Source organism: Pseudomonas sp. ITEM 17296, assembly GCF_028895205.1.
GTDB lineage: Bacteria > Pseudomonadota > Gammaproteobacteria > Pseudomonadales > Pseudomonadaceae > Aquipseudomonas > Aquipseudomonas kermanshahensis.
On the sequence record NZ_WJRS01000006.1, the window covers coordinates 1 to 56484 of the forward strand.

Annotated in this window: 48 protein-coding genes, 2 pseudogenes and 1 riboswitch (1 of these 51 only partly in view); of the genes and pseudogenes, 13 read left to right on the top strand and 37 right to left on the bottom strand. The window is 63.1% G+C overall.

The window, feature by feature from the left end; all coding sequences use genetic code 11:
• Window positions 1-188 precede the first annotated feature (188 nt).
• Window positions 189-1541, bottom strand: a complete 1353-nt coding sequence (locus GIB19_RS08940; RefSeq protein WP_027593400.1) for a GntP family permease — start codon at window positions 1539-1541, stop codon at window positions 189-191.
• A 112-nt stretch (window positions 1542-1653) separates the two neighbouring features.
• Window positions 1654-2193, bottom strand: a complete 540-nt coding sequence (locus GIB19_RS08945; RefSeq protein WP_265969333.1) for a gluconokinase — start codon at window positions 2191-2193, stop codon at window positions 1654-1656.
• Between the two features lie 207 nt (window positions 2194-2400).
• Here GIB19_RS08945 and GIB19_RS08950 point away from each other — a divergent pair, with 207 nt between their 5' ends.
• The 3 genes and pseudogenes from GIB19_RS08950 to GIB19_RS28370 form a co-directional block, all read left to right on the top strand.
• Window positions 2401-3420 (top strand): LacI family DNA-binding transcriptional regulator, encoded by a 1020-nt coding sequence (locus GIB19_RS08950; protein ID WP_027593398.1) that lies wholly within the window; start codon window positions 2401-2403, stop codon window positions 3418-3420.
• A 116-nt stretch (window positions 3421-3536) separates the two neighbouring features.
• Window positions 3537-4319 (top strand): annotated as a pseudogene (locus tag GIB19_RS28365) (PAS domain-containing protein); the annotation flags it as partial.
• A 111-nt stretch (window positions 4320-4430) separates the two neighbouring features.
• A pseudogene (locus GIB19_RS28370) lies at window positions 4431-4856 on the top strand (methyl-accepting chemotaxis protein); the annotation flags it as partial.
• On the opposite strand, the gene GIB19_RS08960 reads toward GIB19_RS28370, so the two are convergent.
• The 18 genes from GIB19_RS08960 to GIB19_RS09045 form a co-directional block, all read right to left on the bottom strand.
• Window positions 4831-8103, bottom strand: coding sequence for a transporter substrate-binding domain-containing protein (locus GIB19_RS08960; protein ID WP_274885243.1), 3273 nt, complete (start codon window positions 8101-8103; stop codon window positions 4831-4833). The pseudogene GIB19_RS28370 and the gene GIB19_RS08960 sit on opposite strands and share 26 nt — an antisense overlap.
• Before the next feature lie 11 nt (window positions 8104-8114).
• On the bottom strand, window positions 8115-8729 hold the full coding sequence (locus GIB19_RS08965) for a response regulator transcription factor (RefSeq protein ID WP_027593395.1): 615 nt from the start codon (window positions 8727-8729) through the stop codon (window positions 8115-8117).
• A 221-nt stretch (window positions 8730-8950) separates the two neighbouring features.
• On the bottom strand, window positions 8951-9193 hold the full coding sequence (locus GIB19_RS08970; protein ID WP_027593394.1) for a DUF1272 domain-containing protein: 243 nt from the start codon (window positions 9191-9193) through the stop codon (window positions 8951-8953).
• Window positions 9194-9258: 65 nt separating this feature from the next.
• On the bottom strand, window positions 9259-10011 hold the full coding sequence (gene cobM / locus GIB19_RS08975; RefSeq protein WP_099429225.1) for a precorrin-4 C(11)-methyltransferase: 753 nt from the start codon (window positions 10009-10011) through the stop codon (window positions 9259-9261).
• A 33-nt stretch (window positions 10012-10044) separates the two neighbouring features.
• Complete coding sequence (locus GIB19_RS08980) at window positions 10045-10437, bottom strand: cobalamin biosynthesis protein (RefSeq protein ID WP_186678550.1); 393 nt, start codon at window positions 10435-10437, stop codon at window positions 10045-10047.
• Window positions 10438-10454: 17 nt separating this feature from the next.
• Window positions 10455-11147, bottom strand: a complete 693-nt coding sequence (locus tag GIB19_RS08985; protein WP_027593391.1) for a CbtA family protein — start codon at window positions 11145-11147, stop codon at window positions 10455-10457.
• Window positions 11148-11156: 9 nt separating this feature from the next.
• Complete coding sequence (locus GIB19_RS08990) at window positions 11157-11342, bottom strand: CbtB domain-containing protein (protein WP_027593390.1); 186 nt, start codon at window positions 11340-11342, stop codon at window positions 11157-11159.
• A 94-nt stretch (window positions 11343-11436) separates the two neighbouring features.
• Window positions 11437-11658: riboswitch (cobalamin riboswitch) on the bottom strand.
• Window positions 11659-11820: 162 nt separating this feature from the next.
• Window positions 11821-12921, bottom strand: a complete 1101-nt coding sequence (locus GIB19_RS08995; RefSeq protein ID WP_274885244.1) for an LLM class flavin-dependent oxidoreductase — start codon at window positions 12919-12921, stop codon at window positions 11821-11823.
• Between the two features lie 27 nt (window positions 12922-12948).
• A complete protein-coding gene (locus GIB19_RS09000; RefSeq protein WP_099429227.1) occupies window positions 12949-14283 on the bottom strand; it encodes an LLM class flavin-dependent oxidoreductase in 1335 nt (444 codons plus the stop codon).
• 281 nt (window positions 14284-14564) lie between these two features.
• On the bottom strand, window positions 14565-16181 hold the full coding sequence (locus GIB19_RS09005; RefSeq protein WP_274885245.1) for a dipeptide ABC transporter ATP-binding protein: 1617 nt from the start codon (window positions 16179-16181) through the stop codon (window positions 14565-14567).
• Entirely contained in the window at window positions 16178-17068 is an 891-nt protein-coding gene (locus GIB19_RS09010; protein WP_274885246.1) for an ABC transporter permease, read from the bottom strand. Before GIB19_RS09010 ends, GIB19_RS09005 begins: the two co-directional genes overlap by 4 nt.
• A 2-nt stretch (window positions 17069-17070) precedes the next feature.
• On the bottom strand, window positions 17071-18021 hold the full coding sequence (locus GIB19_RS09015) for an ABC transporter permease (RefSeq protein ID WP_274885247.1): 951 nt from the start codon (window positions 18019-18021) through the stop codon (window positions 17071-17073).
• Entirely contained in the window at window positions 18018-19643 is a 1626-nt protein-coding gene (locus GIB19_RS09020) for an ABC transporter substrate-binding protein (protein WP_099429231.1), read from the bottom strand. The genes GIB19_RS09015 and GIB19_RS09020 overlap by 4 nt, the downstream gene beginning before the upstream one ends.
• A gap of 145 nt (window positions 19644-19788) precedes the next feature.
• Entirely contained in the window at window positions 19789-20583 is a 795-nt protein-coding gene (locus GIB19_RS09025; protein ID WP_027593380.1) for a class II aldolase/adducin family protein, read from the bottom strand.
• Between the two features lie 21 nt (window positions 20584-20604).
• Window positions 20605-21549, bottom strand: a complete 945-nt coding sequence (locus tag GIB19_RS09030; RefSeq protein WP_274885248.1) for a D-isomer specific 2-hydroxyacid dehydrogenase family protein — start codon at window positions 21547-21549, stop codon at window positions 20605-20607.
• Window positions 21546-22682, bottom strand: a complete 1137-nt coding sequence (locus GIB19_RS09035; RefSeq protein WP_085272920.1) for an acyl-CoA dehydrogenase family protein — start codon at window positions 22680-22682, stop codon at window positions 21546-21548. Before GIB19_RS09035 ends, GIB19_RS09030 begins: the two co-directional genes overlap by 4 nt.
• Window positions 22683-22816: 134 nt before the next feature.
• Entirely contained in the window at window positions 22817-23731 is a 915-nt protein-coding gene (locus tag GIB19_RS09040; protein ID WP_027593377.1) for a LysR family transcriptional regulator, read from the bottom strand.
• A 97-nt stretch (window positions 23732-23828) separates the two neighbouring features.
• Complete coding sequence (locus GIB19_RS09045) at window positions 23829-24875, bottom strand: LacI family DNA-binding transcriptional regulator (RefSeq protein ID WP_274885251.1); 1047 nt, start codon at window positions 24873-24875, stop codon at window positions 23829-23831.
• 260 nt (window positions 24876-25135) lie between these two features.
• On the opposite strand from GIB19_RS09045, the gene GIB19_RS09050 reads away from it, so the two are divergent.
• The 4 genes from GIB19_RS09050 (at window position 25136) to GIB19_RS09065 (ending at window position 30805) form a co-directional block, all read left to right on the top strand.
• Entirely contained in the window at window positions 25136-27343 is a 2208-nt protein-coding gene (locus GIB19_RS09050; RefSeq protein WP_274885252.1) for a TonB-dependent receptor, read from the top strand.
• A 154-nt stretch (window positions 27344-27497) separates the two neighbouring features.
• Window positions 27498-28832, top strand: a complete 1335-nt coding sequence (locus GIB19_RS09055) for an LLM class flavin-dependent oxidoreductase (protein ID WP_274885253.1) — start codon at window positions 27498-27500, stop codon at window positions 28830-28832.
• Window positions 28829-29872, top strand: coding sequence for an L-glyceraldehyde 3-phosphate reductase (mgrA, locus tag GIB19_RS09060; RefSeq protein ID WP_274885254.1), 1044 nt, complete (start codon window positions 28829-28831; stop codon window positions 29870-29872). The genes GIB19_RS09055 and mgrA overlap by 4 nt, the downstream gene beginning before the upstream one ends.
• Before the next feature lie 3 nt (window positions 29873-29875).
• Window positions 29876-30805 carry an aliphatic sulfonate ABC transporter substrate-binding protein gene (locus GIB19_RS09065; protein ID WP_274885255.1) on the top strand — a complete coding sequence of 310 codons (930 nt, stop codon included), beginning with the start codon at window positions 29876-29878 and terminating at the stop codon, window positions 30803-30805.
• Window positions 30806-30953: 148 nt separating this feature from the next.
• On the opposite strand, the gene GIB19_RS09070 is transcribed toward GIB19_RS09065, so the two are convergent.
• Window positions 30954-31433, bottom strand: coding sequence for a GNAT family N-acetyltransferase (locus GIB19_RS09070; RefSeq protein ID WP_099429240.1), 480 nt, complete (start codon window positions 31431-31433; stop codon window positions 30954-30956).
• Window positions 31434-31558: 125 nt separating this feature from the next.
• On the opposite strand from GIB19_RS09070, the gene GIB19_RS09075 reads away from it, so the two are divergent.
• The 4 genes from GIB19_RS09075 to GIB19_RS09090 all read left to right on the top strand — a co-directional run bounded on the left by GIB19_RS09075 (window position 31559) and on the right by GIB19_RS09090 (window position 34522).
• Window positions 31559-32188: a LysE family translocator gene (locus tag GIB19_RS09075; protein ID WP_172960357.1), complete on the top strand. Its 630-nt coding sequence runs from the start codon at window positions 31559-31561 to the stop codon at window positions 32186-32188.
• A 21-nt stretch (window positions 32189-32209) separates the two neighbouring features.
• Window positions 32210-33082 (top strand): alpha/beta fold hydrolase, encoded by an 873-nt coding sequence (locus GIB19_RS09080; RefSeq protein ID WP_274885256.1) that lies wholly within the window; start codon window positions 32210-32212, stop codon window positions 33080-33082.
• 101 nt (window positions 33083-33183) lie between these two features.
• Window positions 33184-34059, top strand: a complete 876-nt coding sequence (locus GIB19_RS09085) for a pirin family protein (protein WP_099429242.1) — start codon at window positions 33184-33186, stop codon at window positions 34057-34059.
• Between the two features lie 202 nt (window positions 34060-34261).
• On the top strand, window positions 34262-34522 hold the full coding sequence (locus GIB19_RS09090) for a DUF1652 domain-containing protein (RefSeq protein WP_027593367.1): 261 nt from the start codon (window positions 34262-34264) through the stop codon (window positions 34520-34522).
• An 18-nt stretch (window positions 34523-34540) separates the two neighbouring features.
• On the opposite strand, the gene GIB19_RS09095 is transcribed toward GIB19_RS09090, so the two are convergent.
• From GIB19_RS09095 to pmrG, 16 genes are all read right to left on the bottom strand, one after another.
• Window positions 34541-35155 carry a Yip1 family protein gene (locus tag GIB19_RS09095; protein WP_027593366.1) on the bottom strand — a complete coding sequence of 205 codons (615 nt, stop codon included), beginning with the start codon at window positions 35153-35155 and terminating at the stop codon, window positions 34541-34543.
• Window positions 35156-35240: 85 nt separating this feature from the next.
• Entirely contained in the window at window positions 35241-35528 is a 288-nt protein-coding gene (locus tag GIB19_RS09100; RefSeq protein WP_027593365.1) for a hypothetical protein, read from the bottom strand.
• Window positions 35529-35607: 79 nt separating this feature from the next.
• Entirely contained in the window at window positions 35608-36252 is a 645-nt protein-coding gene (gene alkB / locus GIB19_RS09105) for a DNA oxidative demethylase AlkB (protein WP_238213876.1), read from the bottom strand.
• 236 nt (window positions 36253-36488) lie between these two features.
• Entirely contained in the window at window positions 36489-37934 is a 1446-nt protein-coding gene (locus GIB19_RS09110) for a curlin (protein WP_238213878.1), read from the bottom strand.
• A gap of 16 nt (window positions 37935-37950) precedes the next feature.
• Window positions 37951-38424 (bottom strand): curlin, encoded by a 474-nt coding sequence (locus GIB19_RS09115; protein ID WP_027593362.1) that lies wholly within the window; start codon window positions 38422-38424, stop codon window positions 37951-37953.
• A 16-nt stretch (window positions 38425-38440) separates the two neighbouring features.
• On the bottom strand, window positions 38441-40672 hold the full coding sequence (locus GIB19_RS09120) for an Ig-like domain-containing protein (RefSeq protein WP_274885257.1): 2232 nt from the start codon (window positions 40670-40672) through the stop codon (window positions 38441-38443).
• Window positions 40673-40704: 32 nt separating this feature from the next.
• Window positions 40705-42033 carry a hypothetical protein gene (locus GIB19_RS09125; RefSeq protein ID WP_027593360.1) on the bottom strand — a complete coding sequence of 443 codons (1329 nt, stop codon included), beginning with the start codon at window positions 42031-42033 and terminating at the stop codon, window positions 40705-40707.
• A gap of 224 nt (window positions 42034-42257) precedes the next feature.
• The gene (locus GIB19_RS09130; protein ID WP_274885258.1) at window positions 42258-43394 is read right to left on the bottom strand and encodes a DUF6708 domain-containing protein; all 1137 of its coding nucleotides are present in this window, start codon (window positions 43392-43394) and stop codon (window positions 42258-42260) included.
• Between the two features lie 145 nt (window positions 43395-43539).
• Window positions 43540-44676, bottom strand: a complete 1137-nt coding sequence (locus tag GIB19_RS09135) for a DUF6708 domain-containing protein (protein ID WP_274885259.1) — start codon at window positions 44674-44676, stop codon at window positions 43540-43542.
• A 124-nt stretch (window positions 44677-44800) separates the two neighbouring features.
• Entirely contained in the window at window positions 44801-45937 is a 1137-nt protein-coding gene (locus tag GIB19_RS09140; protein ID WP_274885260.1) for a DUF6708 domain-containing protein, read from the bottom strand.
• A complete protein-coding gene (locus GIB19_RS09145) occupies window positions 45937-48603 on the bottom strand; it encodes a T6SS effector BTH_I2691 family protein (RefSeq protein ID WP_274885261.1) in 2667 nt (888 codons plus the stop codon). Before GIB19_RS09145 ends, GIB19_RS09140 begins: the two co-directional genes overlap by 1 nt.
• Window positions 48604-48614: 11 nt before the next feature.
• Window positions 48615-49493: a DUF4123 domain-containing protein gene (locus GIB19_RS09150; protein ID WP_274885262.1), complete on the bottom strand. Its 879-nt coding sequence runs from the start codon at window positions 49491-49493 to the stop codon at window positions 48615-48617.
• Window positions 49493-51652: a type VI secretion system Vgr family protein gene (locus GIB19_RS09155; RefSeq protein ID WP_274885263.1), complete on the bottom strand. Its 2160-nt coding sequence runs from the start codon at window positions 51650-51652 to the stop codon at window positions 49493-49495. Before GIB19_RS09155 ends, GIB19_RS09150 begins: the two co-directional genes overlap by 1 nt.
• A 50-nt stretch (window positions 51653-51702) precedes the next feature.
• Window positions 51703-51915: a hypothetical protein gene (locus GIB19_RS09160; protein ID WP_274885264.1), complete on the bottom strand. Its 213-nt coding sequence runs from the start codon at window positions 51913-51915 to the stop codon at window positions 51703-51705.
• Between the two features lie 207 nt (window positions 51916-52122).
• Window positions 52123-53001, bottom strand: a complete 879-nt coding sequence (locus GIB19_RS09165; RefSeq protein ID WP_258704086.1) for a phosphatase PAP2 family protein — start codon at window positions 52999-53001, stop codon at window positions 52123-52125.
• A gap of 2 nt (window positions 53002-53003) precedes the next feature.
• The gene (gene pmrG / locus GIB19_RS09170) at window positions 53004-53693 is read right to left on the bottom strand and encodes a lipopolysaccharide core heptose(II)-phosphate phosphatase PmrG (RefSeq protein ID WP_274885265.1); all 690 of its coding nucleotides are present in this window, start codon (window positions 53691-53693) and stop codon (window positions 53004-53006) included.
• Window positions 53694-54007: 314 nt separating this feature from the next.
• Between pmrG and GIB19_RS09175 the strand changes: the two genes are divergently transcribed.
• Window positions 54008-54748, top strand: coding sequence for a gluconate 2-dehydrogenase subunit 3 family protein (locus tag GIB19_RS09175; RefSeq protein ID WP_027593354.1), 741 nt, complete (start codon window positions 54008-54010; stop codon window positions 54746-54748).
• A 3-nt stretch (window positions 54749-54751) separates the two neighbouring features.
• On the top strand, window positions 54752-56484 hold the 5' portion of the coding sequence (locus tag GIB19_RS09180) for a GMC family oxidoreductase (RefSeq protein ID WP_238213912.1). 52 nt of this gene lie beyond the right edge of the window; 1733 of the gene's 1785 nt are visible here — the first part of the coding sequence; it begins with the start codon at window positions 54752-54754; the stop codon falls past the right edge of the window.

Below are 56484 nucleotides of genomic sequence, written 5' to 3' on the forward strand. Positions count from 1 at the left end.
TGGGTTGTGCGGGTCGTCGGGGTAGGTGGGCCCAGTGCCGACCGCCAGGGCCAGCGGTGAAACCAGTACGGCTGCAAGCAGGAAGGGGCGGATCATGGGGCAGGCTCCTTTGCATCGGGATGGGGGCAAGGCTTCTATTTCGATTGGGCCATCAAGCCCGCACCTGGTGCCCCCACCCCGATCAACGGTCACACCACCATCGACAGCAACATGATGAAGATGATGCCGACCACCGAAAGGATGGTCTCCATCATGCTCCAGGTCTTGAAGGTCTCGGCCACGGTCATGTTGAAGTACTGTTTCACCAGCCAGAACCCGGCATCGTTGACGTGTGACAGGATCAGCGAGCCGGCGCCAGTGGCCAGCACCAGCAGCTCACGGTTGACCCCAGGCACGAGGTCGATCACCGGTGCCACGATGCCCGCGCCCGTGATGGTCGCGACCGTCGCCGAACCCGTAGCGATGCGGATCACTGCCGCCACCAGCCAGGCCAGCATGATCGGCGAGATTTCGGCCTGCACGGCCATCTGCCCGATCACGTTGCCGACACCGGTATCCACCAGCATCTGCTTGAAGCCGCCGCCGGCACCGACGATCAGCACGATGGCGGCGGTGGGCGCCAGGCTCTGGTCGAGCATCTTCATGATCTGCTGGCGGTTGAAGCCACGCGCCGCGCCGAAGGTGTAGAAGGCCAGCAGCAGTGCAGCGAGCAGGGCGGTGATGGGGTGGCCGATCAGGTCCATCCATTGGCGCACGATGTGCTCCGCCGGCAGGACCACGTCGGCGAAGGTCTTGAGCAGCATCAACGCCACTGGCAGCAGTACCGTGACCAACGTGATGGTGAAGCTCGGCAGGTTGCCCTGGTCGGACTCCTTGGCGATCTGGTCCATCAGCTCTTGGGACGGGTTGCCCGGGATATAGCGTGAAATGAAGTTACCGAACAGCGGGCCGGCAATGATCGCGGTGGGCAGCGCGACGATCAGGCCGTAGAAGATGGTCTTGCCGATGTCGGCATGGAAGATGCCGATCGCCAGCAACGGCCCCGGGTGCGGCGGCACCAGGCCGTGAACCACGGACAGGCCGGCCAGCAGCGGTATGCCGATTTTTACCAGCGAAACGCCGGAGCGCCGAGCGACGATGAACACCAACGGGATCAGCAACACGAAGCCGATCTCGAAGAACAGCGGAATACCAACCAGGAAGGCGGCGAACATCATGGCCCAGTGCACGTTCTTCTTGCCGAAGGCGCGGATCAGGGTCTGGGCGATCTGGTCGGCGCCGCCGGAGTCGGCCATCAGCTTGCCGAGCATGGTGCCCAGCGCGAGGACGATACCGACGAAGCCCAGCACGCCGCCAAAACCGTCCTGGAACGATTTCATTACCTTGGCCACCGGCATGCCGGAGGTGAGGCCGAGGAAGCCGGCCGCGAGGGTGAGGGCGACGAAGGGGTGCACTTTGAAATGGGTGATCAGCAGGATCAGCCCGACGATGGTGACCAGTGCGTCGAGCAGCAGGAAGGTATCAGTAGCCAGTCCGAACATGGTTTTAATGCCTCGGTCTTATCGTTGTTTTGGGCGTAACGTTATGGAACTTTCAGGCGCTTTCATTGGTCGAGACAGCGCTGTCTTGGGTGAGCCGGATAAACCGCCAGGTTCAGGCGGTTTGCGCCAGGTCCCGCTCACCGCAAGGCTTTAGCCAGGTGTCTACCGTATTAGCCAAGGCATCGATGGCCTGGGTGGCGTCCAGTGACAAGGTCCGTGGCTCGCCATTCGGCGATTCGAGGGCCGCAAACTGGCTGTCGATGAGGCTCGCCGGCATGAAGTGCCCAGGGCGCGCCAAGACCCGCTTTTCGGCTTCGGCAGGGGTCAGTTCAAGGAACACGAACGCCAGGCCTGGCATGGACGCGCGCAACGTTTCGCGGTAACGGCGCTTGAGTGCCGAGCAGGTCAGGATCGGGCGTTCGCCCGACTGCACCGTGGCTTGCAATTCCTGGCCCAGGCGCACCAGCCAGCCGGCTCGGTCGTTATCGTCCAGGGGGATGCCAGCGCTCATCTTGCGGATGTTTTCGGCAGGGTGGAAAGCGTCGCCTTCGATCAGGCGGCCGCCGCTTCTGGCGGCAATGGCAGCGCCGACGCAGCTTTTGCCGCAGCCAGCTACGCCCATCACCACAATGGCGGACAGGGGAGAATTCATCAGTACCTCCTGCGGGGTGAGATAGCGCTGTCTCGTCGCTGACGAACAGCCACCTCCCCGGTGTTATTGGTCTTGTCCTTACGCAGTATGGACGCTTGGCACAGTGCACGTGGAACCGCTACCAAAGATTACATTGCCTGCGTCCTGAGACAGCGCTACCTTAGTGGCCGTTCCCCTCCCTTGGCAAGTAGTAAAATTACAACATCCATGTCCCGCACAGGCTCTCGCACCACCGGTCGTCCTACCCTGGCAGAAGTCGCCAGGCTTTCCGGGGTTTCCCCGATCACCGCATCCCGCGCCTTGCGCGGCGTCAGCACGGTTGCCCCGGCGCTGGTTGAAAAGGTTGCCGCTGCTGCGGCCAGCCTGGGCTATGTCGCCAACCCGGCAGCCCGCGCACTGGCTTCGGCGCGCAGCCAGTCGGTGGTGGTGCTGATCCCGTCGTTGTCCAACCAGTTGTTCATCGACACCCTCGAAGCCATTCACGAGGTGATGCGCCCGCGAGGGCTTGAGGTGTTGATCGGTAACTATCACTACGACATTGCCGAAGAAGAAAACCTGATCCGCAACTACTTGGCCTACCAGCCTTGCGGCATGCTGCTGACCGGTTTCGAGCGCAGTGACGCCGCGCGGCAGATGCTGGCGGCCAGTGGCGTGCCCTGCGTGCACATGATGGAGCTGGGCGGCGAGGCGGGTGCGTTGTCGGTGGGCTTCTCGCAGCAACAGGCAGGGCGCGCTGCGGCCAGGCACTTGATCGAGCGTGGGCGGCGCCGGCTGGCGTTCATTGCCGCGCAGCTCGACCCACGGGTGATGCAGCGTGCCGAAGGCTTCCGCCAAGCCCTCGCCGAGGCAGGGCTGCAGTCGACGGAGCTGGAAATCCTTGCACCGGAGCCTTCCTCGATCGCGCTGGGCAGTGCGTTGTTCAGCCAGCTGATGCAACAGGCGCCGGATGTCGACGGTATCTTCTTCTGCAACGACGACCTGGCCCAGGGTGCGGTCCTGCAGGCACTGCGCCAGGGCGTGGAAGTACCCCGCGAGGTGGCGATGGTCGGCTTCAACGACTTGCCCGCTTCTGCGCACATGGTCCCGCGGCTGACCTCTATTCGCACGCCGCGGGCTGCCGTTGGTCGGGGCGCCGCGCAGGCTCTGCTGGCGTTGCTTGACGGCAAGCGGGTGGCCACTGAGCAGCAAGACCTTGGTTTCGAGTTGATGGTGCGCGAAAGCTCGTGACACGCGGTGCCTGAGTAGCGCTTGGGGTGTTAATTACAAAGTGATATCAATGTGCTTGCACGGCGCAGTTGCCCATCTATGCTCAGGACACCCCGCGCATAAAGGAGCCCGGCGTCATGTTCGATTTCCATCGCAAGTCCGACTTGGTCGAGATTCAGCGTAGTCACCAGGCACTGGCCAGCGCGCAAGCGAAACTGGCGGCAATCAGCCGTTCGATGGCGATGATCGAGTTCGCGCCCGACGGCACCATTCTCGACGCCAACGAGCGTTTCTGCCAGGCCATGGGTTACAGCGTCGAAGAGCTACGCGGCAAGCACCATCGGTTGTTTTGCGACCCGGCCTACGTCAAGACGGCCGAGTATCAGCAGCTTTGGCGTGAATTGGGGCAGGGCAAGGCCATCAGCGGGACCTTCGAGCGCGTCGACAAGGCAGGGCGGGAGGTTTGGCTCGAAGCCAGCTACATGCCGGTGCTGGATGAGCAGCGCCAGGTCACCAGCGTGATCAAGGTGGCGTCGGACATCAGCCAGCGCGTTATGCAGGAGCACGAGAGCGAGAGCCTGCTCAAGGCCATCGGCCGCTCCATGGCGGTGATCGAGTTCACCCCTGCCGGGCGGGTGATCAAGGCCAACCAGAACTTTCTCACCACCATGGGCTACCGCCTGGAAGAGGTGGTCGGGCGCCACCACGGGCTGTTCTGCCTGCCCCAGGAGCGGGAGTCGTCGGCGTACCGTGAATTCTGGGCCTCGCTCAACCGCGGGGAATACCATTCGCACCGCTTCGAGCGCATCAACAAGCAAGGCCAGACGGTCTTTCTCGAAGCCTCCTACAACCCGATCTTCGACAGCAAGGGCCGGCTGTACAAGGTGGTGAAGTTCGCCAGCGACATCACCAGCCAGGTCTGCACCCAGCAAAGTGCCGCCGATGCCGCCCACGCCAGCTCCATGCAAACCGATGCCTGCGCCCGCAAGGGCACCGAGGTGGTACAGCAGGCGGTGCAGGTGATCGAACAGATTTCCCAGGAGCTCAATGACGCCGCACGCAGTATCGATGCAGTCAGCAAGCAGTCGGACGTGATCGGGCAGATCGTGTTGACCATTCGCGGCATCGCCGACCAGACCAACCTGCTGGCATTGAACGCGGCCATCGAGGCGGCGCGCGCTGGCGAACATGGGCGCGGTTTTGCCGTGGTCGCCGATGAAGTGCGCAACCTGGCGGCGCGTACCAGCAAAGCCACCTTGGAGATCGTCGATGTGGTGCGGCAAAACCATGACCTGTCGCTGTTGGCGGTGGCGAGCATGCAGTCGAGCCTGACGCGTACCGGCCATGGCGTGGCCCTGGCCAACGAGGCCGGCACGGTGATCATGGAAATCCAGCAAGGGTCACGCCACGTGGTCGATGCGATCAGCCAGATCAACTCGACGTTGCAATTGCACTGAGGGCGGCACTGAGTTCGTGCAACAGGGCCTGCATGCTGGCTTGCAGTTGCTGGCGCAGTTCAGCCGTTGGCAGCCCTTGGGCCTGCGCCTGTTCGATGGCTTCGCAGTGCTTGACCAGCGTGCGCATCTTGAGCATTTTTGCCCCACCCTTGATGCGGTGGGCCAAGGCGCGCACGGCGTCGCTATCCGCCTCTGGCCCGAGTGCACACAGAGCGGCCAAGTCTTCACTGGCGCTTTGTGACAGCTGCTCGAGCAGGTGCCGGGTGAGCTGTTCGTCGTCCTGAGTCAGGTGGCGCAACTCGCTCAGGTTGAAACCGCTGCCTTGGGCCTGCACAAGCGGTGTGTGCGTGCTGGCCTGGGGCAGGTGGTTTTTCAGGGTTTGCAGGCCAATCGGCTTGAACAGGCATTCGTCCATGCCACTGGCCAGGCAGCGCGCACGTTCCTCGGCCTGCGCGTTGGCGGTGACGCCGAGGATCTTACAGGCTATCAACTCGCCCTCGTGTTCCAGCTTGCGTATGCGGCGGGTCAGTTCGTGGCCGTCCATGATTGGCATGCTGCAGTCGGTAATCACCAGGTCGAAGCGCGCAGCCTGCCACCGGGCCAGCGCGGCTTCGCCGTTTTCAGCGAGGGTGACGCGATGCCCCAATGTGTGCAGTTGCCGCTCCAGTAACAGCAGGTTGGCGGGGTAGTCGTCGACCACCAGAATGTTCAGCGGCCCGCTGCTGGCTTCCAGCACTGGGGCGCGCTGTTCGGCAGGCGCGGGGGCTTGGCTGGCGGGCAACTGCAGGCAGACTTGCACCTTGCTGCCCACGCCTTCGACGCTGTGCAGGCTCAGCGTGCCGCCCATCAATTCGGCCAGGGTGCGGCTGATCACCAGACCCAGCCCGGCGCCCTGGCGTGCCCGCGGGCCATCGGCCTGGGCGAAGGCATTGAACAACCGGGCCTGGTCTTTCGGGCTGATCCCAATGCCGGTGTCGCGTACACAGAGTTCGACCTGCAGGTCGCTCTTTGCGTCGGCAGGCGACAGGGTAAGGCTGACGTGCACTTCGCCGCGCTCGGTGAACTTGATGGCGTTGCTGATCAGGTTGGACAGTACCTGCTTGAGCCGCAAAGGGTCTGCCATGACCCAGCCAGGTGAGTTAGGCAGCGCGCTGTGCAGGTGCAGGCCTTTGATCCGCGCATTGCCTTCGAATACCCGCAGCGTGTTGCGCACCAGTTCGACCAGGTTGGTCGGCACCGGTTGCAGGGTCATGTGCCCGGACTCGATGCGCGAGATGTCGAGGATGTCGCCGATCAACTCCAGCAGGCCAATGGCCGAGTCGTGGGCTGTCTGCAGGGTCTGGGTATCACAGCGGCCGGCGCGGCTGTCTTCCAGGGCCAGCTCGAGCAGGCCGATCACGGCATTCATCGGTGTGCGGATTTCATGGCTCATGGTGGCCAGGAAGGTGCTTTTGGTCTGGCTGGCCTGTTCGGCATCGTCCTTGGCCTGGCGCAACTGTTCGAGCAGGCCGCGGCTCAAGGCTAGCTGGGCTTGCAGGGCGTGCTGGGCGTCGGTGCGCTGGTGGATCAATTTGCGCAGGTAGGTGTTCCAGAACACCACCCCGGCCAACAGCAGGGCGGACAGCACCAGCACTTGCAGCGCCAGCGTGCGGTAGTCGCGCCATGGGCTGTCACTGACCAGCGTGCTGGTTCGCCAGCGGTTGATCAGTTGGTCCAGTTCTTCGGGGGGGATGCTCAGCAGCGCCTTGTCGAGTATGGCCTGCAGCTGAGGTTGGTCCGGGGCTACGGCAAATGCCGCGATGGCTGGGCTGTCGTCCAGCACGCTGGCAATGCGCAATTGGTCCTTGAACACATGGTTGATGTAGTAGGTGGCGTTGATGTAGTTGCTCAGGGCCACGTCGGCGGCGCCACTGGCCACCGCCTCCATCAGGCCGAGGGGGTTGTCCACTTCGACCACCTTGGCGCGTGGGAAGCGGCGCTGCAGTTCTGCGCGCTGTGGCGAGCCACGTACCAGGGCGACACGCTGGCCATCGAGGGCTTTGGCCTGCGCTGATGAGGTGGCGTCGTTGCGGGTCACCAATACCCTGGGGCTGACCAGGTACGGGCGGGTGAAGCGCAGCTGTTTGGCACGCTCGGTGCCGTAGCCCAGCGCACCGATCATCTGCGCGTCGCCGCGCGCCAGGCGCTCGATCATCGCCTGCGCCGACTGGCTCTCGATCGGTTTGAAGTGCAGGCCCGTGCGCAGGGAAATTTGCTTGAGCAGCTCCAAGGTGATGCCGTTGGTACGGTGCTGTGCATCGTTGAATGTCAGCGGTGCCAGTGAGGTGTTGACCAGTACCTTGACGGTCGGGTTGTGGGCGATCCAGGCGGCCTCTTCGGCGGTCAAGGCGGTCAGGTGGCGCTCCAGCAGCAGGCTGGTGTTACCGCTGGTCCAGCGGCGCAGAATGGTCAGGCGCTCGCTCTCGGTGATTCTGGCCAAGGCCTTGTCGACCAACCCGCGCAAACGGGGGTTGTCGTCAGCCATGGCAAACGCAAAGGCACCCGGCGCCACCTGGCAGAAATGGTCGATCTTCAAGGTGCCCTGGTAACTCTTGCCAATAAAGAAGTCGGTGCTGATGGCATCGCCCAGGTAGGCGTCGGCCTCACCCAGATCGACCGCGGCAAGGCCAGCCAGGGTCGAGCGGTACAGGCTCAATTGCGCTTTGGGGTACAGCGAGCGCACGGCGCTGGCGGGCAGGTAGTGGTCGACCATGGCCAGGCGCAGGCCGTCGAGGTCGAGGGCGTTTTTCAGGGTGCGGCCTTCGCGGGTGACGATGACCGGCAGGTCGTCGGCGTAAGGCGAACTGAGGCCTAATTTGGCATCCGCCGCCTCGAAGGCGTTGGAGCTGCCGAGCAGGTCGATGCGCCCCTCGCGCAGCGCGGCGATGGCTGCGTGGCGGTTGTCGAAGCGTCGCACCTCGACCGGGATCCCCAACTGCTCGGCGATGATGCCTGCATAGTCGGCGCTCAGGCCTTCGTAATCACGTTCGCTGATGTTGATTTCGAACGGCGGATAGTCAGGCCGTGAGCTGCCCAGTACCAGCTGGCCGCGCTGCTGCAGCCATTCGCGGTCCTGGTCGCTCAGTTGCAAGGGCGGCGCGGCGCTGATCGAGCGCGCCAGCAGTTGCCGTGGTTCGCTGTCGGCGAACAACCCAGGGGAACTGGCCATGCCAATGGCCAACAGGATGCTCGCCAGCAGGCGCGTCATGGCGGCTGGGCTCAGTAAACGCTGTTGCGTTTGGCCAGATCGACCATTTCTACCAACGATTCTGTCTTGAGCTTTTCCATGATGCGGCCCCGGTAGGTGCTGATGGTTTTGGCACTGAGGTTCATGCAGGTGCCTATATTCTTGTTGTTTTCACCGCGTGCCAGGCGCCGCAACACTTCCATTTCGCGGTTGGACAAGCTGGCCAGGCGTGTCGGCTCACTCTCCAGCGAATTGCTGTTGACCGACATCTGCGGGAAGGTCGAATAACCTTTTACCAAGGCCTTGAGCGCGAACAGCAGGGCCTCGTGGTCTTCGTCCTTGGTGACGAAGGCACCGATGCCGGCATCCAGGCAACGCCTCACGTACAGGTCGGTGGCCTGCCCAGTCAGCACCATGATTTTGGGCACTGGCTCCAGGCACTGAAGCCGTTTGATGACCTCCATGCCGTCCAGGCCGGGCAAACCGATGTCCAGCAGCACCACGTCCGGCCGCAATTCGCGTGCTGCCTGAGCCACTTCGCTGCCATTGGCAACTTCACCCACGACGTGAAAGCGCTCCCGCTCGAGCAGCAGGCGCAGGGAGAGCCGGACAATAGGGTGGTCGTCGACGATCAGGACGGTAGTCATGAAGAAAACTCCTGTAGGGCTGTGGTCCGCTTCCTGGAACACTCAGGAATACGTCTGCAAGGGGGTTTATCGGAAGCGCTGCAAGATACGGCCATTCCCTACGTTTGGTAATGCCGAGTATAGAGTTGTTGAATAACCCTGTAGGTGTTGTTGAAAATTCCTACAAAAACAGGGATAGGCACCGCCCGCGTGGCATGGCGATGCCTAATTGCACAAGGCCGTTAGGCGCAAGCGGTGTGAGGTTTGCGCACGCGCTGGGTCGAGGCGGGGTTGTTGGCCAGTGCTTGGCCGACCCGTGGCGGGCGTGCCAGCAACTGGCCGGAGCAGTTGGGGCAGCGGCCGTGCAGGCGCGTGTCGGCGCAGGCACGGCAGAAGGTGCATTCGAAGGAGCAGATCAAGGCGTCTGGGCTATCACCCGGCAGGTCAGCGTCGCAGCACTCGCAATTGGGTCGTAATTCCAGCATTGGCGTAGCTCCAGGTGGCAGGGGGAACCTTGAGTCTGCTACGCCTGCGCTAACGCTGGCAATGCTCAGTCGCCAGGGCGATAGAGGTGCGCGTGCCCGGCACGGTACAAGGCCGACTCGGCGAAAGGCGTGTCACCCAGCACATGGCCGACAAGAATCAGCGCCGTGCGGCGAAAATCCTTAAGCGCCACGCGCTCGACGATGTCGTCAAGGGTGCCCCGCACCCAGTCCTGGTCTGGCCAGGTGGCGCGATGGACCACGGCAACTGGGCATTGCGGGCCGTAGTGCGGCAACAGTTCGCTGACAATACGCGGCAAGTTTTTTACGCCCAGGTGGATGGCCAAGGTGCTGCCATGGCGCGCCAGGTCGGCCAGTTGCTCGCCGGGCGGCATCGGCGAAGTGTCGCCAAAGCGCGTGAGAATCACCGTTTGCGACACCTGTGGCAGGGTCAGCTCGCAGCCTAGTAAGGCCGCACTGGCGGCAGTGGCGGTGACGCCTGGGATGATCTGGTAGTCGATGCCCAGCTCACGCAGGTGGCGGATCTGCTCGCCAATTGCGCCATACAGGCTCGGGTCACCGCTGTGCACGCGGGCCACGTCCTGGCCTTGTGCGTGTGCCGTGCGCATGGCACTGATGATCTGTTCCAGGTGCAGCTCGGCGCTGTTGATCACGGTCACGGCCTGGTGGCCTTCGAGCACAGCCGCGGGTACCAGCGAGCCGGCATAGATGATCACTGGGCACTGGCGGATCAGGCGCTGGCCCTTGACCGTGATCAGTTCCGGGTCGCCGGGGCCGGCGCCGATGAAGTAGACCGTCATGGAAAGTCCTTGCGATGAAAGGGATGCTGCGAATTATCGCCCGCAGGCCAAGGCGAGGGTAGCCGGCCCGAGCACTTGGCGTGCGACCCGCAGCCGGGCCGTGCCGAGGTGCTGGCTGGCCATGGCCAGCGCCGCGCTTTCTGCGACGCCCCAACAACCGCTGTGGGCATGGGCGATGACCGAGCGATGACTGAGCAGGGGTTCGTAGGGCTGAAGTTGCCCGGCATCGTACAGCAGCAAGGGCAGGCCAAGGCGTTTGGCAAGCTGCTGCAGGCCAGGTTCGTCAGCCTTGAGGGCGATGCTGGCGATACCGCGCAGTGCTGACAGCGCCAAGCCATGGTCAGCCAAGGCTTGGCGCAGCAGGTTTTCTAGGGTGTCCGCCGGGCACCCCCGGCGGCAGCCAAAGCCGGCGTACAGCGCCGGCAGGGTGGCGTCGAAAGCCATCAGGCCTGGCTAGAGCGGCGGTACAGCCACGCGCTGAGCAGGCCCAGGGCCAGCCAGAAGGCGGCGTTGGTCAGCCAGCTGGCGACCTTGAACTGGGCTTCCAGGGCTTCAGGCGCGAGGCTTTGATGCACCTCAGGTTGCGGTGCACCGATGACATGCGGCAGTACCAGCAGCACGGCGCCTAGCGCTTTAACCAGCCAGTGGCGGGCAAATACCAACAGGGCCAGGCCCAGTGCGGTAGCGCTTGCGGTGCCGATCCACCAGGCCTGGCGTTGCCCCAGGTCAGCGGCAGCGGTGCCCGGCAGCTCTGGCGGCAGGCCCAGGGTAGGGGCCAGGCAGAACACGGCGAACCCCGCCAGGCCCCACAGGGCGCCGGTGCCCGCGCGCTTCGGTTCACGCAGGCTGTACAGGGCGACCAGTATCAGCGCGAAGCCTACCGCCACCACCAGGTTGCCCCCGGTGGTGGACAGCACGCGTTGCCAGCCGTCTTCAGGCGACCAGGCTTCTGCGCTGTGTTCATGGGCCGCGGCCCCTTCGGCGCCGTGTTCGTGATGCTCGGCAACAGGGGCTGCGGATTCGTAGGTTTCCGCTTCAAGGATCAACGGGGCAACCCAGAAGCTTTGCAGCAGGGTCAGCAGCAAGGCCGCGAGCAGCCCGCTGAAGCCCGCGGTACGGGCAATGCGCATGATCATGGGGCGTACTCAGTGGCAGGGGAAGGCGGCGCTGTGGCGGGTGTCGTGCGCCGCGTTGTGCACGGCTTCGATGTGCGAGAAGCCGGCAAAGTACACCAGGCACAGGCCCAGCAGGCTGGCGCCGACGGCGATGACGACACGCTGACTGAGGGTGACGGGGGTGGCAATGCTGTGTTTGGCGCTGGTGACGGGCATGACGCGTTCCTCTGCTTTTTGTGGGCAACGGGCAAGCGCGGCAGCCCCGAACGTGATCCGCCCAGGGGAATGCGACAGCGCCCGCCCACCGCGGGGTGTTCATGAACGTCAGGCCGGTCTCCGGGCTCACGAGGAGGAGCAGGGCTCCTGAAAAGCGCCCCTTCCCATGCCCGATGACGCGGCACAGTGGTCTAGACGCTTCGCTCGCTTACCGTTGCGGGGGCAGCACCGGCTTGGTCGGGCCCTGGTCGAGGGCTTGCGACGCACCGGTTTCCCGTTTCACCCCCTGAGGGGCACCTGAACGCGAGGCATTAGGAGACCACGAGGCAGGTTTTCCGTCAATTGCACAGCGGTGTGCGCGTGAAAAGTATTTCAGAAGTTGTAGGCCAGCAATTTTCGGGTTTTGCAGTGCCTGGGAGGTCGAGCGCCGCGCGGGCGGCGCTCGGACTCATAGGCGCCAAAAAAATCCAGCCATGCACTAAGCCGTCCGCGCGCTACGCCCAGCCTCCCGCTGCGCCACCAACCCGCGAATCCGCGGAATCAGTTCCTGCCCATACTCCACCGCATCGCGCAACTGATCGAACCCGCGGAACAGGAAGGTGCTAACCCCCAGGTCGTAGTACGCCAGCGCCGCCTCAGCCACTTGGTCCGCCGTCCCTACCAGCGACGTCGAGTTGCCCGCACCGCCGCCCAACGCGGCAATCTCGGTCCACAGCCGGGTGTCATGCACCTTGCGCTGGCTGGCCAACTGCACCAGGCGCTCTGAGCCGGCGTTGCTCTTGCCGAAGTTCTTTTCGCGGCGGTTGCCCTGGCGGATGCCGATGCGCGTCTGGGCATCGGCCAGAATGCGCTCGGCACGGGCCCAGGCTTGCTCCTCGGTAGCCCCCAGGATCGGCCGCAGCGACAGGCTGAAGCGGATGTGCTTTTCACGCCCATAACGGGCTGCAGCCTTGCGCACCTTGGCAATACGCTCGCGCACCTGCTCCAGCGGTTCGCCCCACATCATGTACACATCGGCATGCTTGGCGGCCACTTCGACGGCTGCATCCGAAGCACCGGAGAAGTAGATGGGCAGCTGCTGCACGGGCTTGACCAGGGTCAGGTTGTCTTCGACCCGGTAGTGCGTGCCGTTATGGTCGAACGGTTCGGTGCGGGTCCAGGTGTCGCGCAGCACCTGCAGGTACTCGTCGGTACGGGCATAGCGGGCGTCCTTGTCGAGGAAGTCGCCGTCGCGCTGCAGGTCGCCGCTGTCGCCGCCGGTGATGACGTTGATCGAGGCGCGACCACGGCTCAACTGGTCAAGGGTGGCGAACTGGCGAGCGGCGAAGGTCGGGGCCTGAAAGCCCGGGCGGTGTGCGACCAGCAGGCCGATGCGCTCGGTCAGTGCGGCGACGTAGCTGGCCAGGATCAGCGAGTCGGGTGCGCTGGTGTTGACCGCCAGCAGCGCCTTGTCGAAGCCGCCGTACTCCTGGGCTTGGGAAAATGCCTTGATGAAGTCAAGGTCGACCAGCGGGCCGCGTGGTGCCTGTGATTCGCTACCTTCCTGGGGGCCGATGAGGCCAATGAATTCGAGGCTCATGGAACAGAACTCCTTGTTGGGGTGGGCTCAGGCAACGGCCGGCTGGGTGCGCTGCTGGGTGTTGCGGTTTTCCGGCACGCTGAGGCCGAAGTTGTCACGCAGGGTGGTGCCGGTGTACGCACTGCGCACCAGGCCACGGGCCTGCAGCAGCGGCACCACCTGCTCAGTGAAGGACTGCAGGCCGTCGGGGAGCAGCGCGTTGATGATGAAACCGTCGGCTGCGCCCTGTTCGAACCAGTGCTGCAGGGCATCGGCCACCTGTGCCGGGGTGCCGACGAAGTCGCGGCGGGGGCGCGAGAAGCGCAGCGCCAATTCGCGAAGGGTCAGGCCTTCGTCGCGGGCCAGTTGTTTGAGCTGGTCCGAGGTGCCCTTGTGGCTGTCGTTGCCTAAAGTGCCGAGGTCGGGGAAGGGCGCGTCCAGGTCATGCTGGCTGAAGTCGTAGTCGTTGAACGGGCGGCCAAGGGCAACCAGTGCGTCCTCGATGCTCACCAGGTCCACGGCCTGCTGGTAGCGCTGCTCGACTTCCTCGGCGTCACGGCCAACGATAGGGCGGATGCCGGGCAGGATGAACAGCGCGTCGGGGTTGCGACCATGGCGTGAGGCGCGTTGCTTGAGGTCTTGGTAATAGGCATGGGCGTCGTCGAACGACTCGGGGCTGACGAAGAGGGCGTCGGCGTTCTGTGCCGCGAAATTGCGACCTTCTTCTGACACGCCAGCCTGGAAGATCAGCGGTTGGCCCTGCGGTGAACGTTGGATGTTCAGCGGGCCCTTGACCTTGAAGAACTCGCCCTGGTGGCCCAAGGTGTGCAGCTTGGCCGGGTCGAAGAACTGCCCGCTTTGTTTGTCACGGGTGAAGGCGTCGTCTTCCCACGAGTCCCACAACCCCTTGACCACATCCACGTGCTCGCGAGCGATTCTGTAGCGCACAGCATGGGGCGGGTGTTCGGCCTTGCCGAAATTGTCGGCTGTACCGGAAAGCCACGAAGTGACCACGTTCCAGCCGGCGCGCCCGCCGCTGATCAGGTCCAGCGAGGCGAACTGGCGCGCCACCTGGAACGGCTCGGTGTAGCTGACGGTGACCGTGGCCACCAGGCCGATGTGCTCGGTCACTGCAGCCAATGCCGAGAGGATGGTCAGCGGCTCGAAACGGTTGAGGTAGTGAGGGCTGGAGCGGGCGTGGATGTGCAAGCTGTCGGCGATGAAGGCGAAGTCGAACTTCGCAGCCTCGGCCAACTTCGCCTGCTGTTTGTAGAAACCAAAATTGACGCTGGCATCGGCAAGCGCCTGAGGGTGGCGCCATTCGCCCCAGCCGTGGCCGACGCCATGGATCATGGCGCCCAGGCGGATCTGTCGTTTGCTCATGGGAATACCTGTGGGTTGTGCTGCAAATGGAATCGATACCGCCATGCGTCACCGCGCGCGGGGGCGCCGGTGAAGCAGGGTGGGAGATAGGGAAGGGTCATGCGTGCAAGGCTCCTGGCGTGGTCGTGGTGGACGGCCTCCGCCAGGAATGGGGTCGGTCTGGAGTGACCTTAGCGGGTATGGGGTGAGGTTGTGAAAGGCTTTGTGGTTCTATGCTAATTATGTTTTTTAGTTATTTGTTGATATTGAATAAATGCAAATAAATAATATTGAGTCATGACTTATGCGGCGGCTCTGTGCCCAGGGATGGCCGCGATCAGTTCACGGGTATAGTCACTCGTTGGCCGATCGAACACCGCGTCTACCGTACCTTGCTCCACCACCTGCCCTTGGCGCAGCACCAGTACGTGGTCCGCCATGCTCGCCACCACTGCCAGGTCATGGGACACCAGCACATAGGCGATCCCCAGTTCGCGTTGCAATTCATCCAGCAGCGCCAGGATCTGCGCCTGCACCGAGACATCCAGTGCACTGACCGGCTCGTCGAGCAACAGCAACTCGGGTTGCAGGGCCAATGCCCGGGCAATGGCCACGCGCTGGCGCTGGCCACCGGACAGCTCGCGGGGCAGGCGGTCCAGGTAGCTGGCTGGCAGGTGCACGCGTTCGATCAGCTCACGGGCCGCTTGTTCCAGCGCGGGGCCTTTGAGCAGGCCGAACGACACCAGGGGCTCGACGATGCTGTCGAACACCGTGAAACGGGGGTCAAGGGCCGCGAACGGGTTTTGCTGGACCAGTTGCATGCGCCGGCGCAAGGGCCGAAACGCCCGCCAGCCATGGCCGGTAACGTCTACCTGGTCGAACAGAATGCGGCCTTGGCTGGGCGCCTCCAGGCCAAGCGCGATGCGCAGGGCGGTGCTCTTGCCAGAGCCGGACTCGCCGACGATGGCCAAGGTCTGGCCTGGGTGCACCTGCAGGCTGAGGCCCTGCAGGGCGACGAAGCGGTTGTCCTGGCCCTTTGTCTTCGGCAACTCGAATGTCTTGCCGATACCCTCCAGGCTCAGGATCGGTTGCGTACCTGGCGTCAATGGCCCTGGTCGCCGGCGATGGCAAAAGGCGGGCGCTGCCGCAAGCAAGTCACGCGTATAGGGGTGCTGTGGTGCCTGAACGACGAGGCGAGGCGGGCCTTGCTCGACCAGTTCACCCTGTTTCATCACCAGCAAGCGGTCGGCGCGGTCGGTGGCCACGCCCAAGTCATGGGTGATGATCAGCAGCGAGATGCCCCGTTCGGCCACCAGCCGTTGCAGGTGATCGAGGATCTTGCGTTGCACCGTCACGTCCAGCGCGCTGGTGGGTTCGTCGGCGATGATCAGGCGCGGGTTGCCGGCCAGGGCAATGGCGATCAGTACCCGTTGGCGCATGCCGCCCGACAGTTCGTGCGGGTATTGGCGGGCGCGCAGGGCCGGCTGGTCCAGGCCGACCTGGCCCAGCAGCGCCAGCACATCGGCGTCGAGGCTGCGGTAGCGGCGGCCGTGGGCCAGGGCCAGTGCTTCGCCGATCTGCTGGCCAACGCGCAGTGTCGGGTTGAGGCTGACCATCGGGTCCTGGGGTACCAGGCCGAGGGTGCGGCCGCGCAGGTGGCGCTTCTGCCGTTCGCTGGCGTGGGCCACGTCGATGCCATCGACCCACAACTGGCCGCCATCCACTCGGGCAGTGCCCGGCAGTAAGCCAAGCAGCGCGTTGGCCAGGGTCGACTTGCCCGAACCGGACTCACCGACGATGGCCACGGTTTCGCCCTGGGCCATGGAAAACGACAGGTGTTTGACTGCCTGGGTGGTATGGCCGCCAGCGTGGTAGCTGACGCTGAGGTCGCGCACGGCGATCAGGGGGTGTTGGCTCATCGATGGTGCTCCTCGAAGGTACGGGCGAGATGGTTGAGGCTGAACACCACGGCGACCACGAACAGGCCCGGTAGCAGCGACAGCCACGGGGCAGTGATCATAAAGTGGCGGCCGTTGGCGATCAGCGTGCCCCATTCCGCTGCAGGGGGCGCCGCGCCAAAGCCGAGGAAGCTCAGGCCGGCAGTGGCCAGGATCGCGGCGCCGAAGTCCAACGTGGCAAGCACCGCGACCGGCCCCCAGGCGTTGGGCAGGATGTGCCGCAGCAAGGTGCGGCACCAACTGGCGCCCCCCAGGCGCGCGGCTTCGACATAGGGCAAGGTCTTGACCCGCAGCACCTCGGCGCGGGTGGTGCGGGCAAAGCCCGGAATGATGCCCACGCCGACGGCGATTGCCACAGGCACCGTACCGAAGCCGATGGCAGTGACGATCGCCAGGGCCAGCAGCAGGCCAGGCAGGGCCAGCAGCACATCGATCACACGCATGAGCGCCGCGTCGACTCGCCCTCCGGCAAACCCCGCCAATACCCCCAAACCAAGGCCACCGGCCAGGGCGATGCCCACCGCCAGCAGTGCCGCTTGCACCGACAGGCTGGCGCCGTACACCACGCGTGTATACAAGTCGCGGCCCAGTTCGTCGGTACCGAACCAGTGCGCGGCACCGGGCGCGGTCAGCTTGGCCGCAGGCGAGGTGGCATAGGGGTCGAAATGGGTCAGCCACTGCGGCACCACGGCGGCGGCCAGCGCAAACAGCACCACCAGCAGCGCCAGGGCGAAACCAGGGCGCGATAACAAAGGTGCCACTGCCTGGCCCAAGCGCTGCGCGCGGGTGCGGCGCTTCCAGGGCGTGGCGGGTGCGGCGGCACGGAACGGGCGGGTATCGGTGGTCATGGTCAGGTCACCTTCGTGGCATGCGTGATGCGGGGGTCAAGGTAGGGGTAGAGCAAGTCGACGATCAGGTTGACCATCACGAAGGCCGCTGCCGATACCGCGACGATCGCCAGCACCACCGGGATGTCCTGGCGCAACACCGCTTCCTGGGCCAGCCGACCGACACCGTTGCGCGAGAAGATGGTCTCGACCAGCACGGCGCCGGACACGGTATTGGCCACTTGCAGGCCCACCAGGGTAAGAATCGGCAGGGCCGCGTTGCGCAGCGCGTGCCGGGCCTGCACCTGGGCACGGCTCAGCCCCTTGGCGAACGCCGTGGCGATGTAGGGCTCGTGCCACACGCCTTGGAAACCGCGTTGCAGCACCTGGGCATAGACTGCGGCGCTGGGGATGGCCAGGGTCACGGCCGGCAGCACCAGGCTGGCGAAGCCTTGGCTGCCGGTGGCCGGGAACCAGCCCAGGCCGAAGGCGAAGACCTGGATCAGCAGCAGCCCCATCCAGAACACCGGCACCGAGAACCCCAGTGAAGGCACGCGCGACAGCGCCACCTTCAGCGGCCGCCATTGCAGGTACGCGGTAAGGTAGGCCAGGCCAATACCCGCCAGCAACGACAGCACGATGGCCAGGCCGGCCAGTGACAAGGTCTGCGGCAGGCGCTCGGCAAGTAGCTCAGTCACCGGCCTGTTCAGCGACAGCGAACGGCCCAGGTCGCCTTGCAGCGCGCGCCACAGCAAGTCGAAGTACTGCTCGAAAATCCCCTGGTCCAGCCCGTAGTAGGCGCGCGCCTTGGCCAGGTCTTCGGGTGACAGGCCGTCGGCCTCCATGCCCGAGGCGCTGAGCATAATCGCCAAGGTGTCCCCTGGCAGCAGGTAGAGGATGAAGTAGGTAATGGTGTAGGCCCCCCACAGCACCAGCAGCGCCTGGCCGATGCGCCCAATCAGGTAGCGGTTCATGGCTGGGCGACCTGGATATCGCTGAGGAACGCAAAGCCCTCGGCGGTCCAGCGGAAGTCCTTGACCCTGGGCGCGGTGGCGGCCTGCCAGACACGCTCGTACAACGGGAACGCCGAGGCCTGGTCGATGAGCAGGTCCTGCAGTTGGCCGTAGGCCTGGGCACGCTGAGCGTCGTGGGTGGCGGTAATGCCATCGTCGAACAGCGCCTGGGCCTGGGTCAGGGTCTGGGGCTCGTAGGTATTGGTGGCGAGGGTGGCACTGTTGGCGGCGCGCGGGTCGAGGATGGTCTGGAGGATGATCGGGTCGGCGCGGGTCATGTAGGTGGAGGTGAGGTCGTAGTTACCCGACGCATTGCCTGCGACCCATTCGGCGCGGGTCAGTACATTGAGCTTGAGGTCGATGCCCACCTTGCGCAGTTGGTCCTGGATCAGCACGTCGCCAGCGCTTTCGGCCGGCGTTAGGTTGTAGCGCAAGGTCAGGCGCTTGCCATTCTTGTGCCGATAGCCATCATCGCCCTTGCTCCAGCCGGCGGCGTCGAGCAAGCGCTCTGCGCCTTGTGGGTCGTAGGCGAGCTTGTCGGCCTGGGCCTTGAAATACGGGGTGGTGATGTCATAAACCCCGGTCACCACCGGGAACTCGGCGTTGTAGACGGTGTGGGCGTAGCTGGTGCGGTCGATGGCTTTCTGCAAGGCCAGGCGTACCTGGCGATCACCCAGCAGCCGGTCGTTGCGGGTGTTGGGGTAAAGGTTCAGCGCCGGGCCTGGCAGCGAGCGGCTTTGGATGGTCGCACCCTTGGCCTGGAACAGCTTCAGGTCGACTTCGGAGAACGGGTTGCGCGGCCAGAGGATGTCGGCCTTGCCCTGCAGGAACAGGCCGCTGCGCACGCTTTCTTCGGGGATGTAGCTGATGTCCACGGCATCCAGGTGGGCCGCGCCGGGGTTTTTCACGTTGGCCGAGGCCCAGGCGTAGTCAGGGCGTTTCACCAGGCGTGCGCCGACTTCCGGGGTGTAATGCTCGAGCACGAACGGGCCAGTGCCGATGATCTTGCCCAGCGAACGCTCTTGGGCGCTGAGCGCGTAGGACGCGGGCGCCAGGATGGCCAGGTTGGTGGTCGAGGTGGCCTGCAGGAAACCGGCATTGGGGCGGGCGAGCACCAGGCGCACGGTGAAGTCCTCGACCACGTCGGCGTGGTCGTAGCCCGCGAGATAGGTCGCGCCAAAGGTGGCGGGCAACTGCGTGGCGAAGGCTTTGTTGGTGTCGAAGGCCGTTTTCACGGCGTGGGCGTCGAAGCGCTCGCCGTTGCTGAAGCTGACGTCCTGGCGCAGGTGGAAGGTGTAGGTGAGGGCGTCATCGCTGACTTCCCAGCTTTTCGCCAGCCACGGGATGATGCGGCCGCTGTCCGGGTCCTGGTCGGTGAGGGACTCGGCGACATTGCGCAGCAGCACACGGTGTTCGAGCCAGTAGACCTGGAAGGGGTCGACGCTGACCAGGGTGGTGTTGTCGCCCCAGAAAGCGATGTTGAGGGTTTTGCTGGTGTCCTCGGTGGCGGGGGAGCAGCCGGCGAGGGCCAGCACCAGGGCGCAGGCGCTAAGCAAATGGCGGGCACGGGGGAGTGGCGGCATGGGGCGTTCCTTCTGATGTAATTGGGTTGCCGGGGCTGGCCTCTTCGCGGGCAAGCCCGCTCCTACAGGTACCGCGGTGTACCTGATGGATGTGGGAGCGGGCTTGCCCGCGAAGAGGCCAGCCCAAGCAGCAGCGGTCTGCCAGTCAGTCCTGGTAGTCACGCCCCTCACGGTCCAATTGGCGGATCAGCGCATCCCAATGCCGCTGAATCCCTTCGCCAAGCCCGTCAGAAAACCGTTTGGACTGCTCGTGCACCTTGGCAATCGCCGCCGGTGCCGCATGCAGCAGCTGGTCATTGCCGCCGGCCTGCGCCGCCACCTGGATGTTGCACGCCCGCTCCAGCCCATGCAGCTCGCGGAACGCATGCTCGACACTGACCCCGCCGGTCAGCAGGCCGTGGTTGCGCAGGATCAGGATGTTGCTGTCACCCAGGTTGGCAACCAGGCGCTGTTGCTCGTCCAGGTCCAGGGCGACGCCTTCGTAGTCGTGGTAAACCACCCGGCTGTAGTAGGCCAGCGCGTGCTGGGAGATCGGTAGCAGGCCATCCCGCTGGGCCGACACGGCGGCGCCATCGCGGGTGTGGGTGTGCAGCACCGCCTTGAGGTCGTGCCGCGCGCGGTGGATGGCGCTGTGGATGACGTAACCGGCCTGGTTGATGCCTAGCCCAAGTGGGTCGTCGATGATCGTGCCGTCGACATCCACCTTGACCAGGTTGGAGGCGGTGATTTCATCGAACAGCAAGCCAAAGGCGTTGATCAGGAAGTGCTCGTCTGGCCCGGGCACCCGCGCCGAAAAGTGCGTGTAGATGTGGTCGGTCCAGCGGAACAATGCCGCCAGGCGATAGGCGGCCGCCAGTTTTACCCGCACCTCCCATTCCTCGGCACTGACCCGCTGGCGAACGGTGTTTGTTTGTGGGGATACGACAGACAATGAACTCATGGTGTGCTCCAGAAGAGAAGGTCAGTAGCCACGCTGGATATCGACCAGGTTGCGCAGCGGCGCCTGCTCGCGATAGCGGGCGAAGTTGTCGAGGAAGGCGTCGAGCAGCGCGGGGTAGCCGTCCTCGGAAATCGCCGACGTGTGCGGCGACAGGAATACGCGGGGGTGGTGGTACAGCGGGTGGCCCGCCGGCAACGGTTCCGGGTCGGTGACATCGAGGCTGGCGCGGCCGATCAGCCCGCTGTCCAGTGCTTCGAGCAAGGCCTGCTGGTCCAGTAGGGCGCCGCGGGCGATGTTGATCAGGTGCAGGCCGGGCTTGGCCTGGGCCAGCACCTGGCGGTCGATCAGGCCCCGTGTGGCTGGGGTCAGCGGTGCGGCGATGACCAGGTGATCGCTGCCTGCGAACAGGTGCTGCAGGCGCTCGACGCGCTCGACACCGGGCACCTCGGCAATTGGTTGCCCTGGGCGGTTCAGCGCCAGCACGCGCATGCCGAGCGCGGTGGCCTTGCGCGCCAGGCTCTGGCCAATGCTGCCGAAGCCGAAGATGCCCAACGTGCGGCCGCGCAACGGCGCCAAGGGCGTCAGGCGCCAGTCGGCGTCCTTCACCCACAGCCCCGGCAGTTGCTTGGCGGCGGCAAACACCAGGGCCAGGGCAAACTCTGCGACCTGCTCGGCGTTGGCGCCCTTGCCGCTGGTCACCGGCGGCCCCTGGAATACCCAGTCGGGGTAGAAGTCGATGCCCGACGACACCACCTGCACCCAGCGCAGCGACCAGGGCCAGCCTGGCGGCGGGGTATCTACGCGGTTACCGCGAATATTGATCGGGCGCACGATGAACACATCGGCAGGCACATCCACGTGCAACTGGCCGGGGGCGAGGTCGATGACTTCGTGGTCGGGCAGGTGCTCGCGCAGGTATTGGTTGGCCTGGGGGTCAAGCTGGCTGGCAATGATCGAGTGGCTCATGCTGCCACCTCCGCCAGTGCGCTGCGCCCGACCTGGGCCAGCACCACATCGTCCTGGGGCGTGTGGATGCGGCTGCACAGCACGTCACGGTAGTGCCGCTCCAGCGGGTTGCGGCGGGACAGGCCAGGGTTGCCGGCAGCCTCGATGGCCAGCTCGACCGCCTGGATGGCGTTGCGGCTGACCAGGTGTTTGATCTGCCCGGCATGGCGCGGATCAATGTGCCCGGCGACCGCCGAGTCCAGCAGGCTGCGGTTGGCGAACAGCAGGGTATCGATGCGCCCGACCACGTCCTGGAAGCGCGGCAGGCTCGCCAGCGATGCACCCAGGTTGGAGGGGGCGCGGTTGTTGAGAAACTGCACCAGCCAATCACGCGCAGCCTGGGCGACGCCGTCATAAAGGGCCGGCAGAAGCACTGACATCCACAGCAGGCCGGTGCCATCGAGTTCGGGCCGCGGCGCGCTGGCAGGGCTGACACTGACGGCGTGGTCCAGCGGGATCAGCACGTCGTCAAAGCGCACCTCGTGGCTGCAGGTGGCGCGCATGCCCAGGTGGTCCCAGTCTTCGACGATGCTGATGCCGGGCGTGTCCTTGTGCACCAGAAAACCACCGACCAGCGGGTCTTTATCGTCGCTGCGCGCCCACACCAGGTACCAGGTCAGGCCGTAGCTGCCGGTGGAGTAGATTTTGCGCCCAGACAGCCGCCAGCCTGCAGCGGTGCGCCGCGCCACGGTGGCCGGCAGGCCGCCACGGGCCGGCGTGCCCAGTTCGGGTTCGACACGAAAGGCGTTGATCAGCGCACCGTTGGCCACCGCGTCACGGGCAACCTGCAAGCGCAACTGCTCGGGCCAGCGGGCTTCGTCCTGCAGGCGAAAGTGCTGCAGGTACTGCATGACCAGGATCAGCGCCGTGGAGGGGTCGCCCTTGCCAACGGCGGCAACTACCTGACGCGCAGTGGCCAGGTCGGCCCCGCCGCCACCCAAGGCGCGGGGCACGGTCAGGCTGAGCAGGCCGTGGCGGTGAAGCAAGCTGAAGTTGTCGGCGGGGAACTGACCGCTGCGGTCATAGCGCTCGGCGTTGGCGGCAAGGGCCTGGGTCAGCTCGGCAAGAGCAGCGGTGGATGGGGGGTGACTCATGGAGTATTCATCCCTGGAACACGGTGGGTTTCTAAGACCGTATTCGTCTGGATGAGCGCTGTAAAAGTCTTTTTGGTTCTATGCTAATTATTTGTTTGTAGAATTTAAAAAATACTTACTATGCAAATGTTTTATTATGTGTGGTCTCCTGCTGTGGGCGCGGCCTGCAGCCTGTTCCCGGCAATCTCACCAAACAGCTCCACCGGCTCCTGCAGGTTGCCCAGATACCGTGGATGGAACAGCCACAAGTCCACCTGCGGTTTGAAATCCGTCACGTTGACCACATCCAGTGCATCCCGATGGCGGCTGCTCTGCAGCAGCGGCTCGGGCACCAAACCCAGCCCTTGCCCGTTGGCGACCAGGCCCAGTTGCAGGTCGGTGCCAAAGGTTTCCAGGTTGATCGACAGGCTTAGCCCTTGTTCGCTCAAGGCCCGCTGCAGCCCCGCACGAAAACCGCAGCCGTCGGGGTTGAGCACCCAACCGCGGGTGTAACAATCCTTGAGCTTGTAACTGCGCTTGCTGGCGCTGCCCTTGGCGGCCACCACGCGCAGTGGCATACGCGCGATGGAGCGGCTGGTGATGCCCTCAGGGAAGATTTTGCCAGGCGGAAACAGCGCGGCAGCGGCGTCGAGTTCGCCGTTTTCCATGCGTGCGATCAGGCTGCTGCCCCAACCACTGGTGACTTGGGTGCGCAACACCGGGTAGGTGTCGCGAATCTGCGCCAGGGCGTCGAGCAGCACGACGTCCCCCAGGGTTTGCGGCACGCCCAGGCGCAACGTGCCTGACGGGGCGCCGTCATTGGCGACCAATTCACGCAGTGAGTCGATCTCCCGCAGGATCGCCTTGCACTGCTCATACACCCGCAGGCCCATTGGCGTTGGCTTCAGCGGTTTGGTGTTGCGGTCGAGCAGGGTGGCGCCGAGGTCTTCCTCGAAGTTCTGCACGCGGCGGGTGATGGCCGGCTGGGTCAGTTGCAGGGCCTCGGCGGCGAGGTTGGTCGACTGGCAACGGATGACCGCCACGAAGGCGTCCATGTCATCGATTTTCATATTCGGCGCTCACATATTGGGGCTGTGGGACATACCTTGGAAGAATAATCCTCATTGTGCGGATTGTCACAGCGCCCGATGCATCAGTGCCTTGCCGTCAGGCGCTTTCGCGGGCCACCAGTTCGCAGGCGAGCAGGTTCAACCGTTGCACCTCACCCTCATGCGCGATGGCGCCCAGGTGCTCCAGGACGCGCAAGGCCGCCACCTCACCAATCTCTCGCGAGGGCGGCCGCAACGTGGTCAGGCTGGGCAGCAGCATGTCGGCGAAGGGGTAGTCGCCAAAGCCGACGATCGCCACGTCATCCGGTAGCCGCAGCCCCGCACGTTGGCCAGCCAACACGGCGCCGGCAGCCAGGTTGTCATTGGCAAAGATGATCGCCTCGGGGCGTGGCGTGCGGCGGATCAGCGCCTCCATTGCCTGTTTGCCTGCCTCGAACGGCGCGCAATCGGCGGAGGGCACGAACACCCAGGGTTCAAGGCCGGCCTCGGCCAAGGCCTCGATGTACCCGTCACGCCGCTCCAACGCGCTCAGGTCCCCGGCTGCGCTGTTCTGCACGAAGGCGATGCGTCGATGCCCTTTTTCCAGCAAGTAGCGGCACGCCTGCACGCCGACCTGGTGATGCAGAAAACCGACCTGCAACGGCGCCCGCTCGGGGCGGTAATCCCAGATCTCGACCACGGGCACGTCAGCTTCGGCCAGCATCTTTTCAGTCGCCGGGCTGTGGAAATGGCTGGTGACCACCAACGCCGCCGGCGACCAGCCGAGGAATGCACGCACCGCACTCTCTTCCTGTCCTTCGCTGAAGTAGCTGGACGCCAGCAGTAACTGATAGCCATGGCGGCTGAGGGTGTCGCTGAAGGCCTGGATGGTCTGGGCAAAGATCGGCCCCGAGATGTTTGGGATCACCATGCCGACAATACGCCCGCGCGCCGAGGCGAGGCCCCCGGCGACCAGGTTGGGAACGTAGCCCAGCGCCTGCACAGCGGCCTCTATGCGCTCACGCAGAGGCGGTGAAACCTGCTCAGGCTGGTTGAAGAAACGCGACACGCTGATCGCCGATACGTCTGCCGCGCGCGCCACGTCGGCCAGGGTGGCGCGGCCTGCACCACGGCGCTTTCGGGGGGAATCCTTGGCTTGGCTCACAGGGTCGCCTCATCGGGAAATGGCGCGATGGTAGCGCTAACGCAATGGCGCCTGGCAAATAGCTTTATTGCATATCAATCTGACTTTTAAGTATTTGACGTGCTAAGCAGCGCCCTCTGATACTTGCTCATGTTAGCGCTAACAAGCGCTGCTGTTGGCAAGCGCCTGCCACTCGCACGAGCGAGACCAGACACCCACAGCACCCTCCGTGTCGGCCCGTGAACGTGGGCCTGGTCTGGTCCCATAAGGCAGTGAGCAGCATGCAGACAACTCCGTTTCCTACTACACAACGCCGGCCGCTGGCAGCGGCCATTTTGTTGGCCGCGTTCGGCCAGGGCGCCCAGGCTGCCGAACCTGCCGAGAGCGCGCCGCAAGCGACGGCCCTCGGCGCGGTGACGGTCACGGCCACACGCCGTGAAGCCAGCCTGCAGGAAGTCCCGGTGGCGGTTTCGGTGATCGATGGTGAGCAGCTCGAACGTGACAACCGCAACAACGTGGCCAGCATTGTCCAGCAGGTGCCGACACTCAACTACCGGGCAGGCGCCTCGAACAAGGACACCTCGCTGTTCATCCGGGGCGTCGGCACCATTTCGACCTCCCCAGGCGTCGAGCCCACCGTGGCTACCGTGGTCGATGGCGTGGTGTTCGGGCGGCCGGGCCAATCTACCCTCGACCTGCTCGACCTGGAGCGCATCGAAGTGCTGCGTGGCCCGCAGGGCACGCTGTTCGGCAAGAACGCGTCGGCCGGCGTGCTGAACGTGGTCAGCAAGGCCATCCCCGAGCAAACCCGCGGCTACGTGGATTACTCGCACTTTGGCGGTGGCGATGAAAACCGCCTGCGCTTCGGCATTGGCGGGCGCCTCAGCGAACAGTTCAAGGGCTCGCTGAGCACCTTGTGGGGCGATTACGACGGCAATGTCGAAAACGTTGCCAATGGCCACGACGTCAATGGTTACCAGCGCAAAGGTGCCCGCGGCAAGCTGGAATTCGAACCCAACGAAGACCTGCGCCTGACCTTGATCGCTGACTACATGAAAGGTGAAGACACACTCCCCAGCGGTGTGATCACAAGCGCCAGCACAGCGTTTGCCAATCAACTGCGCCCGGTCACCCCTAGCGCGCACAACCGCGATATCAACAGTGACTTCAAGACCCACGTCGAAGACGAGAACCAAGGTTTGTCGGCCCAGCTCGACTGGCAACTGGGTGACTACACCCTGACCTCGATCAGCGCCTGGCGCGGCTGGGACAACACCCAGTACCAGGACGGCGACCGCCGTGCGTTGCTCCCCGTGACCGCGTCCCATGACAAGGGCACGGTGGACTATGATCAATACAGCCAGGAGTTTCGCCTGACCTCGCCCAAAGGGCAGTTCAACGAGTACGTGCTCGGCGCCTTCTACATGCACGGCACGTCCAACGAAATCTACCAGCGCCTGTCGGTCAACGGCGGCGTGGCCAACACGGGGCGGGCAGATTACTCAACGACCAACGACAGCGTCGCGCTGTTCGGTGAGAACACCTTCAACTTCACCGACGACTTGCGCGCCATCTTCGGCCTGCGTTGGACCCACGACGACCTGGAATACGACCACCGCCGGGTCTCCAGCTCGGCCACCGCCGTCACCGGCATCCAGCCTTCGACCGCCAGTTCCGGCTCGGTGGACGAGGACGGTTGGAGCGGGCGCACCGGCCTGCAATACGACTTCAACGACAACCTCACCGGCTACGTCACCTATTCGCGTGGCTACAAAGGCCCGGCCTACAACGTGTTCTTCAACATGCAGCCGCGCGACACCGGCGCCCTCAAGCCGGAAACCTCCGACGCTTATGAGGTCGGCCTGAAGAGCACGGCGCTGGACAACCGGCTGACCGCCAACCTGGCGGTGTTCCACACCGACTACGACGACTACCAGGCCAACTTCTTCGACACGGTGGCCAATCAGGTGGTAACGCGCTTGGTCAACGCCGGCAAGGTCAAGACCCAGGGTGTGGAGCTGGATGCCAGTTTCCAGGCGACGTCGCAGCTGAAGTTGACTACTGCCGTGGCCTACACCAAGGCCCGTGTCGACCACTTCAACTGCCCGGCAGGGGCCGCGGCCAACTGCAACATCGACGGTGGCCACCTGCCGTTTACCCCGGACTGGAAGACCTACGTGCGTGCCGACTACGTGATCCCGCTGGACAACGGCCTGGATGTCGAGCTTTCCAGCGACTACAGCTGGCAGGATTCGGTGCAGTTCAGCCTGGACCAGAACCCGGACACCGTGCAGGGCGCCTACGGCATCTGGAACGCCAGCATTGCCCTGGCCGACTACAACGACGGCTGGCGTGTGGCACTGCTGGGCAAAAACCTGGGTGACAAGTCGTATGCGCAGATGCTGGCCAGCGGTGGTGATTACATCTACCGCTCCGTACCACGCGACGACGGGCGCTACTTCGGCGTGCAGTTGCGCAAGGATTTTTGAGTCACTCGAATCCTGCGCATGACCTGTGTAGGAGCAGCCTTGTGCTGCGAAGAGGCCGGTACGGCTTATACAGAGGCTGTGGCGTTACAGGCCTCTTCGCAGCACAAGGCTGCTCCTACAAAAGCGCAGCGACAACCCCATCAAGGAGATCGACATGAGCCGTCAACTGAGCCTGGGCGCCTTCCTCATGGCTACCGGGCACCACGTGGCCGCCTGGCGCCACCCGGACGTACCGGCCGACCCCATGGACTTCAGCAGCTACCGCCGCGCCGCGCAGATCGCCGAAGCGGCCTGTTTCGACGCGTTGTTCGTTGCCGACAGCGTTGCTGCGCCTACCGACGCCCTGGCCAGCCACAGCGCACGCTCCACCTATTTCGAACCGCTTACCCTGCTGTCGGCGTTAAGTGCCGTTACCGAGCGCATCGGCCTGATCGCCACCGCCACCACCAGCTACAACGAGCCGTACCACGTAGCACGCAAGTTCGCCTCGCTCGATCACCTGTCCGGCGGCCGCGCTGGCTGGAACCTGGTCACCTCGGACGCGGCCGCCGAAGCGGGCAACTTCGGCCGCCAGGCGCATATCCCGCATGCCGAGCGTTACGCTCGAGCCCGGGAGTTTCAGCAGGTGGTACAGGGCCTGTGGGACAGCTGGGCTGACGACGCCTTCGTGCACGACAAGGCCGGTGGGCTGTTCCACCGTCCTGATGGGGTGCGTGCCCTGGATCACGCAGGCGAGCACTTTCGCGTGAAAGGCCCGCTGAACGTAGCCCGCTCGCCCCAGGGGCGGCCGGTGCTGGTTCAAGCGGGCTCCTCGGAAACCGGCCGCGAGCTGGCCGCGTTCAGTGCCGAGGTGGTGTTTACCGCTCAACCGAGCCTGGCCCGCGCCCAGGCGTTCTACGCCGACCTCAAGGGCCGGCTGGCCGCTTACGGGCGGGGCGAGGATTCGCTGAAGATCATGCCTGGCGTGTTTGTGGTGGTTGGGCATAGCCAGGCTGAAGCCGAAGAGAAGTACCAGCAGTTTCAGGAGCTGGTCGACCCGCGCGTCGGGGTTGGTTTGCTCGGGCGCATGCTCGGCAATTTCGACCTTTCCGGTTACCCGCTCGACGGCCCGCTGCCCGAACTGCCGCCCACCGAAGATGGCCAGCGCAGCCGCCAGCAACTGCTCACCGAACTTGCCGGCAACGAGCAACTGACACTCGCCCAGCTTGGCCGGCGCATCGCCGGCGGGCGAGGGCACTACAGCCTGATCGGCACCCCGGCCCACATCGCCGATGAACTGCAGGCCTGGTTCGAGGGCCGTGCCGCCGATGGCTTCAATGTGCTGGTGCCGCACCTGCCCTTGGGGCTGGAGGATTTCGCCAACCTGGTCGTGCCCGAGCTGCAGCGCCGCGGGCTGTTCCGCCGCCAGTACCAAGGCCGCACCCTGCGTGAACACCTGGGGCTGCAGCGCCCTGCCAATCCCTTCTTTACCGAACGAGGTCAACCATGAGCTACGCCGCCCACCCCGAGCGCTACGCGCGCATGCCTTATCGCCGTGTCGGCCGCAGTGGCCTGGTGTTGCCGGCCCTGTCCCTGGGCCTGTGGCACAACTTTGGTGATGCGACGCCTATCGATACCCAACGCGCGTTGCTGCGCACCGCATTCGATGCGGGCATCAACCACTTCGACCTGGCCAACAACTACGGCCCGCCCTACGGCAGCGCCGAAACCAACTTCGGCCGGCTGCTGCGTGAAGACCTGCGCAGCTACCGCGACGAACTGATCATCTCGAGCAAGGCGGGCTGGGACATGTGGCCAGGGCCGTACGGGCAGGGCGGCAGTTCGCGCAAGTACCTGATCAGCAGCCTCGACCAGAGCCTGCAGCGCCTGGGCCTGGACTACGTCGACATCTTCTATTCGCACCGTTTCGATGCCGACACGCCGTTGGAAGAAACCGCCATTGCCCTGGCCGACATCGTTCGTCAGGGCAAGGCACTGTATGTCGGCATTTCGTCCTATTCGGCGGGCAAGACGGCCGAGATCGCGGCGCTGCTGGCCGAGCTGAAGGTGCCGCTGCTGATCCACCAGCCTTCGTACAACCTGTTCAACCGTTGGATCGAGCGTGACCTGCTGGCCACCACTGATGCGCTCGGGGCCGGGGTGATCGTGTTCACGGCGCTGGCCCAAGGCCTGCTCAGCGACAAGTACCTGAACGGCATTCCCGCCGATGCCCGCGTCAACCGCGCCGGCGGTGGCTCGTTGCTGCCCCAGCACCTGTCGCCAGACAACATTGCCCGCGCCCGCGCCCTCAATGAAATCGCCCGGGGGCGAGGCCAGAGCTTGGCGCAACTGGCCCTGGCCTGGACCTTGCGCGACCCGCGCGTGAGTTCGGCACTGATTGGTGCAAGCCGCCCCGAGCAAATCATCGAGAACGTGGCCGCACTCGATAACCTGGCGTTCAGCCCCGAGGAGTTGGCGGCCATCGACCAATACGCCGTGGAAGGCGGCATCAACCTCTGGGAAAAACCCTCGACCGACTGGAAGGAGTGACCCATGCGTGTGCTACGCCTTGCCGTCCTGTTACTGCTGAGCTTGGCCGGTGCTGCCCAGGCGGCAGACCCTGCGACGTTGCGCATTGGCTACCAGAAGGGCTCGATCAGCCTGGTCCTGGCCAAGCAGCATCGCCTTCTGGAGCAGCGCTTTACTCACACCCAGGTTGAGTGGATCGAGTTTCCGGCCGGCCCGCAAATGCTAGAAGCCTTGAACATTGGCAGCCTCGACATCGGTTCGACCGGTGATATTCCGCCGATCTTCGCCCAGGCGGCCGGCGCCGACCTGCTGTACATCGGCGCTGAACCGCCCAAGCCGCAGGCCGAGGTGATTCTGGTACCGAAAGACAGCCCGGTGGCCAGCGTTGGCGACCTCAAGGGCAAACGGATTGCCCTGCAGAAAGGCTCGAGTGCGCACAACCTGTTGCTGCGCAGCCTGGCCAAGGCCGGGTTGAGCATCCGCGATGTGCAGCCGGTGTACCTGGCGCCTGCCGATGCGCGTGCGGCGTTCGAGCGCGGCAGCGTGGACGCCTGGGCGATCTGGGACCCGTTCTATTCGGCCATCGACTTGGAGGGCAAGGCGCGGCTGTTGGCCGATGGCCAAGGGCTGGGCTTGATCGGGCCTTTCATGCTGGGGGCGCGTGAGTACGTCGAGGCCAACGGGGCGTTTGTCGGTCAGCTACTGGATGCGATCAGCCAGGCCGAGGCGCTTACGCGCAGTGACGAAGCCGGGAGCATCCAGTTGCTTGCACAGTTCATGGGCTTGCCGGAGGCGGTGGTGCGGCGCAGCTTCAGCCATCGGCCGGCGTCGCCGGTGATACCGGTGAGCGATGAGATCGTGGCGGCGCAGCAGCGCACGGCGGAGCTGTTTTTCCAGAACAAGGTGCTGCCCAAGCGGGTGGATATTGCCGGGGCGGTGTGGCGACGGAACTGAGCCAAACGCAACGTTCGGCTTTCATTGCCCTGTAGGAGCAGCCTTGTGCTGCGAAGAGGCCGGTGTTGCCACACTATTTCTATGAGCCTTACCGGCCTCTTCGCAGCACAAGGCTGCTCCTACAGGGGGATTTCGGCGGTATTTGGGGTCAACCTTGGGCAAACGCCAACAACTTCTTGCCATCCAGCCGATATTTAACCCACTCAGCTTGCGCTTCGGCTCCCAGGGACTGGTAGAACCCGATAGCAGGTTCGTTCCAGTCCAGCACACTCCATTCCAGGCGCCCGCAGCCGTTCTCCACAGCCTCGCGGGCAATGTGCCGCAGCAATGTGCGCCCGGCACCATCGCCGCGCTGCTCGGGCGTGACGTACAGGTCTTCCAGATAAATCCCGTTACGCCCCAGCCACGTCGAATAACTGTAGAAATACACGGCAAAACCGATCGCCTGGCCATCCCGCTCGCAGATCAGGCTGTGCACTGTACTGCCCTCGTCGAACAGGCTGCGCTCGATATCGGCGACCGAGGCGATCACCTCGTGGCGCGCACGTTCGTAGTCGGCAAGCTCGGTGATGAAGGCAAGAATCTGCGCTGCGTCGGTACGCACCGCGGGGCGGATAGTGAGGCTCATGGGGCGGGCTTCCTAGAACGAGATGAGATCAGTACAGTATTTGTATCTATTTAATTTAGCAAAACTGTACCGGTCGCAAGGCAGGGCGACTCCGTTAGTGTGACAGCACCAATAATGATTGTGGAATGCCTGCCATGCTTGCCTCTGCCGACCTGCTTACAGCGTTCGTGCTGTTTGCCTTCGTATCCTCCATCACCCCGGGGCCGAACAACACCATGCTGCTGGCCTCGGGTGTGAACTTCGGCGTGCGTCGCTCGATCCCGCACGCCATGGGCATCAGCCTTGGCTTCATGGTCATGGTGCTGGCCGTCGGTTTGGGCCTGGGCGAGGTGTTCAAGGCTTGGCCGCCGTTGTACACCGTGCTGCGCTACACCGGCGCGGCCTACTTGCTGTACCTGGCGTGGAAAATCGCGACCTCGGGGCCAATCGGCACGGATTCGGCCAAGGCCCGCAAGCCGCTGGGGTTCTGGGGCGCCGCCGCGTTCCAGTGGGTCAACCCCAAGGCCTGGGTGATGGCGGTGGGGGCCATCACTACCTATACACCGGCCCAGGGCTACGTGATGAACGTGGTTGTCATCGCCGCGCTGTTCGCCCTGGTCAACCTGCCCAGCGTCGGGGTCTGGGTCATGTTTGGCAGCGCTTTGCGCAACCTGTTGCAGAACCCGCGCTGGCTGATGCTGTTCAATGTCCTGATGGCCTTGCTGCTGGTGATTTCACTCTACCCGCTGCTGTTTGTAGAATCGGCGTTTTCATAGACCGATGAGTACAGCAAGCCGATGCAGTTGATCCCCTGGTCACACCTATGCCCCGAAGGCTTCACCTTGCGCGGGTGGCGCACACCCGCCAGTGGCAAGCCTTTGCTGCATTTTCTGCACGGCAACGGCTTCTGCTGCCTGGCGTACCAGCCGTTGCTGATGCGCCTGGGCGAGCATTTCGACCTGTGGCTGTGCGATGTGCAAGGCCACGGCGACAGCGACCATGGCGGCGTGTTTCGCGGGTGGAACCGCACTGCTGAATTGGCGGTGGAGGCGTTCGAAAGCGGGCGTGGCGAGTATGGCGAGGTGCCGCGCTTTGCCCTCGGGCACAGCTTTGGTGGCGTGCTCACGGGGCTGATCCTGGCCAGCGCACCCACGCTGTTCGAGCGCGCCGTATTGCTTGACCCGGTGCTGTTTAGCCGCCGTATGATCGGTGTGATGGGCGCGGCTGCGCTGGTCGGCCTGCATCAGCGCCATGCCTTGGCGCGCAAGGCGGCCAACCGCCGCAGCCATTGGCCTGATCGTGAGGCGGCACTGGCCTCGCTGCAGGGGCGCGGCATTTTCAAAGGCTGGACCGATGCGGCAATGTTGGCCTATGTGGAGCATGCCATTGGCGATTGTGGCGAGGCGGTAGTGCTCAAGTGCCGGCCAAGCCGCGAGGTGGAGATTTTCAGTTCGTTCCCCAAGCGCATGTGGGCAAACCTGGCCGCGATCCACACACCGACGCGGGTGCTGTATGGCGAACAGACCTATCCCTTCGTGCCGCATTCGGTCAAACGCCTGGCGGCGCTGAACCCCAACGTGAGCGCGCGGCAGGTCGCCGGTGGGCACTGCTTCATGCAGGAGGACCCGGCCATGGCCGCCGATCAGGCGTTGGCCTTCCTGCAACCGTGACGTTGTCGTTCCATAGGTGAGACGATGCATGCCATTTAAGCTGCCTACCGGCTTATTGGCATCATTGGTAAGGTGATCCCAGCCAAGAGAGGAGACTTCTCATGAAAAAGATTCTGGGTATTCACCGCAGCCCCCACGCCCACTGGGTAGGCGATGGCTTCCCGGTGCGCAGCCTGTTCACCTACGACGACCTGGCCCGCCAGATCAGCCCGTTCTTGCTGCTGGACTACGCCGGCCCGCACGACTTCACCCCTACACGTGACCGACGCGGGGTCGGACAGCACCCGCACCGTGGTTTCGAAACGGTGACCATCGTCTATCAAGGCGAGCTCGAACACCGCGATTCCACGGGGGCCGGTGGCTTGATCGGCCCCGGCGACGTGCAATGGATGACGGCGGCCAATGGCATTATCCATGAAGAATTCCATTCGCCGGCATTCGCCCGCACGGGTGGCACACTCGAAATGGTTCAGCTGTGGGTCAACCTGCCTGCGCGTGACAAGCGCGCCGCGGCGGGTTACCAGACGTTGCTTGCCACGGATATCCCGGTGGTGGCGCTGGATGACCAGCGTGGCAGCCTGCGGGTGATCGCGGGTGAATTCCAAGGCCACCAAGGCCCTGCGCGGACCTTCACCGCGATGGATGTCTGGGATTTGCGTCTGAATGCTCAAGCGACTTTGCAACTGCCCGTAGCCGCAGGGCGCAACGCCGCCCTGGTGGTGCTGCGCGGGACTGTGCGGGTCAACGGTGAACGGGAAGCCGGGCCAGCCAGCCTGGTACTGCTTGAGCGTGGTGGTGAGGACATTGTGCTCGAGGCGCTGGAAGGCGCCAGTGTGCTGCTGCTCAGCGGTGAGCCGATCGATGAGCCGATCGTTGGCTATGGCCCATTCGTGATGAACAGCCAGGCAGAAATCGCTGAGTCGTTCGACGACTTCCATGCCGGCCGGTTCGGGCAGATGCAGGCCGAGGGCAGCTGAGACCGCTCGTCGTCAACTCTGTGCAGCCGATCGAACAGCCCTGGCTGGCCTGCGATCTTCCACTAAGGTGCTAGATGATCCCGCGCACCATCATTGCTCCGGCGCATGGACGGCCGCCTGAGCATGCGCAATATCAATTGGCACCATGCCTGGCAAAGGCGTACCTAAACAACAGGCCATCCAGTACAGAGAGGGTCGTACAATGTCGTTGATAGGCGTTTCAATGCTAGAGATGCGGCAAATGATCGAGCAAGCCTGCCTGCCTGATCGCTGCGAGGTCAGTTGCGCGGATGGCGCCCACCTGACCATCCGCCTGGGCCAGGGGCAGCGCCTCGAAGCGGGCGTTACCCTGACAGGCGTTGCGCTGCAGGACCTCAACAGTTGCCGCGACGTGGTGAACCTGGTTTCGCAGCTGCATGCGCTGCGTGACAAGCCGACCACGCCAATAAGGGCGATTGCCTGAGCCTGCACCTTGTCCCGGTCAGCCGAGGCTGGCCGGGCGCACATATTCCGGCATCAGGCCGTTGAACCAGAACAGGATCATCGACACCAGGATGGTCACCAGCACCAATAGTCCAACCCCCCACACACAGGCGGCGAACAGCATAGCCTGCTCCTTGCGTAACCGCAGAAACGTCTGCAGCCCGCCAAACAGCAGCACGCTGGCATAAGCCGAAGCAGCCAATAGCGCAGTCAGCGCCAGCCAGCGAATCGGCAGCAACCCGACCACCCCCGCGAAAAACCACGGCGTGGCGCAGTAAGCGGCAAAGCCGATGCATTGCTGCAGGCTGGGTTGCGCATCGAAGCCGCGTGACATCCAGCGTATCATCACGCCCATGATCATGACCCCGACCACTGTGGCTGCGTACAGCAGGCCTGCCAACTGCGCCGCGCTGCCAATGCTCAGGCGCACGCGTTCTTCGGCGGCCAGGCTCCAGCCGAACGTGGTGGTGCCGACAAACAGGCAAATGGCAGGGATCAGCGCCAGGGCTAGCAGCCGAGGCAGGTATTGCTGCGGATGGTCCTCTTCGGCGCGGCGTATCTCCATCCAGGCATCGGACGGGCGGGTGAAGAGCTTGAGCAGTGGACTGTTCATGACGGTCTCCAGAAGGCGTGGGCTCTTTTCTATGGAGACGCGCCGTTGCGGGCAGGTTCAGCGCATTTGATCGCCGTTGATCACCTTATTGCAGCTCCAGCAGGAGGTTCAGCCCGCCATCGCCACATTTGCCCTGGTCACGCACCACCCCGCGGTAGGTGCGGCCATCCCAGACGAACGCCACGCTGTGGGCGCGATCGACCTTGTCGGGCAGCGGCGGGCAGATGTGCAAGCGCAGGGCAGGGCGGCCCTGCAGGTTGAGGGCGGCGAGTTGGCATTGGCATTCCACGCTCTGGGCGACCGGGCCGAACAACGTATCGCGTACGTAATCCAGCTGCACAAAGGTATTGGGTGCGCGGCCGGGCATTTTCATGGGCATGGGCTCCTTGTGAAAGCTGACGCGGCTCCTCTTTAGAAGCCTTTCAGGCCCGGATGTTCAAGTTTTTACCTGATCAGCCCGCTTTGCGCAGGGTCAGGTTGATCCGCCGTTCGCCCATGCGCGGATGCACGCCGGGTTTGATGGGCAGCACGCCATGAAAGCGCAAGCGATCCTCACCGCCCCACACCAGCACATCGCCATGGCTCAACGGCACACGCTGGGTCTTGTCCGAACGCTGCAGCCCGCCCAGCAGGAACACTGCGGGCAAGCCCAGTGAAATCGACACGATCGGCTGGCTGAAGTCCTGCTCGTTACGGTCCTGGTGCAAGCTCAAACGGGTGCCTGGCAAGTAGTGGTTGACTAGGCAAGCGTCGGGCACGAAGTCGTCGAAACCGGCGACGGCCGCAGCGCGGTTTGCCAAGCCGAGCAGCACCGGCGGTAGCGCAGGCCAGGGTTGGCCACTCTGCGGGTCGGTCAGGGTGTAGCGGTAGCCGTGCTCGTCACTGACCCAGCCCAATGCCCCGCAATTGGTCAGTGCGACAGCCATGTGCAGGCCACCGGGCGTCTGCATGTGCCGGAACGGCGCGGCGCGCAGCACCGGGCGCAAAGCGTCTAGCAAGGCCTCGAGCTCGGCCAGGGCGAAGCCGGGCAGCAGCACGGTATGGCTCGCCAGGCGTTGCGGCTGGGGGCCGAACAGGTCGAGGTCGGACTGGATCATGGAAGCAGCACCAGGCTTACGGTGTTCCATTCTACCCCGGCTCATGCGCTCCCCGTGTAGGAGCAGCCTTGTGCTGCGAAGAGGCCGGTGATAGCAGCGCAAATTTACTGTGTTTTCACCGGCCTCTTCGCAGCACAAGGCTGCTCCTACAAAGGGCGGTGAGGTAGCAGGGAAACAATAAAAAAGGAACCGCGGCACCAGGGAGAGTGAGCACCGCGGTTCAAGGGGGGAGCAGGTTATTTTTGGGTCACAGTGGCCATGTTCGCGCTGCCCAGCTGGCTGATGGTGGCGGTTTGCGCCATGCCGCTCTGGTCGACGAACGCCTTGTTGCCCTGGCCACCCTGGGTCACGTAGGCGACGTTGATGCTGTCGGCCTGCTTGATGGTGGCCTCGTTGCCACTGCCGTAGAGCTGGTTGGTGTAGCTCTGGTTGCTATAGCCGGACTGGTCCAGGTTGATGACGTTGCCGGTGCCCTCGCTGCTGCCGAAGGCATAGTTGTCGGTACCGCGCTGGTCGGCGACCAGGATGTTGTCGGTGCCGTTTTGCTCGAAGAACAGTTCGTTGTTGCTGTCGGCCTGCTTGGTCTGCATCGCGTTGTTGTTGCCGGTCTGGTTCAGCGTGGCCAGGTGGTTGTCGCCGTTCTGCGTCAGGTTGACGCCGTTGCCGTTGCCGTACTGGTTGATCACGGCCGTCTGGTTGACGCCGAACTGGCCGCCCATTTTGTCGCCTTTCCAGTTGCTGGCGGTGATCTTGTTGCCGTTGCCTTGGGTGGTCACGGTCAAGTTCAGGTTTTCGCCGTTCTGGTAGGTGTAGTGCAGGTTGTTGTTACCGGTCTGCGAAATGGTGGTGGTCGAGTTGTTGCTCTCGAACTGGTCCGACCAGCTGGCGTTGGCCTTGCCTTTTTGCGTGAGGGTGGCCTTGTTGGCGTCGCCGAAGCTTTGGTCGATGTAGCCTTCGTTGAGCTGGCCGGTCTGGGTGACGTTGGCCTGGCTGCCGACTTGCGTGTCTTGCCAGACCTCCACCGAGTTGCCGGTACCGGTCTGGCTGAGGCCGATGGTGCCACCCTCGCCGTCGCGCTGGTCGCCGTAAGCCCAGTTTTCCTTGCCGTCCTGGTAGATCTGGATGTTGCCGTCGTTATGCGTCAAGTGCTCGGCGGCGGCGTAGTTGTCGGCGCCTGCCTGGATGATCATGCTCTGGTTATTGCTGCCGCCGAAGGTCTGCTCGACGAAGGCTTCGTTGCGCTGGCCGGACTGCTGGGTGGTGGCCTGGCTGCCCAGCTGGCTGTCCTGCCATACGGTCGAGCGGTTTTCAGTGCCTTGCTGGGTCTGCAGCGACTGGTTGTTCTCGCCCAGCGACTGGCTGGCGAAGGCATCGTTATAGCTACCTCCGGCCTGCTGGGTGATCTGGCTGCCATTTTCGAACAACTGCTCGGCGTAGCCTGCGTTGTACGAGCCGGTGGCGCTTTGTTGGATATCGCTGGTGCTGTTGGCCTGCACCGCCAGGTGATTGTGGCCCTTGCCGGTCTGCGACTGGGTGGCCGAGGCGAACGGCGCGAGGGTCTGGGTCACTTCGGCAATGTTTTCCTTGCCGTCTTGGGTCTGGGTCGAGGTGCTGTCGGCAGCCATGACCTGGCCTGCAAGGGCGAGGACGATAGCGGCACTGAGGGGGGCGAGCTTGAACATGGTGGTGCCTCCAGGTCTATCGGTATTGGGTGATCTGAACATGCTGGCCATTGCCGGCTTGGGTCACGGAGCTGTTGAGGCCCGTGCCGGACTGCACGATGTTGGCGCTGTTGTTGTTGCCGATCTGGTCGATGGCAGCGCTGTTGCTGCTGCCGCTCTGGCGGATCGACGCGCTGTTGCCATATCCCTGCTGGCTGATGCTGGCCATCAGGTCACTACCTTCTTGCAGGATGTACGCCTCTTGCGCGCCCCCGGCCTGGACGATGCGGCCCAGCAGGGCCTGGCCGTTCTGGTCGAGGGCGGCGCGGTTGCCCGTGCCTTGCTGCTCGATCACCGCTGCCTGGCCGGCGCCGACCGGTAACAGGCGGATGATCACGGGGTCACCGAGGTCATTGCCGGCCGCAAGGTCGGCGTTGTCCATCAGGTCCTCGGCCCAGCTGGCCTGGCCCGCCAGGGCCAGGCAGAGCAACAGTGGATACAGGCATTTCATGGCGTTCTCCCGCCTTCTACTGCACGACGACGTTGACGGTGCGTGTGGTCCCTGGGCTGGTGGTGATGGTCGCCGTCGGCGCGGCGGTCGGGATCACCGTGGTGCTGTTGCTGACCGCCAGGCGCCAGCGCCCGGTGACCGGTACGGTAGTGGTGCCCAGGGTTTGCACGCCGGTGGTGGTGGTGACACGTACGGTCACAACGTTGCCGGTGGTCACCGACGAGGTGCCGCTGATGTCCCAGTTGTACCGGTTGTTGGAGCGTGCCGTGACCGTGGCTGCGGTGACCGCAAAGGTCTCGGCGGCTGGGCGTGGCGACACGTTGACCGTGACGGTGCCGGCGTTGGACAGCGCCCCCAGCGAGTCACGCACCTGGTAGGTGAAGGTGGTGGTAAAGGCCGCCGTCACCGTGGCCGGTGGGGTGTAGGTCACCGTCGTGCCATCGGTGCTGACGGTGCCTCGGCCGGCAGCGGGTTGTGTGACGGCGGCAACGGTCAACGGCAGGTTGCCTTCCGGGTCGGTGTCGTTGGCCAGCACGTTGATGGTCAGCGGCACGCCCAGGGTGGCGACCGTTTCCGGGTTGGCCGTTGGCGCCTGGTTGGGCGCAACGTTGATGGTCACCGTGGCCGGTTCCGACTTCAGGCCTTTGGCATCCACCGCCCGGTAGTTGAAGGTGGCCACCAGCGGTTGCGTGGCACCGGCGGGTGGGGTGTAGGTAACCGAGGTGGTGCCGTTGAGCACGACGCCGCCAAGGCCGGTACCGGGTTGGGTCAGGTCGCTGATGGCCAGCGGTACGTTGCCGTCCGGGTCGCTGTCGTTCAGCAGCAGGTTGAGGGTCAGCGGGATGCCGACACTGGTGCTGCCGACATCGGCCTGGGCCAGCGGCGGTTGGTTGGCCGCCTCGACCGGCGCATTGCCGACCACGATCACCGGTTCCACATCGCTGCCGCCATGGGCCGACTTGACCGTGACAGTGGCCGGCGGCTGTGCCAGGTCATTCACGGTCAGGCTCTGCAACGTGCCCGATTTGGACATCCGGCCATAGCCTTGGGCGAGCATGTCGGGGATGGCCACTTCGTCGCTGGAGCGGGCCTCGATGAACAGGCGCTTGTTGGCCCAGTCGTAGCGTGCGGTGCTGACCTTGACCACGTCAGTCAGCTTGCTCGACAGTGCGGTCGGCTGGGTCCCGGCAGTGCTGTTGCTGGCAGTCACCACCACCACGGCGGGCGGCACGGCCTGGCCGAACTGCTGGCTGAAGAACAGCCCGTTGTTGTCTGTCAGCAGGTTGAACTGGCAAGGCGAAGGCGGCGTGCCGATCAGTGCCAGGCCATTGCGCATGCACAGACTAGCGTCATGCGGGGCCTTGGCGAACACCTCCACACGGGTGCCGGAGCCGTTGCGCGAGTAGGTGGCGCGCTCCAGGGTCACTGGCGTTTGCGCACGCTGGTCGAGCACCTTGCCAGACACGGTGAACAGCGACGTTTCGATACGCCCGGGCGGGCCGTCGATACGGATGAAGTTGGTGTTGAACGGGCTGCCGACCACGGTCTCGGGCCTGTTCGGGTCACCAATGAAGGTGTCGGTGGCGCCGGTGTCTGGGTTGACCTCCAGGTACGGCCCGCCAGCGCCTCTTAGCCATGGGCCCAGCGCGCCGTTGAGCGCACCGGTGAAGTTACCGGGGGCACCGATGCCGATGTCACGGGTGATGTTGATCGCGCGACGGCCAGGGGTGGTGACGTTGACCGTCTCGACACCGTAGGGGTGGGTAATGGTGTAGACACCGGCCCGGGGTACCGAGACGCGGATGCGGATGCGGGCAAAGCTCTGCTGGTCGCCATCCACCGGGTTTTCAGCGGCAAAGGCGGCCTCAAGGCCGGCGACATAGGCGTCCAGCTCATAACCGCTGTTGCCCACTGCCGGGATGGTGGCTTCGGCCAGGAACCAGAACATCTCGGGTGGCCAGTTGTCGGGGAACACCAGGGGCAAGGCGTCGTCGTAGATGCCCGGCTCCGGCAACAAGGTACACATGTAGGACGGTGCACCCGGCGCGCCGACAACCCGCGAACTGGTGGCGCGTGACTGGCACAGCTCAAGCGACAGATCGTTGCCGTCCTTGTACCACATCGGGTAACCGCCGGTGGCGAAGGTGTAGGGCCCGGGGTCGACATCGGACAGCGCGGCGAAGGCAGCGCTGGTGACAGTGAGGGAGAAACCGGCGGCGAACAGCGCACGGCGTGGCCAAGTGTTCATGCTGCCTCCTTGAGGGCTGAGCCTTTGTCTGTTCATGGCACCAGCACCACGTCTTCGCTGTCGCTACCGCCATTGGCGCTGGTGACTTGCACCTTGGCCGGTGGGATGGGCGAAAGGGATGTGCTCAATGTCTTCACCGCGCCGTTGCCACTGAGGTTGCCCAGCAACGTGCCGTTGCCGGTGTGGGCGGTGAGGGCGGGCGGGCTGGTTTCGTCACTGGTGCTGGCGACCAGCGTCAGTTGCCCGGTGGACAGGTGGTATTCAGCCTGAGTGATGGTCACCAGGTCGGTCAGTGGCAGGTTGGCCGTGGTCAGGCTGCTGGTCGGGATGGCCACGCTGTTGTCGGCGGTCAGTACCAGCGTGGTGGGCACATTCGGGTTGAGTACCGACTGGGCGTACCAGGCACCGGTGCCGTTGGCTTCGGTCAGGTTCAGGTTTGGTGTCTGACTGGTCAGGGTGACGGCGGCCGGTGGCGGCGGGGCCATGACGAAGACATCTTGCTGGGCGTGCAGGTCGCCATTCTCGGTGCGCCGCGAGTAGGTGGTGCGCTGCGGCATCAGCGGCGTGGGCAGGGCAACATCGGAAAGCTTGCCCGAGATCGAGAACAGCTCGGTCCGCAGGTCGATGCCCCCCGGGCCTTCGATGCGCACGAAGTTGGTGTTGAACGGGCTACCGGTCACACGCTCATCCAAGTTCGGGTCGCCGATGAAGCGCTCGCTGCCTTCGGTGTAGGGGCCATTGACGCTGCGCAGGAACGGCCCGACATCGCCTTTGAGCGCGCCGCTGAAGTCGCCAGCGCCAGCGATGCCGATGTCGCGGGTCATGTTGATCGCCCGGCGCCCACCGGCCGGTACGTCAAAGACTTCGACCCCGTAAGGGTGGGTGACCACGTACGTGCCTGCGGTCGGCACATCGACGCGAATACGCACCCGGGCGAAGCTGACCTGGTCGCCTTCGACGGGCTCTTCGGCGGCAAATGCTGCCTCGATGGCCGTGCCGTAGCTCAAGTCGATGCCCCGTGCAGCGTCGACGATGGCGGCGTCGGCGGTGAACCAGAAGGCTTCGTCAGGGAAGTTGGTGGGGAAGGCGATGGGTTGGGTGTCGTCGAACACGCCGGGGGTGGGTAGCAGTGTGCACATGTACGCCGGCGCGCCGGGAGCACCGGCGACCCTTGAACTCACCGCTTTGGTCAAGCACAGGTCGAGGGTGCGACCATGACTGTCCTGGTACCAGCCTGCAAAGTTGCCGTTGGCAAGGTTGTAGGGGCCGGGGTCGACAGCGTTCAATGCAGCCTGTGCCGGGATCTGGAGCATGCCGGCGAAAATCGCCACTGCCAGCGGGTGGGGTATCGGTCGGAGCATGAGTCAATTCCTCCTGCAAACGGGCCCATGGACTTGGGGCGTCTGGGAGGAGATCGGCAATAGGCGTGCCAAACCGAAATAAATGACTCGCAGGCGTTGTACAACGGGGGATACGGCCGTTTCGTGGGTTTCTTTTACGGTGCTTGCCAATGGGCCCGGTACCCCCAGCATTGGGGAATTGGGTCGGTGGTTGCGACCCACTCGCTTGCCTGTGCGGCCCGCTTCTATGTCGGTGTTTTTGGTGATTTGGAAGTGCGTGGTTTCCGTGGTTTTTTCTCCGGACGCTTGCCGGGTTTTAGCTGCCAACGGTCGGCATTGGCGAGTAGGCGTTCCTGGATGTCGGGCGGGTAGTCACTCAAGGTGGTGGGTGGAGGTACTGGTTTGCCGGGCAAGCCGGCCTCGCGGATCACCTTCGGCCAGCGTGGTCGCCAGCACAGCAGCAGGCTGAACCAGTGCGCGGTGCCGACGATGACGAAAGCGGGCCAGACCATGAGCAGGGCGAGTTTGAACAGCCAGCTGCTTTTGCGGAAGAAACGGCCGAGGCCTTCGAATTGGGCGCTGAATGCCTGGATGGGCGAGGGTAACCGGGTGCTTAGACGGGGGCGGGGGACGGCGTGAGGGCCTTCTTCCATGTAGCGGCGGATGAACTCCCATTCGTCACGGAGCTCGCTGCCGCCTTGGCCTTGCTTGCCGAGTAAGGCCATTTCCATATGGGGCAGGCCGGTACGGCTGGGGTGCCAGACCAGGCCTAGTCTCATGCCCACGCTTAGTGAGTCGTCCTCTGGATACAGGCCTGTGCTTCCGGTTGTTCTCCAGGGGAAGGTTACGATGCCGCCGCAATAGTTTGGCCGATGAAGATGGACTTGTTGAGTCTTTCGATTGAAGCGAATAAGCAGATGGCGGCTGGTCAGTATTTCTAATCGACTAAGTTTTATGCCATATTTCGAGTAAAAGTATAGTGCGGCTCCTGAAGCCCAGGCCAAGGTTATCGTGAGCACTACTGCTAAAAAAGAGCTTGAAGCACGGCTTGTGATGTCGAGCCAGATGGAGCCAACTGCTATATAGATTCCTAAGGCAATGCCTGGGAGAATCCCGCCTAATGTGATAAGTGTAATTAGCCCCCGCTTTTCTTCCGAACCGCCGCAACGCATGTCCATAAATATTTCATTAAAGGCAAAAACAGGGCCGCGTGCGTTGGGCTTTTCGCTGACCTGTCGAAAATGTATGTCCTTCTCCACGTCTCCCTCATAAAAATCCTTATTAGCGCGTTTCGCTCTTGGCGTAATCTCTGCCTCGTACGCCTTGCGTGCGGCCTCTGGCTCTGTTGCCATTTGCCAGAAGCCCCATTCGATCAAATACAATTTAAGACCTCTTTAAAAGCCGAATGTAGATTGTCTAATTCCTTCTGTTGTTCCGGAACAGTCGACGATGGGGGCTGCTGAATAGCGCGGGGCGGTAGCCGGATGTGACGGCTGCGCAGGTCGAGCGTGTCGATCATGGATGACATCAATCGAACTCCTTCGACTTTTTGGGCGTACGCGGTTTGCGTGATTTCTTCTCAGGACGCTTGCCAGGCTTGAGTTGCCAACGGTCGGCATTGGCGAGTAGGCGTTCTTGGATGTCGGGCGGGTAGTCACTCAAGGTGGTGGGTGGAGGCACTGGTTTGCCGGGCAAGCCGGCCTCGCGGATCACCTTCGGCCAGCGTGGTCGCCAGCACAGCAGCAGGCTGACCCAGTGCGCGGTGCCGACAATGACGAAAGCGGGCCAGACCATGAGCAGGGCGAGTTTGAACAGCCAGCTGCTTTTGCGGAAGAAACGGCCGAGGCCTTCGAATTGGGCGCTGAACGCCTGGATTGGGGAGGGTAACTGGGTACTCAGCCGGGGGCGGGGGACGGCGTGTGGGCCTTCTTCCATGTAGCGGCGGATGAATTCCCATTCGTCGCGGAGCTCGCTGCCGCCTTGGCCTTGCTTGCCAACGAAGGCCATTTCCATGTGGGGCAGGCCGGTATGGCTCGGGTGCCAGACCAAGCCGAGTCTCATGCCGAGACTGAGTGAGTCATCCTCAGGAGATACAGCGGTGCTTCCGGTGGTTTTCCATGGAAACGTCACGATACCCCCGCAGTATGCAGGTCGATGAAGATGAATCTGTTGAGTTTTTCGATTGAAACGGATAAGGAGGTGTCGACTGGTGAGTATTTCTAGACGTGTAAAGCGGAATCCATATTTAGCATAAACATAGTAAAACCCACAGCCTATGGACAGCATGTATGTGCTGAATAAAATAGAGAACACCGAAAGGAACTCAGCTTGGGTGGCGTTGATGTAAATGGAGCCAAAGGTTATATGCAGCCATGCGTAGGTCATTGGGCCTAGGCCTCCGAGAGTCATCATTGTGATTACTCCACGTTTCTCTTCCGAGCCGCCACAGCGCATATCCATGTAGGTGTCATTGAACGCAAATACGGGGCCGCGCGAATGCGGAGTAGTACTCACCGATTTGAAATGAACACCCTCCCGTAAGTCACTCTCGTACAGATCCCAAGCTAGATACTTATGGGTTGGTACTGTCTCAGCATCAGCTGCCGTGCGCGCAGCTTTTGACTCAGTGCATGTCTTCCAGAATCCCCATTCGATCAAATACAATTTGAGACCTCGCTGAAAGCCGAATATGGAGCGCCTAATTCCTCCTGTCGCTCAGATGCAGTTGGCTGTTGCTCGGAGCCGTAGCTGGAAGTGATACACCTGCGCAGGTCGATCATGGATGACATCAATCGAACTCCTTCGGCTTTTTGGGCGTACGCGGTTTGCGTGGTTTCTTCTCGGGACGCTTGCCGGGCTTGAGCTGCCAACGGTCGGCATTGGCAAGCAAGCGCTCCTGTATGTCTGGCGGGTAGTCACTCAAGGTGGTGGGTGATGGCACTGGTTTGCCGGGCAAGCCGGCCTCGCGAATCACCTTCGGCCAGCGTGGTCGCCAGCACAGCAGCAGGCTGAACCAGTGCGCGGTGCCGACAATGACGAAAGCGGGCCAGACCATGAGCAGGGTGAGTTTGAACAGCCAGCTGCTTTTGCGGAAGAAACGGCCGAGGCCTTCGAATTGGGCGCTGAATGCCTGAATGGGCGAAGGCAGTTGGGTGCTTAGACGGGGGCGGGGGACGGCGTGAGGGCCTTCTTCCATGTAGCGGCGGATGAACTCCCATTCGTCGCGGAGCTCGCTGCCGCCTTGGCCTTGCTTGCCGACGAAGGCCATTTCCATGTGGGGGAGGCCGGTATGGCTGGGGTGCCTTATCAGGCCCAGTCTCACGCCCACGCTGAGTGAGTCGTCCTCTGGATATAGGCCTGTACTTCCGGTTGTTCTCCAGGGGAAAGTTACGATGCCGCCGCAATAACTTGGTCGATGGAGGTGGACCTGTTGGGTTTTTCGATTGAAGCGAATGAGTAAGTGACGGCTGGTCAGCATCTCCAAACGTGTGATTTTCATCCCATATTTTGAGTATAGATATAGTGCGGTGCCAGCGACTAGCATCATGATAAGGGTGAGTGCCAAAGTTATAAATGAGCGTGAATCTGGAACCGTTATATCAACCCAGAGAAAATTTAATGCGGTGATTGTCGTGACGCCTATGATTGGCATAACTCCGACGAGCATCGCAAGCGTAAGTAGTCCACGTTTTTCTTCTGAACCACCGCAGCGCATCTCCATGTAATCATCGTTGAAGGCGAAAACGGGGCCGCGCGTATTAGGTTTTTCGCTGACAGACCGGAAATGAATATCTTCTTCCAGATCCCCCTCGTATAAGTCTTTAGCTGATCGCTTCTCTGAAGGTGTCATCTGTGCTTCGGAGGCTTTTCGCGTGGCTTTTGACTCGGTTGCCATCTGCCAAAATCCCCATTCGATCAAGTACATTACAAAACCTCACTAAACGCGGAATATAGAGCGTTCAATTCATCTTCTTCCTTATAAGTGCTGGAGCTATTTCCGATGCGGAAACAACTGCGTTTGCACCATTTCTCCAGTGCGTCATCTTCAAGAATGTAAATTATGAGCGTTAGGGCGAGGCCTATCCAAAAGGCTCCCAGTACTAATCGAGCGAGTAGCAGACGTGCCGCTTGCGTGCCGAGAGTGTTTGCGAGCCCTGCCATGGATCGGCTAAGCAGTTTTACTATTTTATTAGAGCTTGAATTTGCCAAGTGCTCGAACAGTGGTCTCGCAATCGCGACGGCTGTTCCGAACTCTGCCAATGATAATGTAATGGTTGCTGATCCTCGTAGAATGTATGCAGCTGCCAGCATTCTCGATTTCTTCCACTCTTGCTTCGTAGTCGGATTGCTTTCTAGTTGCTTATGCCAGTCTACAAAATCCCACCACGCCAGCACCCCCCCGCCCATACTGGCCAAACTCCCCCCCCAGAGCTTTAACCTCCCCAAGCTCGCCGCCGCCCCTCTCCCGGTCACACTATTCGCGCCATACCGCGTCACCACCTGGTCCACATAACTGGCTCCAATCTCGAAGCCTGCCGCAGCCGTAGTCATGGCCGCTGCAAAGAGCTCGGTCTTCACCCGTGCATTACTGTCTGGCAGTTCGCGTGCCTTGAAGGCCATCAGCATGCCTTCGAGCAAACACACCAGGCCTGCAGCACGCACCTTGTAGAAGTCGCTGTTGTTGGCCTGTATCAGGCCTTCAGCCCAGGCCTGGTCCAGATAGCGGGCAACCTGGGCACCACTGCGCTGTGGGTTCAAGGGCTGCCCACTACGAGCCGCTTCTCCCAGGCGTATGTCGACGGCCGTTTCATGTACCGAGGCGAACAATGTCAGCCGCAGGCCATGGTGCAGCGCGCGGTCCACACTGCTGGGCGCCCCGGTACGCAGCACTTGGCGCCCCAGCGCGACGTACCAGGCATACAAGCCGATGCTGGCGGTACTGTTTCTGCTTTGTAGCTCCTCGTATAGCGTGTTGATGCGCCCGAAGGCATTCGCCGCGATGTGCGCCTGCCGGGCGAGCGACTCACGCAACGTGAAAGACGTCTCTGAGGCCGGCTCGGCCTTGGCCGCTTCCAGAAGCGCGGCAAGCGCTTCGCGGATGTCATCCTGGTTGTAGCTGATGCCGCGCATTGCCAGATTGCTCCGATGCGCCACATCGCTGCGCCACCAGTGGTCCAGTACCGTCGCGCCCCACTCGCTGAGCTCCATGCCGATTACGCACTGGCCGGTTTGCTCGGCAAAGGCCAAGCCATTGATCAGGTCGGCATTGTCGTAACGGTCCAGGGCCTGCAGCAGGCGTTCGCTGAGGAGCCATCGGGTATGGTCTTTGGCGCGGTCTTCTGCAGCTTGCTGGGCTTGTTGCATCGCTTGCTCGAAGCCTGCGAGCTGATCGTGCATGGCTTGGCGGTCGACCAGATGGCCGTACTTCTGGTCGAACTTCTTGCTGAATTCGCCAGCATCCTGGCGGGCCTGAACCTTGGCCCGGACTTCGCGTTCGTACTGCGCCAGATGAGGTTTGATACGGGCGGCATGCGCATCGGCCTGTTGGCGAGCGTGGTCGGTAAACCCATAGAAGTCCACAGGCGTCACCGGCTGCTTGCGCACGGCCTCGGCCATGACCTCACGCTTGACGATGCGCTCGGCCATCATCTGCGGGTAGAGCTTCTCGATTTCCAGAAACGACTGCGCAACAAGCAGTTTGCGCTCATTGTCCACGCCGGGTTCCACAACGCGCTGTAGCCAGTGGGTCTTCACCTCGTCGACGGCTGCATTGCGCCAGGCATTGAGCTCTTGGGTAATGCCGAGGGCATCCTCGATCACGATAGCGGCGCCGCGCGGCTTGGTTTGATTCATGGGCGGTGCCAGGGCTTGCCGTGAAGCGTGCGGGGACACGATCTGAGCGTTGTTGAACGGCTGCAGGTCGAGCAGGGCCTGCAGGTCTGCGTCGTCCTGGGCCTTGAAGTCGGCTACCCAGTTCAGTTGGTCGTGCTTGAGCACGTGGGGCTGTGGCGGCGCGTCAGAGGGTTGAATGAACCCTGCGATATCGATCGCGGGCAGGCTGCTGCGGTACTCGTCTTCGAGCAGGCGGTAGTTGTCGAGCATGCGCGGCGTGAGCGGGGAGGGGCTGAACAACGGGCGCAGCTCCTGGATGTCGTCCAGGTCGTAGAGCGTGATGGTCCAGCCGAAGGCGCGGATGATATCCTCCAGGTTGCCTGCGCTAGGGGCAGGCTCCCATGGGGCGTCGGCGCTGATGTACAACAGTGAGCCATTCGGCGCCACGCGGTACTGGCTGTGCCATTCGTGCGCCGGTGCGCTGTGGCGTTTGATCAGCAGGTAAAGAAAGCCTTCGCGCAGCGGGCGGATGGCGTAGCTGGAGTGGTTCAGTGAAGCCACCTCCTGAAAGGGGCTGAGGTAGCCCGGCAACTTGGGCAAGCGGGCGCGTTGTGCCGGATTGCCGCCAACGGCGGCATAGCGCAAGGGCAGCAGTTCGAAGCGGCGGGTGCAGTCGGCGACGGGGCTGTTGCGTAGCGCGGGGCGGTAGCCGGTTGTGATACGTCTGCACAGGTCGAGCGTGTCGGTGAGCGAATCCATGGGCGTGTGTTTTAGTCCTTTGTGCGCAGGCGTCGCTGCACGTTGTCGATAAGGGCGGTGTGCTGTTCGCGGGTGGCGATGATTGCCTCCTGCCAGGCCGGTGAGGTGTTGAGCTGATCACCGTCGCGAGCCATCATCAGTACATAGGTGATCAGATCCTCCTCACGGGCCAGGCCTTGCTCGCGTGCCTGGTCGAGGTAATGCTGGATCAGGCCGACGCGCGTGCCGTGGCAGGCACCCGCCAAGGTTGGGCAGTGCTGAACGTCCTTCAGTACCTCGGCAAGTTGGTAGCTCAGCGGGTCGCCGGCCAATGCTGCCCAGCAATCTTCGTCCAGTGTGATCGGCGTGACGTGCGCAGCGTGAGGTTGGTCGCCGCCCGCTATTTGCAACCACAGCGTTTTGTGTGGATGTGCTACAGGTGCCCACCAGTGATAGATGGGCGCCAACCATTCGCTCACCCCAGGCAAGTGACGGTGGCTATCGAGCGCTTGCAGTGCAGCAGCGGTGTGGTAACGCAGAAGGTACGAATGGCCATCTGCGCCTGTGACGATGTTGGCCTGGCTCAAATGCAGCGCGAGTTCGGCAGGTGGCAATGCGCTGATTATCCAGCCACATACCGCGCCCTCTGCACCTTGTTCGAGCTGCCATTTAAAGTCGTACTGGGCTGAAACATCGGAGCCGGGACGCGAGCCGAACAGCCAGGGGCCCACTGCCCGCAAATTGCTGAATTGGGCTTGCTGTAACAGTGGCCAGCAGCGCTGCGAGTAATACTCGAGCAGGTTTTCCCGAGCCTTCGGTGAAAGATCGGCCATTTCCACAACCGCGCTCAGGCGATACCGGTCGGATACTCGCAGGGCCTTGACCAGTGCTCTGACGAATGGGCTGGGCATCAGTGTGCTCCCGCCATACGGATCATGGTGTGGCCGTTTGTGATCGCTTTCCGCAAACAACTGAGGCAAACGGGCTCGCCGGGCTCAGGAATGCCAGCAGTCGAGGTTGTGCGTTGGCTGCCCTTTGCCTGCTGGTGGATCGGCCCTTTGAAGGCCACTGCCACACCGTCCAGCGTGACACCGGCCCCATCGATTCGTAGCAGCCCGCCTGGGCTCCGGATCGTGAGGCTCTCGCTGACCTGTATGTCATAAACCTTGGTGGTGTGCCGGATGGCTTCGCCGCTCTGCAATAGGTGATGACCGCCCACCACCTGTTCGAGGTGGCCACCAATGTCTACCGTGTGGTTGGCTTTGGTAATGTCCTGGCGCTGGTTGCCAACCGTCTCGATGCGGTCCTGGCCGGTGACGATCGTGTGCGTCCGGCCAATCTTCAAGCTGTTGTCATTGCCGATGTCGTGAATCCGATTTTGGCCGATGCTGACGGACTCGTCCCGGCCGACGTCTTCCCGGCGGTCCTGGCCAATCGAAACCGTTTCGTCACGTTCGACCCGTTCGGCGCGATCGTTGCCGACCTGCGTCGTTTCGTTATGCTTTACAACGTTGTTCTGGTCCCTTTCTGCATGGATGAACACCTCCTGGCGACCCAGTTCGTCCTCGAAACGCAGTTCGTTGAAGCCATCGCCCTTGTGGGTCTGGCTCTTGATGGTCATGCGCGTCTTGTGCTCGGGCAGGTCGTACGGGGGCAGCTGATTGCCGCAGTAGGTGCGGCCGGTGATCATCGGCTGGTCCGGGTCGGCGTTGACGTACTGGATGATCACGTCCTGGCCAATACGCGGGATGGCCATCGAGCCCCAGCTGCCACCGGCCCAGCCTTGCGACACCCGCACCCAGCAGGAGCTGAATTCATTGTTTTCGCTCTCCCTGTCCCAAGGGAAGCTGACCTTGACCCGGCCCCATTGGTCGCAATAAATCTCCTCGCCAATTGGACCGACGACGGTGGCCATGTGCGGGCCGTCGATGCGTGGCTTGGCCAACGGCGCCGGGCGCCATTCGGCTTTGCCTGGCACCAGCACGGCGTCTTGCGTGTAGCGCGTGCCTTGCCTGGCGCTGGCGGCTTCCTCTTGCAGGCTGGTGAACTGGGTACCTTCGTGGTGCACGTTGACCACACGCCAGTGATCGTTCAAGTCTGGCCGCGGGTGCCCGATCAGGGTGAAGCTCAGCCCCGGTTGCAGGCGCATGTCATCGCCTTGCACTTCGGCAATGCGGGCATCATGGCGCAGCGCGGTGATCCGGGTGGCGGTGAAGGGCACGCCGACCGCATCACGCTTGTAGCGGCCGGGGTAGTCGAAGCGCTCGTACGCGGTGGATTGGTGCGTCACGCCACTCGCTTCTGCGCGGTGTTCTTGGCGGTATTCCGGGTTGGTGAACGTATAGTCGCGTTGCACCTGTCGTGCAGTGCGCACCTGCTCGCTATAGCGTAGGCGGCGTAGACAAGGCTTTGCCTGAGCGCCCCCACTATTGGCGTGGTACAGCACTAAGTTGGGGTCGATGTCATCGTCATCACCGGTCTTGTTGCCCCCTCGGCTGATCTGCCCCAGCGAAAGCAACCGATCAGTAATGACCAGCATGTGGTGTTTGGGTGTGTGCTCGAAACGGTAGATAAAGCCTTCTTCGGCCGCCAGGCGGGCGATGAAGTCCAGGTCGGTTTCACCGGCCTGCACGCAGAACTCCCGTACCGCATGGTCACCGCAGCTGTGCAGCTCAAAATGAAGGATGCCTTGGCGCTTGAGCATGAGCTCAAGAATCTGCGGGGCGGTTTTGTTCTGGAAGATGCGCCAGTTCGAGCGCAGCCCGGCACGCGCCAGCGTGGGTTCGACCAAGGCGCGGTAACGCGTACGGTGAATGCTTGTCTCACCTTGGCTGAAGGTGCTGACCAGGCCGTGTATGTAGCGCAGTGGCTGGTCTCCCCGCCAGAGGGTGAACAGCACCGGTTTGTCGAGCAGTTGGCCAAAATCGACATCGTCTTGGTAACTGACCAGCTCCAGGTTTAACTGGAAGGGTGTGCTGATCGCTTCGTCGAGCTCGAACGAAACCACTTCAAACTCAACCTGGCCAACCAGCGGCTGGAAGGTAAAGCGCAAATCGGATTGGCTAGGCATGCGGATTCCCCCAAAAGTGCCTGAGTACGGTCATGACGAGCACTTGCCCGCTACTGCTGCAAGATGACGTTGAGCGACTCGAGAACTTCGGCGGGGATGACGGAGAGTACCTGCGGGCTCCAGGGTATTGCCGACAGCTTGCGCAGTGGGGGGCTTTCACGTGGTGGACGGCTATGCGACGGCTGCTCCCCACGCGCGTCTTCAAGCAGGATTGGCTGGTTGGTGGGCACTGTTTTACCAGTGCCATCGGGCTCACTGAACATTCCTGGTCCTCGTGTTTGGGCAGGCAGCGTATGCACTGGGCATGGGCCGACCGTGTGGCCAGACGCAAGCATTTAGCTGAAGCCTGAACACTAACGAGGAATCAATTCATGGGTGAGTACTGAGCGTCCTAAAAACGTGTAGGAAAGTTCGATTTCTATTCTGTTAAGAAACAATTGGTTGCAGGTAAACAAGGGCGAAGGGTGTGTTCAAGCATCTCGATTCGGCTCTTGCTCGGCGCAAAGCTGGGCTTGCAAGGGTAGTGAGCTGATCGAATGGGCTGGGGAACAATGGCTTGCAGGGCTGTGATTTGGCGCCTGCAAGGCCAGGCGGCCGTAGAACAGCAAGGCAGTGGCCCAGGTGGTGAACCAGACGAACAGCCCTGCCCAGAAGGTGTGGGACATGTAGTGCCAGCCTTGCAGCACGCGGGTGGTGCCGTAGACGAACCCCAGCAACAGGATCGCCACCAGCAGCTTGCGCGCATGCATCCAGCGGTGGCGTAGCGCTACGAAGTACAGGGCCAGCAAGGTGAAACCACTGGACGCATGACCGCCTGGCCAGCATCGGCCATCGCCGGCCTTGTCCAGCCAGGTGAAGTGCTCGAACCACTCGACCCGCGCCTGCTGGCCGCCGTACAGCGTCGTTTCCACCGGGCAGTACACGCTGGTATGGCTTTTCAGGTAGTGGATGACCGTGGTGCACAGCGCGAAGGCGACCACTACGAACAACAAGTCGCGACGGTGGTGGGTCGTGAAGCGCAATACTGGCGCGATTCGGGCGGTTTCCAGCCACCGCGTAAGGCCCCATTGCGGGTGATTGGCCAGGCGCGGCCAGGCGAACGACAGCAGCGAGCCGATCACGGCCAGTTCACCGGTCCAATTCGGTAATACCCGTGGCCACTTGTGGGTGACCTTTTCGAACCATTGATTGTGCAACAGCGGAAATTGACCGGTGGCCGGATCGATCAGCAGGTTGCTGATCCAGCGGTCGAGTTCGGTCAGGTCAAAGGCGACGAAGACGATGCCCGCCAGCAGCAGCGGTAGCAGCAGGTTGTTGCGGTAGAAGGCGGCGCGTGAAGGTACAGGCATGGTCAGATTTCCCGGGCATCAGCGAGTTTGCGCCACTGGCTGGCATCCATCTGGCCCAGCACGCGGGCCTTGCCATCTTCGCCCTGGGTGATGAACAGCGCGCTGGCGTAGCGGTTGGAATCCGCGTCAGTGTCGACGTTGAGCTGGCGCTCCACCTGCTCCAGGCAGCCACTGTGGCTGACCAGCACCAGGTTGCGGCCGGGTTGCTTATGGGCGAAGGCATTGCTGGCGAAGGTGTGGTCACACTGGTTGAGCCAGTCCTGGGTGGTGATGGCTTTGCCGAACATGAACTGCGCGGTCTGCCGAGTGCGCACTTCCGGACTGGCCCACACATCGGTGCTGAGCAGGCCAAGGCGTTGCAGGCCTTGGCCGACGTCGGCGGCTACCCGGCTGCCCGCCAGGGTAATACCAGTGGGGTCGTCCAGGCAGGCACCGCGTGAGCGGTCGCAGCGTTCGGCGTGACGAATTACCACGATGACTGAGCCCTTGGACCAGGCGCTGTGCAAGCCGCTGCTGTGCAGCGTATGCGGGTTGCCAAGGTCTGCAAGGGCGGGGCGTGCGGTTGCCCAGGCAGCGAGAGCCACCAGCGCGAGCGATACGCACATCGCCACCAGCAGCGCTTTGGCGCGGGGCAATCGGTAGGGCCGGGCGAGTTTAAGGGCCGGCGGGGTGTCGATGACGCCATGCAGCATGCTGTCACTCCAGTGAGCACGGGCAACGGAAGCGAACCTGAGGCTCGGATCCTTTGAGAGTGCGCGCACTTTAGGCAGGCGGATGTCAGCAGTAAGTGAGGCAGATGTGAAAATTGTCTTGCTGGGTATGCCCATGCCGGCGGCTTAGCGCTTAAGGAGCATTAAAAAAGTCAAGAATGAAACCGGTTTCAAAACATTTCTGAACGCGCTAGATTATTCGGCTGTCTTCTACACGCGCCCGCTTGCGCGAGTACCCCATTGAAAAATCAGATGGCGCAAACCAAGGCCGCCCCTACCGCTGATGAGGATTTGAAATGCCTGAGCATGCCCCAGACAATCCGCGCCGGGAATTCCTGCGCAAGACCTTGACCTTGATACCGGTCGCCACCGTGGCCAGCACCGGGCTGGGCCTGGGTGCCAGCCAACTGTTGGCCGAACCTGTGCGTGAGCCCAAGGTGCCTGTCGCTGCGCCTGCGGGCGATTATCAGCCAACCTTTTTCACCGCCGAAGAATGGGCCTTCGTGCAAGCGGCCGTTGCCCGCATCATCCCTGCGGACGAACTGGGCCCAGGTGCGCTCGAAGCGGGTGCCGCCGAGTTCATCGACCGCCAGATGAATACCCCCTATGCCACTGGCGCCCAGTGGTACATGCAGGGGCCGTTCAACGCCGACGCCCCACCAGAATTGGGCTACCAGCTGCAACTCAGCCCGCAACAGATCTACCGGCTAGGCATCGCTGCCGTGGACGGCTGGTGCAAAGCCAACTCGGGCCAAGTGTTTGCTGCGCAAGATAGCGCTACCCGAGACCGCATTCTCGCCAAGGTTGAAGCCGGTGAGCTGGTGTTCGACGCGCTGCCGGCCAAGCTGTTTTTCAGCTTGCTGGTACAGAACACCCGCGAGGGGTTCTTCTGCGACCCGATTCACGGTGGCAACAAAGGCATGGTGGGCTGGACCCAGATCGGCTTCCCCGGTGCACGGGCAGACTTCATGGACTGGGTCGAGCGCAACGAGCCTTACCCGTTCCCGGCAGTGTCGATCCGTGGCGAGAGGGCCTGAAGCATGGCGAATGTGTTGAAGAAAGTAGACGCCGTGATCGTAGGCTTCGGCTGGGCCGGCGCGATCATGGCCAAGGAATTGACCGAGGCGGGGCTGCAGGTGGTCGCCCTGGAGCGCGGGCCAATGCAGGACACCTACCCTGAGGGCAGCTACCCGCAGGTGATCGATGAGCTGACCTACAGCGTGCGCAAGAAGCTGTTCGTCGATGTGTCGAAAGAGACCGTCACTATCCGTCACAGCGTCAACGACGTTGCGCTGCCCAACCGTCAGTTGGGCGCCTTCTTGCCAGGCAAGGGCGTGGGCGGTGCGGGCTTGCACTGGTCCGGCGTGCATTTTCGGGTAGACCCGATCGAGCTGCGCATGCGCAGCCATTACGAAGAACGCTACGGCAAGGCGTTCATCCCTGAAGGCATGACCATCCAGGACTTCGGCGTCACCTACCAAGAGCTTGAGCCGTACTTCGATTTTGCCGAGAAGGTGTTCGGCACCTCGGGCCAGGCCTGGACCGTGAACGGCACGGTGGTGGGTGAAGGGAAGGGCGGCAACCCCTATGCGCCTGATCGCTCCAACCCGTTCCCGCTGCCCGCACAAAAAAATGTGGTGTCGGCAAAACTGTTCGAGAAGGCCGCCACCAGCCTCGGCTACAAGCCGTACAACCTGCCTTCGGCCAACACGTCGGGCCCTTACACCAACCCGTACGGCGCGCAAATGGGGCCGTGCAACTTCTGCGGCTTCTGCAGCGGCTACGTGTGCTACATGTACTCCAAAGCCTCGCCCAACGTGAACATCCTGCCCGCACTGCGCCAGGTGCCGAATTTCGAGCTGCGCGCCAATGCCCATGTGCTGCGCGTGAACCTGGATGACAGCAAGCGCAAAGCCACGGGCGTGACCTACATCGACGCCCAAGGCCGAGAGGTGGAGCAACCGGCGGACCTGGTGATTCTCGCAGCCTTCCAGTTCAACAACGTGCGCCTGATGCTGCTGTCCGGCATCGGCAAGCCTTATGACCCGGTCAAGAACGAAGGCGTTGTCGGGCGCAACTTCGCGTACCAGAACATGGGCACGGTCAAGGCGTTCTTCGACAAGGACACCTACACCAACAACTTCATCGGTGCTGGCGGTAACGGCATTGCGATCGATGATTTCAACGCTGACAACTTCGATCACGGCCCGCACGGTTTTGTCGGTGGTTCACCCATGTGGGTCAACCAGGCGGGCAGCCGCCCGATCGCCGGTATCGCCAACCCGCCCGGCACGCCCACCTGGGGCAGCGCCTGGAAGAAGGCCACAGCCGACTACTACACCCACCAGGTTTCGATGGACGCGCATGGCGCGCACCAGTCGTACCGTGGCAACTACCTGGACCTGGACCCGACCTACCGGGACGCCTTTGGCCAGCCGTTGCTGCGCATGACCTTCGACTGGCAGGAAAACGACATCAAGATGAACCAGTTCATGGTCGACAAGCTCAGCAAGATCGCCCAGGCGATGAACCCGAAGTCCATTGCTGTGTTGGGCAAAAAGGTCAAGGAACACTTCAACACTGCCAGCTACCAGACCACCCACCTCAACGGTGGCGCAATCATGGGCACTGACCCCAAGACCAGTGCGCTTAACCGCTATCTGCAGAGCTGGGACGTCCACAACGTTTTCGTCCCGGGGGCGTCGGCATTCCCGCAGGGGTTGGGTTACAACCCGACCGGTTTGGTCGCGGCATTGACGTACTGGTCTGCACG

What these genes read in the sequence shown, in the direction of transcription:
- GIB19_RS08940 (WP_027593400.1), bottom strand. Translation starts at nt 1,541, where the DNA reads ATGTTCGGACTGGCTACTGATACCTTCCTGCTGCTCGACGCACTGGTC.
- GIB19_RS08945 (WP_265969333.1), bottom strand. Translation starts at nt 2,193, where the DNA reads ATGAATTCTCCCCTGTCCGCCATTGTGGTGATGGGCGTAGCTGGCTGC.
- GIB19_RS08950 (WP_027593398.1), top strand. Translation starts at nt 2,401, where the DNA reads ATGTCCCGCACAGGCTCTCGCACCACCGGTCGTCCTACCCTGGCAGAA.
- GIB19_RS08960 (WP_274885243.1), bottom strand. Translation starts at nt 8,103, where the DNA reads ATGACGCGCCTGCTGGCGAGCATCCTGTTGGCCATTGGCATGGCCAGT.
- GIB19_RS08965 (WP_027593395.1), bottom strand. Translation starts at nt 8,729, where the DNA reads ATGACTACCGTCCTGATCGTCGACGACCACCCTATTGTCCGGCTCTCC.
- GIB19_RS08970 (WP_027593394.1), bottom strand. Translation starts at nt 9,193, where the DNA reads ATGCTGGAATTACGACCCAATTGCGAGTGCTGCGACGCTGACCTGCCG.
- cobM (WP_099429225.1), bottom strand. Translation starts at nt 10,011, where the DNA reads ATGACGGTCTACTTCATCGGCGCCGGCCCCGGCGACCCGGAACTGATC.
- GIB19_RS08985 (WP_027593391.1), bottom strand. Translation starts at nt 11,147, where the DNA reads ATGATCATGCGCATTGCCCGTACCGCGGGCTTCAGCGGGCTGCTCGCG.
- GIB19_RS08990 (WP_027593390.1), bottom strand. Translation starts at nt 11,342, where the DNA reads ATGCCCGTCACCAGCGCCAAACACAGCATTGCCACCCCCGTCACCCTC.
- GIB19_RS08995 (WP_274885244.1), bottom strand. Translation starts at nt 12,921, where the DNA reads ATGAGCCTCGAATTCATTGGCCTCATCGGCCCCCAGGAAGGTAGCGAA.
- GIB19_RS09000 (WP_099429227.1), bottom strand. Translation starts at nt 14,283, where the DNA reads ATGAGCAAACGACAGATCCGCCTGGGCGCCATGATCCATGGCGTCGGC.
- GIB19_RS09005 (WP_274885245.1), bottom strand. Translation starts at nt 16,181, where the DNA reads ATGAGCCAACACCCCCTGATCGCCGTGCGCGACCTCAGCGTCAGCTAC.
- GIB19_RS09010 (WP_274885246.1), bottom strand. Translation starts at nt 17,068, where the DNA reads ATGACCACCGATACCCGCCCGTTCCGTGCCGCCGCACCCGCCACGCCC.
- GIB19_RS09015 (WP_274885247.1), bottom strand. Translation starts at nt 18,021, where the DNA reads ATGAACCGCTACCTGATTGGGCGCATCGGCCAGGCGCTGCTGGTGCTG.
- GIB19_RS09020 (WP_099429231.1), bottom strand. Translation starts at nt 19,643, where the DNA reads ATGCCGCCACTCCCCCGTGCCCGCCATTTGCTTAGCGCCTGCGCCCTG.
- GIB19_RS09025 (WP_027593380.1), bottom strand. Translation starts at nt 20,583, where the DNA reads ATGAGTTCATTGTCTGTCGTATCCCCACAAACAAACACCGTTCGCCAG.
- GIB19_RS09030 (WP_274885248.1), bottom strand. Translation starts at nt 21,549, where the DNA reads ATGAGCCACTCGATCATTGCCAGCCAGCTTGACCCCCAGGCCAACCAA.
- GIB19_RS09035 (WP_085272920.1), bottom strand. Translation starts at nt 22,682, where the DNA reads ATGAGTCACCCCCCATCCACCGCTGCTCTTGCCGAGCTGACCCAGGCC.
- GIB19_RS09040 (WP_027593377.1), bottom strand. Translation starts at nt 23,731, where the DNA reads ATGAAAATCGATGACATGGACGCCTTCGTGGCGGTCATCCGTTGCCAG.
- GIB19_RS09050 (WP_274885252.1), top strand. Translation starts at nt 25,136, where the DNA reads ATGCAGACAACTCCGTTTCCTACTACACAACGCCGGCCGCTGGCAGCG.
- GIB19_RS09055 (WP_274885253.1), top strand. Translation starts at nt 27,498, where the DNA reads ATGAGCCGTCAACTGAGCCTGGGCGCCTTCCTCATGGCTACCGGGCAC.
- mgrA (WP_274885254.1), top strand. Translation starts at nt 28,829, where the DNA reads ATGAGCTACGCCGCCCACCCCGAGCGCTACGCGCGCATGCCTTATCGC.
- GIB19_RS09065 (WP_274885255.1), top strand. Translation starts at nt 29,876, where the DNA reads ATGCGTGTGCTACGCCTTGCCGTCCTGTTACTGCTGAGCTTGGCCGGT.
- GIB19_RS09070 (WP_099429240.1), bottom strand. Translation starts at nt 31,433, where the DNA reads ATGAGCCTCACTATCCGCCCCGCGGTGCGTACCGACGCAGCGCAGATT.
- GIB19_RS09075 (WP_172960357.1), top strand. Translation starts at nt 31,559, where the DNA reads ATGCCTGCCATGCTTGCCTCTGCCGACCTGCTTACAGCGTTCGTGCTG.
- GIB19_RS09080 (WP_274885256.1), top strand. Translation starts at nt 32,210, where the DNA reads ATGCAGTTGATCCCCTGGTCACACCTATGCCCCGAAGGCTTCACCTTG.
- GIB19_RS09085 (WP_099429242.1), top strand. Translation starts at nt 33,184, where the DNA reads ATGAAAAAGATTCTGGGTATTCACCGCAGCCCCCACGCCCACTGGGTA.
- GIB19_RS09090 (WP_027593367.1), top strand. Translation starts at nt 34,262, where the DNA reads ATGTCGTTGATAGGCGTTTCAATGCTAGAGATGCGGCAAATGATCGAG.
- GIB19_RS09095 (WP_027593366.1), bottom strand. Translation starts at nt 35,155, where the DNA reads ATGAACAGTCCACTGCTCAAGCTCTTCACCCGCCCGTCCGATGCCTGG.
- GIB19_RS09100 (WP_027593365.1), bottom strand. Translation starts at nt 35,528, where the DNA reads ATGAAAATGCCCGGCCGCGCACCCAATACCTTTGTGCAGCTGGATTAC.
- alkB (WP_238213876.1), bottom strand. Translation starts at nt 36,252, where the DNA reads ATGATCCAGTCCGACCTCGACCTGTTCGGCCCCCAGCCGCAACGCCTG.
- GIB19_RS09110 (WP_238213878.1), bottom strand. Translation starts at nt 37,934, where the DNA reads ATGTTCAAGCTCGCCCCCCTCAGTGCCGCTATCGTCCTCGCCCTTGCA.
- GIB19_RS09115 (WP_027593362.1), bottom strand. Translation starts at nt 38,424, where the DNA reads ATGAAATGCCTGTATCCACTGTTGCTCTGCCTGGCCCTGGCGGGCCAG.
- GIB19_RS09120 (WP_274885257.1), bottom strand. Translation starts at nt 40,672, where the DNA reads ATGAACACTTGGCCACGCCGTGCGCTGTTCGCCGCCGGTTTCTCCCTC.
- GIB19_RS09125 (WP_027593360.1), bottom strand. Translation starts at nt 42,033, where the DNA reads ATGCTCCGACCGATACCCCACCCGCTGGCAGTGGCGATTTTCGCCGGC.
- GIB19_RS09140 (WP_274885260.1), bottom strand. Translation starts at nt 45,937, where the DNA reads ATGTACTTGATCGAATGGGGATTTTGGCAGATGGCAACCGAGTCAAAA.
- GIB19_RS09145 (WP_274885261.1), bottom strand. Translation starts at nt 48,603, where the DNA reads ATGGATTCGCTCACCGACACGCTCGACCTGTGCAGACGTATCACAACC.
- GIB19_RS09150 (WP_274885262.1), bottom strand. Translation starts at nt 49,493, where the DNA reads ATGCCCAGCCCATTCGTCAGAGCACTGGTCAAGGCCCTGCGAGTATCC.
- GIB19_RS09155 (WP_274885263.1), bottom strand. Translation starts at nt 51,652, where the DNA reads ATGCCTAGCCAATCCGATTTGCGCTTTACCTTCCAGCCGCTGGTTGGC.
- GIB19_RS09160 (WP_274885264.1), bottom strand. Translation starts at nt 51,915, where the DNA reads ATGTTCAGTGAGCCCGATGGCACTGGTAAAACAGTGCCCACCAACCAG.
- GIB19_RS09165 (WP_258704086.1), bottom strand. Translation starts at nt 53,001, where the DNA reads ATGCCTGTACCTTCACGCGCCGCCTTCTACCGCAACAACCTGCTGCTA.
- pmrG (WP_274885265.1), bottom strand. Translation starts at nt 53,693, where the DNA reads ATGCTGCATGGCGTCATCGACACCCCGCCGGCCCTTAAACTCGCCCGG.
- GIB19_RS09175 (WP_027593354.1), top strand. Translation starts at nt 54,008, where the DNA reads ATGCCTGAGCATGCCCCAGACAATCCGCGCCGGGAATTCCTGCGCAAG.